This window comes from Mycolicibacter terrae (assembly GCF_010727125.1).
GTDB classification, from domain to species: domain Bacteria; phylum Actinomycetota; class Actinomycetes; order Mycobacteriales; family Mycobacteriaceae; genus Mycobacterium; species Mycobacterium terrae.
This window is the reverse complement of the sequence record NZ_AP022564.1, coordinates 1,195,422-1,252,589: the sequence shown is the minus strand read 5'-3', so window position 1 is coordinate 1,252,589 and position 57,168 is coordinate 1,195,422. Positions and strand designations below refer to the sequence as shown.

General features: G+C 69.5%; 53 protein-coding genes and 1 tRNA gene (2 of these 54 running past the window's edge). 24 read left to right on the top strand and 30 right to left on the bottom strand.

The window, feature by feature from the left end; genetic code table 11:
• Nucleotides 1–631, top strand: the 3' portion of a protein-coding gene (locus G6N23_RS06050; protein ID WP_085261986.1) for an NADPH:quinone oxidoreductase family protein. It extends 347 nt beyond the left edge of the window; the window shows 631 of its 978 coding nt (coding positions 348–978); its start codon lies beyond the left edge, outside the window; its stop codon occupies nt 629–631.
• A gap of 98 nt (nt 632–729) precedes the next feature.
• Here the strand turns inward: G6N23_RS06050 and G6N23_RS06045 are convergent, their stop codons facing one another.
• Nucleotides 730–1,113 (bottom strand): MerR family transcriptional regulator, encoded by a 384-nt coding sequence (locus G6N23_RS06045; protein WP_085261985.1) that lies wholly within the window; start codon nt 1,111–1,113, stop codon nt 730–732.
• 79 nt (nt 1,114–1,192) lie between these two features.
• Between G6N23_RS06045 and G6N23_RS06040 the strand changes: the two genes are divergently transcribed.
• Together G6N23_RS06040 and G6N23_RS06035 are read left to right on the top strand one after the other, a co-directional pair.
• Nucleotides 1,193–2,131 carry a LipP1 family hormone-sensitive lipase gene (locus G6N23_RS06040; protein WP_085261984.1) on the top strand — a complete coding sequence of 313 codons (939 nt, stop codon included), beginning with the start codon at nt 1,193–1,195 and terminating at the stop codon, nt 2,129–2,131.
• A 154-nt stretch (nt 2,132–2,285) separates the two neighbouring features.
• A complete protein-coding gene (locus G6N23_RS06035) occupies nt 2,286–3,692 on the top strand; it encodes a TIGR00366 family protein (protein ID WP_085261983.1) in 1,407 nt (468 codons plus the stop codon).
• A 22-nt stretch (nt 3,693–3,714) separates the two neighbouring features.
• Here G6N23_RS06035 and G6N23_RS06030 read toward each other — a convergent pair whose 3' ends face one another.
• Together G6N23_RS06030 and G6N23_RS06025 are read right to left on the bottom strand one after the other, a co-directional pair.
• Nucleotides 3,715–4,995, bottom strand: a complete 1,281-nt coding sequence (locus G6N23_RS06030; protein WP_085261982.1) for an APC family permease — start codon at nt 4,993–4,995, stop codon at nt 3,715–3,717.
• A 258-nt stretch (nt 4,996–5,253) separates the two neighbouring features.
• A tRNA-Met gene (locus G6N23_RS06025) sits at nt 5,254–5,327 on the bottom strand.
• 184 nt (nt 5,328–5,511) lie between these two features.
• Here G6N23_RS06025 and G6N23_RS06020 point away from each other — a divergent pair.
• The gene (locus G6N23_RS06020) at nt 5,512–6,294 is read left to right on the top strand and encodes an oxygenase MpaB family protein (protein ID WP_234808682.1); all 783 of its coding nucleotides are present in this window, start codon (nt 5,512–5,514) and stop codon (nt 6,292–6,294) included.
• Between the two features lie 31 nt (nt 6,295–6,325).
• On the opposite strand, the gene G6N23_RS06015 is transcribed toward G6N23_RS06020, so the two are convergent.
• Nucleotides 6,326–9,286 (bottom strand): UPF0182 family protein, encoded by a 2,961-nt coding sequence (locus G6N23_RS06015; protein ID WP_085261981.1) that lies wholly within the window; start codon nt 9,284–9,286, stop codon nt 6,326–6,328.
• A 56-nt stretch (nt 9,287–9,342) separates the two neighbouring features.
• Nucleotides 9,343–10,362, bottom strand: coding sequence for a YlbL family protein (locus G6N23_RS06010; protein WP_085261980.1), 1,020 nt, complete (start codon nt 10,360–10,362; stop codon nt 9,343–9,345).
• Nucleotides 10,363–10,473: 111 nt separating this feature from the next.
• Here G6N23_RS06010 and G6N23_RS06005 point away from each other — a divergent pair, with 111 nt between their 5' ends.
• From G6N23_RS06005 to G6N23_RS05995, 3 genes are all read left to right on the top strand, one after another.
• On the top strand, nt 10,474–11,862 hold the full coding sequence (locus G6N23_RS06005) for a zinc-dependent metalloprotease (RefSeq protein ID WP_085261979.1): 1,389 nt from the start codon (nt 10,474–10,476) through the stop codon (nt 11,860–11,862).
• A 109-nt stretch (nt 11,863–11,971) separates the two neighbouring features.
• Nucleotides 11,972–12,820 carry a TOMM precursor leader peptide-binding protein gene (locus G6N23_RS06000; RefSeq protein WP_085261978.1) on the top strand — a complete coding sequence of 283 codons (849 nt, stop codon included), beginning with the start codon at nt 11,972–11,974 and terminating at the stop codon, nt 12,818–12,820.
• A 55-nt stretch (nt 12,821–12,875) separates the two neighbouring features.
• Nucleotides 12,876–14,231, top strand: coding sequence for a macrolide-binding ATPase MABP-1 (locus G6N23_RS05995; protein ID WP_085261977.1), 1,356 nt, complete (start codon nt 12,876–12,878; stop codon nt 14,229–14,231).
• A gap of 4 nt (nt 14,232–14,235) precedes the next feature.
• Here G6N23_RS05995 and G6N23_RS05990 read toward each other — a convergent pair whose 3' ends face one another.
• Nucleotides 14,236–14,502 carry a WhiB family transcriptional regulator gene (locus tag G6N23_RS05990; RefSeq protein ID WP_085261976.1) on the bottom strand — a complete coding sequence of 89 codons (267 nt, stop codon included), beginning with the start codon at nt 14,500–14,502 and terminating at the stop codon, nt 14,236–14,238.
• A 297-nt stretch (nt 14,503–14,799) separates the two neighbouring features.
• A complete protein-coding gene (locus tag G6N23_RS05985) occupies nt 14,800–16,890 on the bottom strand; it encodes an ATP-dependent DNA helicase UvrD2 (RefSeq protein ID WP_085261975.1) in 2,091 nt (696 codons plus the stop codon).
• 98 nt (nt 16,891–16,988) lie between these two features.
• Between G6N23_RS05985 and G6N23_RS05980 the strand changes: the two genes are divergently transcribed.
• A complete protein-coding gene (locus G6N23_RS05980) occupies nt 16,989–17,249 on the top strand; it encodes a mycoredoxin (RefSeq protein ID WP_085261974.1) in 261 nt (86 codons plus the stop codon).
• Here the strand turns inward: G6N23_RS05980 and nudC are convergent.
• The 4 genes from nudC to G6N23_RS05960 are packed head-to-tail and all read right to left on the bottom strand — an operon-like array spanning nt 17,246 to nt 26,028.
• Nucleotides 17,246–18,169, bottom strand: coding sequence for an NAD(+) diphosphatase (nudC, locus tag G6N23_RS05975; RefSeq protein WP_085261973.1), 924 nt, complete (start codon nt 18,167–18,169; stop codon nt 17,246–17,248). The two genes, G6N23_RS05980 and nudC, sit on opposite strands and share 4 nt — an antisense overlap.
• A gap of 52 nt (nt 18,170–18,221) precedes the next feature.
• Complete coding sequence (locus tag G6N23_RS05970) at nt 18,222–19,298, bottom strand: potassium channel family protein (RefSeq protein WP_085261972.1); 1,077 nt, start codon at nt 19,296–19,298, stop codon at nt 18,222–18,224.
• 56 nt (nt 19,299–19,354) lie between these two features.
• A complete protein-coding gene (locus G6N23_RS05965; RefSeq protein ID WP_095174227.1) occupies nt 19,355–22,897 on the bottom strand; it encodes an ATP-dependent helicase in 3,543 nt (1,180 codons plus the stop codon).
• Entirely contained in the window at nt 22,894–26,028 is a 3,135-nt protein-coding gene (locus G6N23_RS05960; protein WP_085262250.1) for an ATP-dependent helicase, read from the bottom strand. Before G6N23_RS05960 ends, G6N23_RS05965 begins: the two co-directional genes overlap by 4 nt.
• A gap of 58 nt (nt 26,029–26,086) precedes the next feature.
• Between G6N23_RS05960 and G6N23_RS05955 the strand changes: the two genes are divergently transcribed.
• Complete coding sequence (locus G6N23_RS05955) at nt 26,087–26,875, top strand: alpha/beta fold hydrolase (RefSeq protein ID WP_234808681.1); 789 nt, start codon at nt 26,087–26,089, stop codon at nt 26,873–26,875.
• A gap of 10 nt (nt 26,876–26,885) precedes the next feature.
• Nucleotides 26,886–27,182: an MGMT family protein gene (locus tag G6N23_RS05950; RefSeq protein ID WP_085261970.1), complete on the top strand. Its 297-nt coding sequence runs from the start codon at nt 26,886–26,888 to the stop codon at nt 27,180–27,182.
• A gap of 2 nt (nt 27,183–27,184) precedes the next feature.
• On the opposite strand, the gene G6N23_RS05945 is transcribed toward G6N23_RS05950, so the two are convergent.
• The 3 genes from G6N23_RS05945 to G6N23_RS05935 all read right to left on the bottom strand — a co-directional run bounded on the left by G6N23_RS05945 (nt 27,185) and on the right by G6N23_RS05935 (nt 30,393).
• Nucleotides 27,185–28,039, bottom strand: a complete 855-nt coding sequence (locus tag G6N23_RS05945) for a TIGR02569 family protein (RefSeq protein WP_085261969.1) — start codon at nt 28,037–28,039, stop codon at nt 27,185–27,187.
• A 48-nt stretch (nt 28,040–28,087) separates the two neighbouring features.
• Nucleotides 28,088–29,266, bottom strand: a complete 1,179-nt coding sequence (moeZ, locus tag G6N23_RS05940; protein WP_085261968.1) for an adenylyltransferase/sulfurtransferase MoeZ — start codon at nt 29,264–29,266, stop codon at nt 28,088–28,090.
• An 89-nt stretch (nt 29,267–29,355) separates the two neighbouring features.
• Complete coding sequence (locus G6N23_RS05935) at nt 29,356–30,393, bottom strand: DUF3152 domain-containing protein (protein ID WP_085261967.1); 1,038 nt, start codon at nt 30,391–30,393, stop codon at nt 29,356–29,358.
• 202 nt (nt 30,394–30,595) lie between these two features.
• Here G6N23_RS05935 and G6N23_RS05930 point away from each other — a divergent pair, with 202 nt between their 5' ends.
• Nucleotides 30,596–31,282 carry an HTH-type transcriptional activator FasR gene (locus G6N23_RS05930; protein WP_085261966.1) on the top strand — a complete coding sequence of 229 codons (687 nt, stop codon included), beginning with the start codon at nt 30,596–30,598 and terminating at the stop codon, nt 31,280–31,282.
• Here G6N23_RS05930 and G6N23_RS05925 read toward each other — a convergent pair.
• On the bottom strand, nt 31,272–31,541 hold the full coding sequence (locus G6N23_RS05925; RefSeq protein WP_179961153.1) for a DUF3107 domain-containing protein: 270 nt from the start codon (nt 31,539–31,541) through the stop codon (nt 31,272–31,274). The two genes, G6N23_RS05930 and G6N23_RS05925, sit on opposite strands and share 11 nt — an antisense overlap.
• A 219-nt stretch (nt 31,542–31,760) precedes the next feature.
• Nucleotides 31,761–32,456 (bottom strand): ferritin-like fold-containing protein, encoded by a 696-nt coding sequence (locus G6N23_RS05920; RefSeq protein WP_085262247.1) that lies wholly within the window; start codon nt 32,454–32,456, stop codon nt 31,761–31,763.
• Between the two features lie 243 nt (nt 32,457–32,699).
• Between G6N23_RS05920 and G6N23_RS05915 the strand changes: the two genes are divergently transcribed.
• A complete protein-coding gene (locus tag G6N23_RS05915; protein WP_085262246.1) occupies nt 32,700–34,226 on the top strand; it encodes a DEAD/DEAH box helicase in 1,527 nt (508 codons plus the stop codon).
• A gap of 14 nt (nt 34,227–34,240) precedes the next feature.
• Nucleotides 34,241–35,476, top strand: a complete 1,236-nt coding sequence (locus tag G6N23_RS05910) for an Rv3212 family protein (protein ID WP_085261965.1) — start codon at nt 34,241–34,243, stop codon at nt 35,474–35,476.
• 103 nt (nt 35,477–35,579) lie between these two features.
• On the opposite strand, the gene G6N23_RS05905 is transcribed toward G6N23_RS05910, so the two are convergent.
• Entirely contained in the window at nt 35,580–36,380 is an 801-nt protein-coding gene (locus G6N23_RS05905; RefSeq protein WP_085261964.1) for a ParA family protein, read from the bottom strand.
• A 141-nt stretch (nt 36,381–36,521) separates the two neighbouring features.
• Here G6N23_RS05905 and G6N23_RS05900 point away from each other — a divergent pair, with 141 nt between their 5' ends.
• Both G6N23_RS05900 and G6N23_RS05895 read left to right on the top strand, forming a co-directional pair.
• The gene (locus tag G6N23_RS05900) at nt 36,522–37,118 is read left to right on the top strand and encodes an acid phosphatase (RefSeq protein ID WP_085261963.1); all 597 of its coding nucleotides are present in this window, start codon (nt 36,522–36,524) and stop codon (nt 37,116–37,118) included.
• Nucleotides 37,119–37,122: 4 nt separating this feature from the next.
• Nucleotides 37,123–38,265 (top strand): isochorismate synthase, encoded by a 1,143-nt coding sequence (locus G6N23_RS05895; protein WP_085261962.1) that lies wholly within the window; start codon nt 37,123–37,125, stop codon nt 38,263–38,265.
• Here G6N23_RS05895 and G6N23_RS05890 read toward each other — a convergent pair.
• Complete coding sequence (locus G6N23_RS05890) at nt 38,207–38,617, bottom strand: hypothetical protein (RefSeq protein ID WP_095173950.1); 411 nt, start codon at nt 38,615–38,617, stop codon at nt 38,207–38,209. The two genes, G6N23_RS05895 and G6N23_RS05890, sit on opposite strands and share 59 nt — an antisense overlap.
• Before the next feature lie 55 nt (nt 38,618–38,672).
• On the opposite strand from G6N23_RS05890, the gene G6N23_RS05885 reads away from it, so the two are divergent.
• Both G6N23_RS05885 and G6N23_RS05880 read left to right on the top strand, forming a co-directional pair.
• On the top strand, nt 38,673–39,650 hold the full coding sequence (locus tag G6N23_RS05885) for a diacylglycerol/lipid kinase family protein (protein ID WP_085261961.1): 978 nt from the start codon (nt 38,673–38,675) through the stop codon (nt 39,648–39,650).
• Nucleotides 39,651–39,893: 243 nt separating this feature from the next.
• Nucleotides 39,894–40,148, top strand: a complete 255-nt coding sequence (locus G6N23_RS05880) for a WhiB family transcriptional regulator (RefSeq protein WP_013829861.1) — start codon at nt 39,894–39,896, stop codon at nt 40,146–40,148.
• Between the two features lie 72 nt (nt 40,149–40,220).
• Here G6N23_RS05880 and G6N23_RS05875 read toward each other — a convergent pair whose 3' ends face one another.
• Nucleotides 40,221–41,717 carry a two-component system sensor histidine kinase PdtaS gene (locus G6N23_RS05875; RefSeq protein WP_085261960.1) on the bottom strand — a complete coding sequence of 499 codons (1,497 nt, stop codon included), beginning with the start codon at nt 41,715–41,717 and terminating at the stop codon, nt 40,221–40,223.
• A gap of 30 nt (nt 41,718–41,747) precedes the next feature.
• Nucleotides 41,748–41,963, bottom strand: a complete 216-nt coding sequence (locus tag G6N23_RS05870; RefSeq protein ID WP_043336658.1) for a biotin/lipoyl-binding carrier protein — start codon at nt 41,961–41,963, stop codon at nt 41,748–41,750.
• A 335-nt stretch (nt 41,964–42,298) separates the two neighbouring features.
• Between G6N23_RS05870 and G6N23_RS05865 the strand changes: the two genes are divergently transcribed.
• Both G6N23_RS05865 and G6N23_RS22680 read left to right on the top strand, forming a co-directional pair.
• Entirely contained in the window at nt 42,299–42,697 is a 399-nt protein-coding gene (locus tag G6N23_RS05865; protein WP_133055498.1) for a hypothetical protein, read from the top strand.
• A gap of 120 nt (nt 42,698–42,817) precedes the next feature.
• Nucleotides 42,818–42,892, top strand: coding sequence for a 50S ribosomal protein bL37 (locus tag G6N23_RS22680; protein WP_011728008.1), 75 nt, complete (start codon nt 42,818–42,820; stop codon nt 42,890–42,892).
• Between the two features lie 54 nt (nt 42,893–42,946).
• Here the strand turns inward: G6N23_RS22680 and rsrA are convergent, their stop codons facing one another.
• Complete coding sequence (gene rsrA / locus G6N23_RS05860) at nt 42,947–43,243, bottom strand: mycothiol system anti-sigma-R factor (protein ID WP_085261958.1); 297 nt, start codon at nt 43,241–43,243, stop codon at nt 42,947–42,949.
• The gene (locus G6N23_RS05855; protein WP_170310051.1) at nt 43,240–43,896 is read right to left on the bottom strand and encodes a sigma-70 family RNA polymerase sigma factor; all 657 of its coding nucleotides are present in this window, start codon (nt 43,894–43,896) and stop codon (nt 43,240–43,242) included. Before G6N23_RS05855 ends, rsrA begins: the two co-directional genes overlap by 4 nt.
• 199 nt (nt 43,897–44,095) lie before the next feature.
• Here G6N23_RS05855 and G6N23_RS05850 point away from each other — a divergent pair, with 199 nt between their 5' ends.
• The gene (locus G6N23_RS05850; protein WP_085261956.1) at nt 44,096–44,605 is read left to right on the top strand and encodes an aminoacyl-tRNA deacylase; all 510 of its coding nucleotides are present in this window, start codon (nt 44,096–44,098) and stop codon (nt 44,603–44,605) included.
• Between the two features lie 6 nt (nt 44,606–44,611).
• Here the strand turns inward: G6N23_RS05850 and G6N23_RS05845 are convergent, their stop codons facing one another.
• The 8 genes from G6N23_RS05845 to G6N23_RS05810 all read right to left on the bottom strand — a co-directional run bounded on the left by G6N23_RS05845 (nt 44,612) and on the right by G6N23_RS05810 (nt 49,929).
• Nucleotides 44,612–45,100 carry an anti-sigma factor antagonist gene (locus G6N23_RS05845; RefSeq protein ID WP_234808680.1) on the bottom strand — a complete coding sequence of 163 codons (489 nt, stop codon included), beginning with the start codon at nt 45,098–45,100 and terminating at the stop codon, nt 44,612–44,614.
• Nucleotides 45,101–45,184: 84 nt separating this feature from the next.
• A complete protein-coding gene (locus tag G6N23_RS05840) occupies nt 45,185–45,499 on the bottom strand; it encodes an aminopeptidase (RefSeq protein ID WP_085261954.1) in 315 nt (104 codons plus the stop codon).
• Nucleotides 45,500–45,606: 107 nt separating this feature from the next.
• A complete protein-coding gene (locus tag G6N23_RS05835; protein ID WP_085261953.1) occupies nt 45,607–45,780 on the bottom strand; it encodes a CsbD family protein in 174 nt (57 codons plus the stop codon).
• Nucleotides 45,781–45,872: 92 nt separating this feature from the next.
• Nucleotides 45,873–46,562, bottom strand: a complete 690-nt coding sequence (locus tag G6N23_RS05830) for a TetR/AcrR family transcriptional regulator (protein WP_234808694.1) — start codon at nt 46,560–46,562, stop codon at nt 45,873–45,875.
• A gap of 185 nt (nt 46,563–46,747) precedes the next feature.
• Nucleotides 46,748–47,038 (bottom strand): muconolactone Delta-isomerase, encoded by a 291-nt coding sequence (gene catC / locus G6N23_RS05825; protein WP_085261952.1) that lies wholly within the window; start codon nt 47,036–47,038, stop codon nt 46,748–46,750.
• Nucleotides 47,039–47,045: 7 nt separating this feature from the next.
• Complete coding sequence (gene catA, locus G6N23_RS05820; RefSeq protein WP_085261951.1) at nt 47,046–47,906, bottom strand: catechol 1,2-dioxygenase; 861 nt, start codon at nt 47,904–47,906, stop codon at nt 47,046–47,048.
• Between the two features lie 20 nt (nt 47,907–47,926).
• Nucleotides 47,927–49,030: a mandelate racemase/muconate lactonizing enzyme family protein gene (locus tag G6N23_RS05815; protein ID WP_085261950.1), complete on the bottom strand. Its 1,104-nt coding sequence runs from the start codon at nt 49,028–49,030 to the stop codon at nt 47,927–47,929.
• Nucleotides 49,027–49,929, bottom strand: coding sequence for a LysR substrate-binding domain-containing protein (locus G6N23_RS05810; RefSeq protein ID WP_085261949.1), 903 nt, complete (start codon nt 49,927–49,929; stop codon nt 49,027–49,029). Before G6N23_RS05810 ends, G6N23_RS05815 begins: the two co-directional genes overlap by 4 nt.
• 162 nt (nt 49,930–50,091) lie before the next feature.
• Between G6N23_RS05810 and G6N23_RS05805 the strand changes: the two genes are divergently transcribed.
• The 4 genes from G6N23_RS05805 to G6N23_RS05790 form a co-directional block, all read left to right on the top strand.
• Nucleotides 50,092–51,504, top strand: a complete 1,413-nt coding sequence (locus G6N23_RS05805; RefSeq protein WP_085261948.1) for a Rieske 2Fe-2S domain-containing protein — start codon at nt 50,092–50,094, stop codon at nt 51,502–51,504.
• 15 nt (nt 51,505–51,519) lie between these two features.
• Complete coding sequence (gene benB, locus G6N23_RS05800) at nt 51,520–52,044, top strand: benzoate 1,2-dioxygenase small subunit (RefSeq protein ID WP_085261947.1); 525 nt, start codon at nt 51,520–51,522, stop codon at nt 52,042–52,044.
• Between the two features lie 10 nt (nt 52,045–52,054).
• On the top strand, nt 52,055–54,829 hold the full coding sequence (benC, locus tag G6N23_RS05795) for a benzoate 1,2-dioxygenase electron transfer component BenC (protein WP_085261946.1): 2,775 nt from the start codon (nt 52,055–52,057) through the stop codon (nt 54,827–54,829).
• A gap of 82 nt (nt 54,830–54,911) precedes the next feature.
• On the top strand, nt 54,912–57,168 hold the 5' portion of the coding sequence (locus tag G6N23_RS05790) for a helix-turn-helix transcriptional regulator (protein WP_085261945.1). Its footprint extends 371 nt past the window's final position; the window shows 2,257 of its 2,628 coding nt (coding positions 1–2,257); it begins with the start codon at nt 54,912–54,914; the stop codon falls past the right edge of the window.

Here is a 57,168-nt window from a genome sequence, read left to right as displayed (position 1 = left end):
CGGGGCGGGCCTGCTGTTCAACGACCTCACCGTGATGTTCGCGCTGACCACGCGGGGCAAGCTGTCCGCGGGCGCCAGCGTGCTGGTGCACGGCGCCGCCGGCGGCATCGGCACCTCGACGCTCCGACTGGCCGGCCCGCTGGGAGCCTCGCGGGTGATCGCCGTGGTCTCCACCCCCGCCAAGGCCGAGGTGGCCCGCGCCGCCGGTGCCACCGACACGGTGCTGGCCGACGGGTTCCGCGACGCGGTGGCCGAACTGACCGGCGGCAAGGGTGTGGATCTGGTGCTCGACCCGGTCGGCGGTGACCGGTTCACCGACTCGCTGCGCTCGTTGACCCCGGGCGGGAAGCTGCTGGTGGTGGGGTTCACCGGCGGTGAGATTCCGACGGTGAAGGTAAACCGGCTGCTGCTCAACAACATCGACGTGGTCGGAGTCGGCTGGGGCGCATGGGTGATGTCGCATCCGGGCGAGCTGGAGCGGCAGTGGTCGGCGCTGGAGCCGATGTTGGCCTCCGGGACGGTGCCGGCGCCCCAACCCGAAGTGTTCGCCCTGGAGCAGGCCGCCGATGCGCTGGCGGCGCTGGAGAACCGCACCGCGGCCGGCAAGGTCGTGCTGAGGATGCGGGACTAGCGCACCTCGGCGGCAGCTTCGGTGGGATCGCCACGTCCCCGGCCGATTTCGGCCTCAACCGGTCGTGTCGATGCCGATGACCTCAGTGCGGCATCGAACTAGTTGTCGGCATCGTTGATGCGTGCCTTGAACTCAGGGCACTCGACCAGCGGGGTGTGGGTGCACGTCACAGCGTGGGTGAGGCTGTCGCGCATCCGGACCAGGCGCGCGATTTCGGTGTCGAGTTGCCGCGCCTTCTCGGCCATTCGCGCCCGCAATTCGGTGTCACTGGGCGTGGCTCGCAGAAACCGCTCGATCTGGGCGAGGGTGAACCCGGCCGCCTTGGCGCAGCTGATCAGCGCGAGGCGGTCAAGCACCTCGGGTTCGTAGGTGCGGCGAAGGCCGTTGCGCTCGCCCGAGCTGATCAGCCCGCGGCGTTCATAGAACCTCAGTGCCGATGACGCCAGGCCGGATCGAGTGGCCACCTCGGCGATGTCCAGCATTGCTCTCCCCTTGACTTGAAGTGCGCTTCAAGTCCGACACTAACGATGAATCGACCGCAAGGAAAGGAAACCGAGCATCATGCCGCTACATCCCCAGGTCCGCGCACACCTGGAGCGTCTGGCCGACAGCAACTTCGCCAACCTGCACGCCTTCGCCCCCGACCAGGTCCGCCAGGGCATGCGTCTGATGACGCCTGCCCTGGGCGAGGGCCAAGCCGTCGCCAGCGTTCGCGATCGCGTCATCTCCACGCAATCCGGCGACCTGCCGATCCGGATCTATCACCCGCGGCCGGACGAGTCGCGCCCGGTGATCGTCTTCTTCCACGGCGGCGGTTTCGTGCTCGGCGACCTCGACACCCACGACGAGTTGGCCCGGTCGCTGGCCAACCGCTGCGGGCGGGTCGTCGTCTCCGTCGACTATCCGCTGGCCCCCGAGCACAAGTATCCGGCCGCGATCAACGCGGCCTTCGCTGCGACGACGTGGGTGGCCGACAATGCCACCACGTTCGGGGGCGACGGCGCCGACATCGCGGTCGCCGGGGACAGCGCCGGCGGGAACCTGGCCGCCGTTGTCGCCCTGATGGCACGCGACGCCGGCGGTCCGGTGATCGCACACCAGGTACTGATCTACCCCGACGTGGATTTCCGGCGATCGAACGTCTCGATCCGGGAGTTCGCGGGCAAGTACGGCAACATCAGCCGGGCGACCCAGCATTGGTTCATGGACCACTACCTCACCGGCGAGCACGAGAAGCTCGACCCGCATGTCTCGCCGCTGCTGGCCCCCAACCTGGAAGACCTCCCACCGGCATTCATCGTCACCGCCGAGTTCGACGCGCTACGCGACGAGGGCGAGCAGTACGGCGCGCGACTGCGGGAGGCCGGGGTTCGCACCACCGTCAATCGCTACGACGGCATGATCCACGAGTTCATCCGCGGGCCCTTCGACGACGCCGGACGTGCGCTGGACGACATCGCCGCCGCGCTCGCGCAGGCGCCGGTGTCTCCGCGGGATTGACGGGCGACGTCGTAGCTTCCCTCCAGCGCGAAGGCGGCGGCCCTCGCGGCGATGACCGGAGCCGCCCTGCACGCCACCATGTGCTGAAGCGATGACAGGATGAGCGCCTGCTCAACTGGCGCCGTGCGAGCGGTTCGAGGGAAGGGGCAACGCCATGACGACGCGCTCGGCGCACCAGGTCAAACGTCGGGGTGTCATCCAATCGCTCACCGGGCTGAGCGTCCGCTACGTCGAACGCCTGATGCCGGATCCCTATCTGTTCGCGGTGATCCTCACGATCATCGTCGCCGGCATGGTCGCTGTGCTGGTGCGCGGAGCATCGGCTTCGGGCATGTTGACCGCCTGGTACAGCGGGGTGTGGGGGCGGGAGAACATCTTCACGTTCGCCTTTCAGATGGTGCTGATCCTTGTGACGGGCTACACACTGGCCGAGGCGCCGGTGCTCAAGCGGGCCATCGTCCGCGTCGCGGGAACACCCCGAAATCAGGTGCAGGGGGCGCTGCTGTGTTTCACCGTGAGCGCCGTTCTGTCCCTGGTGAACTGGGGCCTCGGGCTGGTGGCCGGTGCACTGGTCGCCCGGCAGGTCGCACGCCGTTTCCCCGACTCGCATTTCGGCTACCTGATCGCCGCGGCGTTCATGGGCTTCATCGTCTGGACACAGGGACTGTCATCGTCGATAGCGCTGGCGAACACCGATGCCAGCAGCCCCATCAACGTGATCCACAAGATCGCCGGATTCACCGTGCCGTTGAGCCAGACCATCTTCCAGCCCTACAGCTGGCTGGCGGCGATCATCGTGCTGGCGGCGCTCGCGCTCGCGGTATGGCGGATGGAGCCATCCGCCGCCCTTGCGCCGGATACCGCCGTGTTCGAAGACGAAGAACAGCTGGTCGAGCCGCAGAGCGGCAAGACGTTCGCCGAATGGCTGGAAAACCAATGGATCCTCAACGTGCTCGTGTTCGTCGCGGGTGTCGGGTATTTCGTGATGAGTGGTATGGCGCTGAACATCTCCTCGATGATCATGCTGTTCACCATCACCAGTGCGCTGCTGCACCGCACACCGATCCGCTTCATCCGGGCGTTCACCGGCGCCGCGAAGGTGTCTGGCCCACTGCTGCTGCAATACCCGCTGTACGGCGGCCTGGTCGGTCTGCTGGCGTATCAGGGCGCCGAGGACTCCACGCCGCTGCAGACACTGCTGGCCCAGACGCTGGTGAACGGCGCGACGCAGTACACGCTGCCCTTCCTGACGTTCATCGGCTCGGTGATCATCAGCCTGTTCGTGCCATCCGGAGGAGGTCATTGGGCGGTGCAGGGCCCGATCGCCGTCGACTCGGCACTGGCGATCGGCCAGCACTCACCCGCCTACCTCGGGTTGATCTCCATGGCCGTCGCCGTCGGTGAGGGCGTGGCGAACATGATCCAGCCGTTCTGGCTGCTGCCGCTACTGGCCATCGCCAAACTCCATGTGCGCCAGGTGATGGGCTTTACGGTCGTGGCTTTTGTGATCGGCTTGGCGGTGCTGGGGACGATGACGTTGATTGCGCCGTGGGTGATGTGAGCGGGAACTGTCGCCCTCTCGCCTAGGAGTTCCCGCTCGCCGCGCCGAACTGCCGCGCACCGTAGGCGGCGATTCCGACGGCGAACACCGCGATCCCAGCCAGGATCGAGGAGAGCGGCAATGCGAACGCCACGATCACGCACCCGGCCAGCCCGATGATCGGGATCAGCCGTGGTGGACGGCCCTCCCCGGCCGACAACGTCCAGGCGGAGGCATTCGCCACCGCGTAGGAGACCAGGACGGCGAACGACGAGAATCCGATAGCGGCACGGATATCGGTGGTGGCAGCCAGGATCGCGACCACGACACCCACGCCCAGCTCGGCGCGATGAGGCACCCCGAACCGCGGATGCACCGCTGCCAGCACGGGTGGCAGATATCGGTCGCGGGCCATTGCCAGCGTCGTGCGCGACACCCCCAAGATCAGCGCCAGCAACGATCCCATGGCAGCGACCACCGCCCCGATCCGTACCACCGGGGTCAACCAATGCGCACCGGCCTCGGTGGCGATCTGCGCCAGAGGCGCAGAAGATTCGGCAAGGCCCTGCGGGCCAAGGATATTCAATGCCGCGACCGCTACCAGCGCGTAGACCGCCAACGTGATACCCAGAGCGATCGGGATCGCCCTGGGAATGGTGCGGGATGGGTCACGCACCTCTTCGCCCAACGTGGCGATACGTGCGTAGCCGGCGAAGGCGAAGAACAGCAATCCCGCCGCCTGGAGTACTCCGCCCGCCGATGGCGAGGACCCGCCGGCCCCCACCGGTGCGACGCTGTGGGCGCCGAGAGCGGTAACGATCACCGCGGCCAGCACCGCCAGCACGACAGCCACGATCACCCGCGTCAGCCACGCCGACTTCTGCACGCCCACCAGGTTCACCGCGGTCAACGCCGCCACGGCGGCCACCGCGACCGCGTGCGGATGCTCCGGCCACGCATAGAAGCCGACCGTCAACGCCATCGCCGCACACGACGCGGTCTTGCCGACCACGAACCCCCACCCGGCCAGGTGCCCCCACAAGGGCCCGAGGCGCTCACGCCCGTACACATACGTGCCCCCGGAGATCGGATACACCGCCGCCAAACGTGCCGAGGAGGTCGCATTGCAGTATGCGATGACCGCCGCGATCCCCAACCCCGCCAGCAGGGCCCCGCCAGCCGCTCGCGCCGCCGGGGCCAATGCCACGAAGATCCCGGCGCCGACCATGGACCCCAGCCCGATCGTCACCGCGTCGAAAACACCCAATTGGCGAGGCAATGCCGCGGGCGCGGGCCTGTCCGGTCTGTGCGGTTTGTCCGGCATCGAAGATCCTCACCCCGCAAACGCGTCGACATGGCACCGAGTGATCTGTTCACGATATTCGCTGGTGGATGGCGCAGGCATGTCCGCTGCATGACCGTGGCCTGATCCGGGCGACCCGCCAGCTCCAGACGGCCGAGACAGCTCCTGTCACCACGACCTGTCCCGCCCCAGTCAGCTCTGGTGCCCGTTTCCCGAAAACGCCTTCCAGCGGAGACGACAACGGCCCCCGGAGGAGTCTCCGGGGGCCGTTCTCACTAGTAGCGGGGACAGGATTCGAACCTGCGACCTCTGGGTTATGAGCCCAGCGAGCTACCGAGCTGCTCCACCCCGCGTCGGTAGCTCTGAGGTTACCGAACGGACGGCCGAGCCGCCAAATCGCCTGGCCCGAACGCTGCTGCCGCCTCGCGCCGACCCCCCATTGAGGACAGCGCCAACGCAGCGGGAGAATCGACAGATGCCTGAGATCGCAGACCAACGTCGACCGGCTGACCGGTGCGGCAAGGCACTGATCTGATCATGTCGTCACCCGTGGTGCAGGGCCTGGACCGGAACAGCATGCTGTGGCATGTGCTGGCCGACCGGCGTTTTCTTTTCGTGTTGCCCAGGGCGGTGTGTCTGCTGATGCTGCATCCGGGCATCGCCGCCGGCATCACCGAGCACGCGCTGATGCGCGATCGCATCTGGCTGCACAAGAAGCGGACCGTCACCCAGGCGGTCAACTACGTCTACACCGATGCCGACATGAGCCCTCAGATCCGGTTCTCCCACGAACACGTCAAGGGCGTGGACGGTTTCGGCCAGAAATATCATGCGCTCAGCCCCGAAACCTTTCATTTTCAGCATGCCGCATACGTCGAATCCCTGTTCGTCATGGTCAACACCTTCATCCGGCCGCTGGACGGGAGCGAACACGAGCAGCTCTACCAGGAGTGCTGCGCCTGGTACCGCCGCTACGGCATATCAAGCCGATCGATGCCGCCGAGCTGGCCGAAGTTCGTCGACTATTTCGAGAACTACTGTCAGACAGAGCTTGTCGCCGGGCCGCACTTCGAACCGTTCCGCGAGCAGATTTTCGCTCCGACCGACTGGTGGATGCGCGCGGTCCCGCATCGGGCCATCCGGGCGCTGCAGCACCCGCGGGCCCGGGAACTCACCGGGATCACCGTCACGGCCGCCGACCATTTAGCGCTGCGGCAGTTCGCCCAGCTGGCTCGACTGTCCACACTTGCGCCCCGACACCACTGGAATGCCCGGGCGCGCGCCGCACTTCGCACGGACATCAAGCGGGAATCCGCCTGACAGGCGCGGGCGCCTGAACACCTAACGGCCGCTACTTAGCGCTGTTGAACTTCGCCATCGCGTCATCGAGGCGCTGCAGCGCCGACCCGTAGGCCGCGAAATCGCCCCGGCGCTGGGTCTCGCGCACCGCGTTGATCGCCGCCTCGATCTCGTGCAGCGCAGCGACCTTCGCCGGAGACAGCCCAGCATTGCCCGCCGGGGGTGCCGGCACCGCCGCTGCGGGCGGAACGGCCGCCGGCGGGTGCTGCTGGGTCGCGGTGCCGCCCTCGGTGGGCGCGATGTCGGTCGCCGCCGCGCTGGCTCCGGGCCCGAACAGACCGGTGAGCGCATCGGAGACCGTCGGGCCGTAGCCGATCTTGTCGTTGTACATCATCGCCACCCGGATCAGCCGCGGGTAGGACGACGACGCGTCGCTGGCACCCGGAGACGCATAGACCGGTTCGACGTAGAGCAGCCCGCCCTGAGCCACCGGCAGGGTGAGCAGGTTGCCCCACCGGATGCGGTTCTGGTTGTCGCGCCCGATCACCCCGAGGTCCTGGCTGACGGCGGTGTCGGTGGTGATCGCGTTGTTGGCCAGCTTGGGGCCGTTGACCTGACCGGGAATGGTCAGCACGGTGATCTTGCCGTAGGTGTCCGGGTCCGAGCTGGCGGAGATGTAGGCGGCGAGATAGTCGCGTTTGAACCGGTTCATCGCGCTGGTCAGCTGATAGGACGCCGAACCGTCTTCTTTGACAAGGTTTTTCGCGACGATGTAGTACGGCGGCTGGAAGCTGCTGGCGGTCGGGTTGGGGTCCAACGGCACGTCCCAGAAGTCCGACGTGGAGAAGAACGTGATCGGGTCGTTGACGTGGTACTTGGCCAGCAGCATCCGCTGCACCTTGAACAGGTCCTCGGGGTACCGCAAGTGCTCGGCGAGCTCGGGCGAGATCTCCGACTTGGGCTTGACCGTCCCGGGGAACACCCTCATCCACGCCTTGAGCACCGGGTCGGCCTCGTCCTGGGCGTAGAGGCTCACGGTTCCGTCGTAGGCGTCGACGGTGGCCTTCACCGAGTTGCGGATGTAGGACACCCGCCGGTCGGGCAGCAGCCGGTTGAACTCCACCTCTTTGGAGTCCGCGGTCGCCGACGACAGCGAGGTCAGCTGCGAGTAGGGGTAATTGTCCAGCGTGGTGTAGCCGTCGATGATCCACACCAACCGCTTGTTGACGATCGCCGGGTACACCGTGGAATCGGTGGTCAGCCACGGCGCCACCGCCTGCACCCGGCCGGCGGGGTCGCGGTTGAACAGAATCTTGCTGTCCGAGCCGATCACATTGGAGAACAAGAAGTTGCGTTCGGCGAACTTCGCGGCGAACACGCTGCGGGCCAGCCAGTTTCCGATGTGTACACCGCCGGCACCGGTGTAGGTGTAGTTCTTCGTCTCGACGTTGGTCTCGTAGTCGTATTCGCGGTCCGGGCCGTTGCGTCCGACGATCGCGTAATCGGCGACGGTGTCGGCGATCACCGGACCGTAGTAGACGCGCGGCTGGTCCAGCCGGGCCGGCCCGTCGGAGACCACCGTGCCGTTGGCGCCGACCACGTTCGCCAGGAACTCTGGGTAGCCGCCGTTCTGGTTGGGGTCGTTGGCGATCCCGCGCACCGTGTTGGCCGGCGAGGCGATGAACCCGTTGCCGTGGGTGTAGACGGTGTGTCGGTTGATCCAGTCGCGCTGGTTGTCGATCAGCCGATCGGGGTTGAGCTCACGGGCGGCGACCACGTAGTCGCGCAGCTGGCCGTCGCTGTCGCGATAGCGGTCGATGGTGAGCTGGTCGGGGAAGAAGTAGAAGTTCTTGCCCTGCTGGAACTGGGTGAACGCGGGGCTGACGATCGTCGGGTCCAGCAACCGGATGTTGGACGTGGTGGCGACATCGGCGCCCACCTGTGCGGCCGTGGCCCGCGCGTCACCGCTGTAGTCGCGGTAGGTGACCACGTCCTCGGTCAGCCCGTAGGCCTGCCTGGTCGCGGCGATCGAACGCGAGATGTATTCGCTCTCCTTCTGCGCCGCGTTGGGTTTGACGCTGAACTGTTCCACGATCAGCGGCCAGCCCGCGCCGACGATCACCGACGACAGCAGCAACAGCACCAGGCCGATCGCCGGAATCTGCAAGTCACGCAGCACGATCGCGGAGAACACCGCGACCGCGCAGATCAGCGCGATCGCCAGCAGGATCATCTTGGCGGGCAACACCGCGTTGATGTCGGTGTAGCCGGCCCCGGTGAACGGCTTGCCGGTGCGGGTGTGGCTGAGCAGCTCGTAGCGGTCCAGCCAGTAGGCGGCGGCCTTGAGCAGCACCAGGGTGCCGATCAGGCTGACCACCTGGATGCGCGCCGGGCGGCTCAGGGCGCCGGCACGGCCGGACAACCGGATGCCGCCGAAAATGTAATGGGTCGTCAGGTTCGCCACGGTGGCCAAGAAGAACGTCACCAGCAGCAACCCCACCACCAGCCGGTAGAACGGCAGGTCGAAGGCGTAGAACCCGAGGTCCTTGCCGAACTGCGGATCGGCGATCCCGAAGTCACCGCCACGCAGGAACAGCTGGATGCGCACCCAGTAGCTCTGGGCAACGATTCCGGCCAGCAGGCCGATGCCGGCCGGGATCCCGAATCCGACCAGCCGCAGCCGCGACAACACCGCGGTGCGATAGCGCGCCACCGGATCGTTGGCGCCGCCCGAGGGCACGAACACCGGCCGGGCCCGGAAGGCCATTGCCAGCCCGGCGAACACGATTCCGCCGACGACCAGACCCGCCACCACGAAGGCGATCAGGCGGGTCAGCAGGGTCGTGACGAACACCGAGCGGTAGCCCAGCTCCCCGAACCACAACCAGTCGACGTAGCCGTCGATCAGCCGCGGTCCGACCAACAGCAACAGAATCACGGCGAGAGCGCTCCCGATCATGATCCGGCTGCGCGCGGTCAACTTCGGCATTCTCGCGGTGGGCCGCATCCCCACGTGCCACGCTCCCTAGCTCGGTTGTGCTGACGGCCCCACTGTAGCCAACTCCGGACTCAGCAAGAGGGCGGCTGACCTCCACCGGTGAGGGTTCGCAACGCATCCACCGCCTGGGCGAGGCTGTCGACCTTGATCAGTTGCAACCCGTTATTGTCCGATCGGGCCTCGTAGCAGTTCTCGGCCGGGACCAGAAATACCGTGGCGCCGGCCTCTTTGGCCGCGATCATCTTGTGCGTGATGCCGCCGATCGCGTCGACCTCACCGTTGGCCTTGATCACCCCGGTGCCGGCGATGAAGTTCTGGCCGGCCAGCCCGCCGGTGCTGAGTTTGTCGACGACGGCCAGGGAGAACATCAGGCCCGCCGAGGGGCCGCCGATGTTGGCGAGATTGAAGTCGATGCTGAACGGCGCCCACGGCGCGTCGAGCACCGACACGCCCAAAAATCCGTTGGGGCGGTCCTTGTTCTCTCCCAGCGTAATCCGCGCTGTGCCGGGTGCGGCGTTCTTGCGCCGGTAGTCGATGGCCACCGTGTCGCCGGGCTTGGTGTCGGCCAACCGGGCGGTGAACTGTGCGACGGTGTAGACGGGTTCGCCGTCGACCGCGTCCACGGCGTCACCGCGCTGCAGTGCGCCCGCCGACGGCCCGGGATCATGGACGTCGGCAAGGGTGACCGCGCTCGGGTAGCGCAGATAACCCAGCGCGGCGTATTCGGCGCTCTGCTCGGACGCCCGGAAGTCGGCGTCGTTGTCCTCATCGACTTCCTCCCGGGACTTGCCGGGCGGATAGACCAGGTCACGGGGCATGAGCTGTTCGCGTCCGGACAGCCACAGAGCCAGCGCCTCGCCCAGTGTCAGACCGTCACGCTGAGACACCGTGGTCATGTTCAGATGACCCGTGGTGGGGTGCGTCTTGGTGCCCTGGATGTCGACCACCTGCTTGCCCTCGACCATCCCCAGGGTGTCGAAGGTGGGACCCGGCCCCAGCGACACAAAGGGCACGGTCACCGCCGCCAGCAGCACGCCGAACACGAGCACCGGCAGCAGCGCCGCCAACAGCGTCAGAAATCGCCTGTTCACCCCGGGTATGGTAAACGGCCGCGGCCCGGGCCGGTCCGATCCGGGGCGGGCCGGGCCAACGGCGGCTGCGTATCGCACATCGCCGGATGCCGGGTGGGTACGGTTGTGTCTATGGCTGATCTGCCCTTCGGTTTCTCTTCCGGGGACGACCCCGACCGCGAGCGGCCCGAGGGGAGCGATCCCCGTTCGGGCCCCGGGCCGACCGATCCGTTCGGCATGGGGTTTGAAACGGGGGGCGCTTTCAACATCGGCGACCTGGGCCAGATCTTCACCCAGCTCGGCCAGATGTTCAGCGGGGCCGGCACGGTGGCCGCCGGCGGCCGGCCGGCCGGGCCGGTGAACTACGAGCTGGCCCGCCAGGTCGCGGCGAAGTCGATCGGTTCGGTCGCGCCCGTCACCGCCTCCACCAACACCGCCATCGGCGATGCGGTACACCTGGCCGAGACGTGGCTCAACGGTGTGACCTCGTTGCCGGCGGGCACCACCAGCACGGTCGCGTGGACCCCGGTGGACTGGGTGGAGCACACCATGGCCACCTGGCAACGGCTGTGCGACCCGATGGCCGAGCAGGTCTCGTCGGTGTGGGCCTCGGCGCTGCCGGAGGAGGCCAAGAGCATGGCCGGTCCGCTGATGTCGGTGATGGGCCAGATGGGCGGGCTGGCGTTCGGATCGCAGCTGGGCCAGGCCCTGGGCCGGTTGTCCGGGGAGGTACTGACCTCGACCGATATCGGATTACCGCTGGGCCCCAAAGGGATTGCCGCACTGTTGCCCGGCGCGATCGAGGAACTGGCCGCCGGTCTGGAGCAGCCACGCAGCGAGATCGTCACCTTCCTGGCCGCCCGCGAAGCCGCGCATCACCGGCTGTTCTCGCACGTGCCGTGGCTGGCCAACCAGCTGTTGAACACCGTGGAGGCCTACGCCCGGGGCATGAAGATCGACATCCGTGGCATCGAGGAGCTGGCCCAGGGCTTCGACCCGATGTCGATGGGCGACCCCTCGGCCATGGCGGACCTGCTCAATCAGGGCGTGTTCGAACCCAAATCGACTCCCGAACAGCTGGCCGCGCTGGAGCGGCTGGAGACCCTGCTGGCCCTGATCGAGGGCTGGGTGCGCACGGTGGTGACCGCGGCGCTGGGCGACCGGATCCCGGGCACCGCCGCACTGTCGGAGACACTGCGCCGCCGCCGGGCCACCGGCGGCCCGGCCGAGCAGACCTTCGCCACCCTGGTCGGCCTGGAACTGCGCCCCCGCAAGCTGGCCGAGGCCGCGGTGCTGTGGGAGCGGCTGACCGCGGCCGTCGGGGTCGACGCGCGCGACAGGGTGTGGCAGCACCCCGACCTGCTGCCCGAGGCTTCCGACCTCGACGACCCGGCCGCATTCATCGACCGGATCCTCGGCGGTGACACCAGCGGCATCGACTCCGCGATCGACCAGGCGATCGCGCAGTTCCAGCGCGACGCCGACGACGCCGGCGACACCGACGGCGCCCGCGACGACTGACGGCGCCGGGGTGTCAGGCCTTCCCGGCCCTCCGACCCCTGTGCATAACGGGAGTCGCCGGCACCGTCCGGCGTGACAGGGTCGGCCCGTGAGCAGGCTTGATTCCGAGATGCCCGCCTACGCGCTGGACCCGGCACGGCCGGTGTTGCTGCGCCCGGACGGGGCGGTGCAGATCGGTTGGGATCCTCGACGGGCCGTACTGGTGCAGCCACCCCGCGGCCTGAGCGCTCCCGGCCTGGCCGCCGTGCTGCGCTGCATGCAGACCCCGACCACCGCTGCCGAGCTGCGGACCGAGGCCGCCCGGCACGGCCCGGTGGACGGCGCGGAGCTGGACGGCCTGCTGGCCGAGCTGCTCGACGCGCGCGTCGTCGTCCGCCACGGCGGCCCGCGCCGGCCGCGCCACGCGGTGTCGCTGCGGGTGCACGGCCGCGGGCCGCTGTCGGATCTGCTGGTCGAGTCGCTGCGCTGCTCGGGCGCCGTGGTTCGGCACAGCAGCCACCGGCATGCCGAGGTGAGCACCGCCGGCTCGGATCTGGTGGTGCTGACGGACTATCTGGTCGCCGACCCGCGGCTGGTGCGCGAGTTACACGCCGAGCGGGTGCCGCACCTGCCGGTGCGGGTGCGCGACGGCACCGGCGTGGTCGGCCCGCTGGTCCTTCCCGGTAGGACCAGCTGTCTGGGCTGCGCCGACCTGCATCGCCGCGACCGGGACGCCTCCTGGCCGGCGGTGGCCGCCCAGCTGCGCGACACCGTCGCCCACACCGACCGCGCCACGGTGCTGGCGACGGTGGCCCTGGCATTGAGCCAGGTCGACCGGGTGATCGCGGCGGTGCGCGGGATCGCCGCCGACCGGGCCCTTGCTCCCCCTCCGACGCTCAACGCCACCCTGGAATTGGATCTGGCCACCGGGTCGATCATGACGCGGCGCTGGACCCGCCACCCGCTGTGCAATTGCTGACGTCGCGCCTCCTACCGGCAATTTCACCCGCGGTGACCGGCGCCACAGCGGCGTCATGGATGATGGACGCGTGTCAGAAATCAAGCGCGGGAGCGCGGCGCGCAATGCGAAGCTGGCCAGCCTGCCCGTCGGCTTCGCCGGCCGGGCCGCCCTCGGTCTCGGAAAGCGACTGACCGGCAAGTCGAAGGACGCGGTCACCGCCGAACTCATGGAGAAGGCGGCCAACCAGTTGTTCACCGTCCTGGGTGAGCTCAAGGGCGGCGCCATGAAGGTCGGTCAGGCACTGTCGGTGATGGAGGCGGCCATCCCCGAGGAATTCGGCGAGCCGTACCGGGAGGCGCTGACCAAACTGCAGAAGGACGCGCCGCCGCTGCCCGCGGATAAGGTGCATCGGGTGCTCGATGCCCAGTTGGGCACCAAGTGGCGCGAACGGTTCTCCTCCTTCGACGACACCCCGATCGCCTCGGCCAGCATCGGCCAGGTGCACAAGGCGGTATGGGGCGACGGCCGCCCGGTGGCGGTCAAGATCCAGTACCCCGGTGCCGATCAGGCGCTGCGCGCCGACCTGAAGACCATTCGGCGGCTGACCGGCGTCTTCAAGCAGCTGGCGCCCGGCGTGGACGTCCAGGGTGTCGTCGATGAGCTGATCGAGCGCACCGAGATGGAGCTGGACTACCGGTTGGAGGCCGACAACCAGCGCATCTTCGCCAAGGCCTACGCGGGCCACCCGCACTTCCTCATCCCGAACGTGGTGGCCAGTGCGCCCAAGGCGGTGATCCAGGAGTGGATCGAGGGCATCGGCATGGCCGAGATCATCCGCAACGGCACCGTCGAGCAGCGGGACCTGATGGGCACCCGGCTGGCCGAGTTCACCTGGGACGCAGCGCGCCGGCTGGAGATGATCCACGGCGACGCCCACCCGGGCAACTTCATGCTGCTACCCGACGGCCGGATGGGCATCATCGACTTCGGTGCGGTGGCGCCGATGCCCGGCGGCTTCCCCCCGGAGCTGGGCGCCGCGGTGCGCTACGCCCGGGACAAGGATTACGACCGGGTCATCGCGACGATGCGCAGGGGCGGCTTCATCCAGAAGGGCCAGGACGTCTCGGTGCGCGAGATCGACGAGATGCTGCGCCAGTACGTCGAGCCGGTGGAGGTCGAGACGTTCCACTACAGCCGCAAGTGGCTGATGAGAATGGCCGGCAAGCAGCTGGAACGCCCCGTCGAGCAGCTCAAGACCGCCCGGCAGCTGGACCTGCCGCCGAAGCTGGCGATGCCGATGCGGGTGCTTGCCTCGACCACCGCGATCATGTGTCAGCTCGATGCCCACGTGCCGATCAAGCGGCTCTCCGAGGAATTGGTGCCGGGCTTCACGGGTCCTGACGTCGAAGCGGTCGGGCCCTCGGCCTGACCCCTCACGCCGCCACCGGCTCCTTGCGGGGCCGACCGCGGGGGCGTTTGCGGCCGATGACGGCGCCGCGGTCGAGGATCTCGCCGCCCCACACCCCCCAGGGTTCGGCGCGCTGCAGCGCCAGCGCCAGACACTGCCGGCGGATCGGGCAGTCGCCGCACAACGCCTTGGCCCGCTCCAGGTCGGCCGGGTCGTCGGCGAACCACAGGTCGGGGTCGCGATTGCACGGCAACTCGGGGAGCCTTCGGCTGCGCACTTCGGTGGTGGACATCGGCTGATCACCTGCTTTCCGGTCTGGGGTGATCCGGGGCGGGCGGCGAATAGCCGGCGAAAAAACAATGGCCACGGATCCTGGTCGGGTCCGTGGCCTTCGGGTGGCTGGGGCTGGCGGTTAGGGCGAACCCCGATGCACGGACGCATCAACGGCGGCGGCTTGACGAGCCGCCGCCTCGGCAGCGGCATGGCGCGCGCCGACCGGGCGTACTCGCAAGCCGCTGATCGTGGTCATGGTCTCCGAGGTTAGCCGGTCAGAGCCGTGGCACACAACCGAATTACCTGCCGCGGCCGTTCACTCCCGGTTGCGGACCAGCTCGAGCACGTCGGAACCGAACTGTTCGAGCTTGCGCGCGCCGATGCCCGGAATGGCCACCAGCGCGGCCTCGTCGGCGGGCAGCATCTCGGCGATCGCGGTGAGCGTGTTATCCGAAAAGACTATGTAGGCAGGCACTTTCAGCTCCGTGGCGGTCCGCATTCGCCAGTCCTTGAGCGCAACCAGCAGCTCGGTGTCGACGTCGGCCGCACACGTCTCGCATCGGCTCAACATGATGGCTGCCGGTGTGCTCAGCGCCTTGTTGCAGACCCGGCAGTGCTTCGGGGCACCGCGGGCCCGGCGCCGGGCGGGGCTGCGCGAATCGGACTGCGGCACGGCGCCGTCGATACCGTTCAAGAACCGCGACGGCTTGCGGCCGGCCCGCCCGCCGGGAGCGCGCGCCAGCGCCCAGCTCAACGCCAGGTGCACCCGGGCGCGGGTGACGCCGACGTAGAGCAGTCGGCGTTCTTCCTCGACCGCCTCGCTGTCGGGGCCGTGCGCCAGGGCATGCGAGATGGGCAGGGTGCCGTCGGCCAGGCCCACCAGGAAGACCGCGTCCCACTCCAGGCCCTTGGCGGCATGCAGCGACGCCAGCGTGACGCCCTGCACCGTCGGCGGGTGGCGGGAGTCGGCGCGCATCCGCAGTTCGGTCAGCAGGCCGGGCAGGTCCAGGTCGGGGCGCTGCGCCACTTCGTCATCGGCCAGTTCGGCCAGCGCACCCAGGGCCTCCCAGCGTTCCCGCGCCTTGGCCCCGCTCGGCGGTTCGGCCGTCAGCCCCAGTGGTTCCAGCACGCCGCGCACCACCTCGGGCAGCGGTCCGTCGGCTCCGCGTTCTGCCGCCCGCTGCAATGCCAGCAGCGACTGCCGGATCTCCTGGCGGGTGAAGAATCCCTCTCCCCCGCGGACCTGGTAGGCGATCCCGGCCTCGGTGAGCGCCTCCTCGTAGACCTCCGACTGCGCGTTGATCCGGTACAGCACGGCTATCTCGGCCGGCGCGGTGCCGGCCTTGATCAGCCGGGCGATCGACTTGGCCACCGCAGCGGCCTCGGCGACCTCGTCGGGATACTCCCGAAACGTCGGCGGCGGGCCGGGGTCGCGCTGACCCACCAGTTTGAGCTTGCTGCCGGCCACCCGCCCGCGGGCCGCGGCGATCACCCGGTTGGCCAGCGACACCACCTCTGGCGTGGACCGGTAGTCGCGTTCCAGGCGCACCAGGGCGGCGTCGGGGAACCGACGGGTGAAGTCGAGCAGATAGCGCGGCGAGGCGCCGGTGAACGAGTAGATGGTCTGGTTGGCGTCGCCGACCACGGTCACGTCGTCGCGCTGGCCCAGCCAGGCCGACAACACCCGCTGCTGCAGCGGGGTGACGTCCTGGTATTCGTCGACGACGAAGCAGCGGTAGCGGTCCCGGAACTCAGCGGCCACCGCCGCGTCGTTCTCGATCGCGGCGGCGGTGTGCAGCAGCAGATCGTCGAAGTCGAGCATCGCCACTTCGCCGCGGGCCTTCAGCGCCTCATAGCCGGCGTAGACCTCGGCGAGCTTGGCGGCCTCCACCGGGGTGTCCCGGCCGGCAGCGGCCACCGCCTCCGGATACTGCTCCGGCCCGATCAGCGACGCCTTGGCCCACTCGATCTCCCCGGCCACGTCGCGGACGTCATCGTTGGAGAGCCGCAGCCCGGAATGGCCGGCGGCCCGGGCCACCACCCCGAACTTGCGGTCCAGCAGTTCCCACGCGGTGTCGCCGACCACCCGGGGCCAGAAGTAGCGCAGCTGCCGCCGCGCGGCGGCGTGAAACGTCAACGCCTGAACCGCGCCGACTCCGGCTCCGTCCCCCGCGGCCGAGCCCAGGGCCCGCAGCCGGGACCGCATCTCGCCGGCGGCACGCTGGGTGAACGTCACCGCCAGCACCTGTCCCGGTGCGACATGACCGGCCGCGACCAGGTGGGCGATCCGGTGGGTGATAGTGCGGGTCTTGCCCGTCCCGGCACCGGCCAGCACACACACCGGCCCCCGCGGCGCCAGCACGGCGGCGCGCTGCTCGTCGTCCAAGCCGGCGATCAGCCCGTCCACCGGGACTCCGTCGGGTCAGCCATGGCGTCCATCTTGACAGGGGCCTCCGACGCCGAGCCGCGAGCGGTCCGCATCCTCAGCGGCTAGCGTTAGGGGCTATGACCGTTAGCGACCCGCCGCTCATCATGTACACGACGCAATGGTGCGGTTACTGCCGCCAGCTCAAGAAGGCCCTGGAGAAGTTCGAGATCGGCTACGACGAGATCAACATCGAGCAGGATCCCACCGCCGCGAAGTTCGTCGAGACCGTCAATGGCGGCAACCGCACGGTGCCGACGCTGCGCTTCGCCGACGGTTCGACGATGACGAACCCGACCGGCCGTGAGGTCAAGGCGAAGCTCGACCAGCTCGGTGGTTAAGCCGACCAGCCGACCCAGGACTCGATGATCGTCCGGGCGATCGAGATCGACCCGGGCAGCAGCAGTTTGGCGTCCGCGGAACCGCCGTTCCAGGCCCCGGCACGCAGAGCGGCCCGCACCTCGTCGCGGGTGAACCAGGCCGCCTCGGTGATCTCACCGTCGCTGAACACGAAGTCCTGCCCCGGATCGGCGACGGCGTGGAAGCCGACCATCAGCGAGCGCGGGAACGGCCAGGGTTGGCTGCCCAGGTAGCTCACGTCGCGCACGGCCAGCCCGACCTCCTCGTGAACCTCGCGGACCACGCAGGCCTCGAACGACTCGCCGGCTTCGACGAACCCGGCCAGCAGCGAGAACATCCGGACCGGCCAGTTGTGCTGGCGGGCCAGCACCACGCGGTCGGCGCCGTCGTGCACCAGGCAGATCACCGCGGGGTCGATCCGCGGGAACTCCTCGGCGCCGGTGAGCGGGTTGACCCGCGCCCATCCGCCGCGCACCGCCTTGGTCGGGGTGCCGTCGACAGCGGAGAACCTCGCACTGTCATGCCAATTCAGCAAGGCGATGGCCGAGGACACCAACTGCGCGCTGGTGTCGTCGAAGACGTCTCCGATCGCCCGCAGGTCCAGCACCGAGACGTCGGCGTCGGGCGGCGCCTGCAGCGCAGCGCGAACCGCCCAGACATGCCGACCGTCCTCGAGGCGGCCCAGGAACACCGCGTCCGGCGGCGGCGCCTCGCCGAGTTCACCGGCATCGTGCAGCACCACCCGGCCGTCGGCGACCAGCACCTGGTTGCGGGGATCGACCCGCAGCACCGCCGCGGCAGACCAGCCGGCGACGGCCGCGTCGGTGTCGGTGCGCAACTGGTCGGCCCGGTCGGCCCCGACCCGCGACAGCAGGGGCACCTGGCGCAGCTGAAAGCTCAATTTTCCTCCTCGTGCCGATCCGCTTCGCCCGGCCTCGCCGCGCTTGCGACCGTCACTGGTTGCTGACCGTGCGCACGTAGAGCAGCCGGTCACCGGCCTCGATCGCATCCACTTCCGGTGCGTCCAGCCGCAGCAGCTGCCCGTCGCGGACCACCCCGAGCACGATCTCACTGAGATGCTTCGCCGATGCGCCGACCTCCTTCTGCTCGACCTCCCGCTCGGCGATGGAGTACCCGGCGTCCGGGGTGAGCAGATCCTCGATGATCTCGACCACGTTGGGCGTGGTGGTGGCGACGCCCAGCAGCCGCCCGGCGGTCTCCGAGGACACCACCACCGAGTTGGCGCCGGACTGCTCGAGCAGGTGCTGGTTCTCGGCTTCCCGGATGGCCGCCACGATGGTGGCGTTGGGGGCGATCTCGCGGGCGGTCAGGGTCACCAGCGCCGCGGTGGCATCGGAACCGGTGGCCACCACGATCGCCGAGGCGCGCTGCGCGCTGGCCAGCCGCAGCACGTCCGACCGGGTCGCATCGCCGTCCACCGTCACCAGCCCGGCGCTCTTCGCGCGTTCGAGCACAGCCCGGTCGTTGTCCACCACGACGATGTCACCCAGGGTGGTCTCGTCGTCGCCGAGCATCGCGGCGATCGCGGTCTTTCCCTTGGTCCCGTACCCGATGACGATGGTGTGGTCTCGCACTCTTTTCCTCCAACGCTGAATACGGAATGCCTGTTGGGAAGTCTCGGTGAAGGCCTCCACGGTCGTTCCGACCAACAGGATCAGGAACGCGATCCGCAGCGGGGTGATGATCGCGACGTTGATCATGCGGGAGAACTCGGTGACCGGCGTGATGTCGCCGTACCCGGTGGTCGACAGTGTCACGGCCGAGTAATACAGGCAGTCCAGGAAGGTCAGCCGGTCGCCCTGGACGTCCTGGTAGCCGTCCCGGTCGACGTAGACGAAGATCGTGGACACCAGCAGGGCCGCCACCGCGATCGCGGAGCGCCGGTAGACGGTGCGGCCGGGACTGGACTGCCCATGCGGGATACGCAGGACACCGACGAGCGCGTAACTGGGCTGGGCGGTCAGCGTCTCGTCGAGACGACGCAGCCGTCGCCAGCTAGCTCCTGCCACGACGGGCGGTCATCGGTCGCACCTGACGCACGGACCCACTGTAACCACACGTGTCGTCAACAGTTCAGCAGTGCGGCCAGCTCGGCGAAATCGGGCAGTTCATCGGGTACGACGGTGGTCCCGCTGCGCACGTAGTGGAAGGCGGCCGCGACCTCAGATGGCGGGCAGCCGGTCAGTGCCGCCCACGCCAGCCGGTACACCCCGAGCTGAACGGTGGCGTGGCGCAGTGCCTCCGGCCTGGCCGGCACCGCACCGGTCTTCCAGTCCACCACGGTGACGCCGCCGTCCGACTCGGCGAATACCGCGTCGATGCGGCCGCGCAGCATGGTCTGCCCGAAGGCCATCTCGAAGGGCACTTCGACGGCGATGGGTGAGCGGGCCGCCCACCGCGAATCCAGGAACGCCGCCTGCAGATCGGCCAGCTCCCGCGCATCGGCCCGGGCCATATCGGCGTCGGCCGCACCGGGCAGGTCGTCGAGCTCGAAGAGCCGTTCGGCGCCGTAGTGCCGCTGCACCCAATCGTGAAACGCCGTGCCCAGCAAAGCATGTGGATCGGGGCGGGCCGGGAGCCGGCGGACCAGCCGCTGCGCCGCGCCGGCCGGGTCGCGGCTCAACTCGACCAGGTTGCTGACCGAGACCTGGCTGGGCAGCGTCCGGGCCGGCGGCGCGGCGGCCAAGGCCCGCTCGGCCAGCAGCGCATCGACGTCGGCGGCCCACGGGCTGTCGCCCGGCGGGCCCTGCTGCGGATCCTCGGCCCGCAGCGCCGCGGTGACCAGCGCCGCGCCGCGTTCGACATCGCCCCGCCGTCCGGCCAGTGGATCAGCCGGCCAAGCCGCTTCCCTGGCCGTCTCGCACAGTGGGTTCCGCTCGCCGGTGGCCGGCGTTTCCGCCCAGTGCTCAACCACCCCGCAGGGTCGCCCGGCGGCAGCCGAGCCGTCCACGACCGCCTTGAGTTCGGTCAGGAATTCCGACGGCCCGCGCGGCTTGGCCTCCCCGGCACCCCAGTGGTGACCGGAGACCAACAGGGTTTCCTCGGCGCGGGTGACCGCAACGTAGAGCAACCGGCGCTCTTCGTCGACCCGGCGCTGATCCAGCCGGCGAAGATGCTCGGAGATGGTGTCTGACAGCTGCTTTCGATCGGTGACCGCGCCGGTGTCGAGCACCGGGACACCGTGTGCGCCGGGTTGACGCGGCGATCCCAGCTTCGGCTCTCCTACGTCGAGCCTCGCCGAACCGCTCGGCTGTTGCGGCGATCCCAGCTTCGGCTCTCCTCCGTCGAGCCTCGCTGAACCGCTCGGCTGTTGCGGCGATCCCAGCTTCGGCTCTCCTACGTCGAGCCTCGCTGAACCGCTCGGCTGTTGCGGCGATCCCAGCTTCGGCTCTCCTCCGTCGAGCCTCGCTGAACCGCCGGGCTCGGCGCGGTCGCCGCGCAGCAGCGGCGGCAGTTCGGCGGCATCCGACAGCCAACTGCGCCGCGACGCAGTCGATGGAAATACCCGCGCCACCAGGTGGGGTACCGCCACCACCTGCCATTCGAGTCCCTTGGCGGCGTGCACCGTGAGGATCTGGACCCGATCGGCGGCGACCGTCGGCGCCGCCGGCGCCAACCCGTTCTCCACCACGGCGGCCGCGTCCAGGTAGGCCAGCAGGCCTGGCAGCGAGGCCGTGCCCCGGGCTCCCTCCGCATAACCGGCGACCACGTCGGCGAACGCGTCGAGCTGCTCGGCACCGGACGCCGCGGCCGCGACCGGCTGCGCCGCGAGCACCTCACAATCCAGGTTCAGCACCCGGCGCACCTCGGCCACCAGATCGGGCAGCGGATGCCACAGGTGACCGCGCAGCGCGGTCAGTTCCTCGGCCAGTGCGACGATGCGCCGGTACCCGGTGGCCGAATAACGTTGCGCCGGTCCCGGATCGGCGAGCGCATCGGCCAGGCAGGCGGTGTCGGAATCGGGTCCGGCCTGCGCGGCGATCTCGGCAGCCGAGACCGGTCCGGGTGCATCCTCGGGGCGGGCCAGCTCGGTCGCACGCCGCCACAGTGCGGCCAGGTCCGCGGCGCCGAGCCGCCACCGCGCCCCGGTCAGGACCCGGATCGCCGCGGCGCCGGCGGTCGGCTCGGAGATCAGGTGCAGCATCGCCACCAGGTCGGCGACCTCGGGCACCGACAACAGCCCGGCCAGCCCGACCACCTCCACCGGGACGCCCCGGGCGCGGATCGCCTCGGCGAACGGCGCGGCGTCGGCGTTGCGCCGCACCAGCACCGCCGCGGTGGGCGGAGCGACACCCTCGGCATCGGCGTGGTGGTAGTGACGCTGCAGCGCCTCGGCGACCCATTCCTGTTCGGCCGTCACGTCGGGGAGCAGGGCGAGCCGCACACTGCCGGGTGCCGCGTCCGGGCGCGGGCGCAGCGTGTGCACCGTGACCGAGCGCCGCCGCGCCTCCGCGGAGACCTCGTTGGCGAGGTGCAACACCTCGGGCGGGTTGCGCCAGCTGGTCCGCAGCTCCAGGGTGGGGGCCGGGGTGCCGTCGGAGAGCGGGAAGTCGGTGGCGAATCGGGGCAGGTTGGTGGCCGACGCGCCGCGCCAGCCGTAGATCGACTGGATCGGATCGCCCACCGCGGTCAGCGCCAGGCCGTCGTCGGTGCCGCCGCCGAACAGTGCCGCCAACGCGATGCGCTGGGCGTGCCCGGTGTCCTGGTATTCGTCGAGCAATACCACCCGGTAGGTGGCGCGCAGCCGGGCGCCGACGGACTCGTCGGTCTGGGCCAGCCGAGCGGCGGTGGCCATCTGCGCACCGAAGTCCATCACCCGCTCCGCACGCATCCGCTGGTGCAGGGCGTCAATCAGCGGTACCAGCTGGGCCCGTTCGGTCTGGGTGTCGAGCATCTTGAGCAACGTCTGGGTGGGTTCGGCGCGCTGGCGCGGCCCCGGGGGCAGGGTGTGGACCAGCCGCTCCAGCTCCAGATGGGTGTCGCGCAGCGCGTCGGTGTCCACCAGGTGTTCGGCCAGCTGCCCGGCCAGGCGCAGCACCATCGAGGTGACCGCGGCCGGATCCCGGTCGGTGCGCAGCTCGTCGGGGTAACCGCTGACCACGTCGAACGCCAGCTGCCACAGCCCGGTTTCGGTGAGCAGCCGGGTGTCGGGTTCTATACCCAGCCGCAGCCCGTGTTCACGCAGCAGCGCGCCGGCGAACGCGTGGTAGGTGCTCACCACGGGAGCCGACGCCGCCGGGCCGAAGCCGTACGAACCCGGCGGTCCCAGCTCCGCCGCTCCTCCGTCGAGCCTCGCTGGACCGCCGCCGGGTTCGGCGATCAGCAGACCGGCACCGGCCAGCCGGGCCAACCGGGAGCGGACCCGGCGCAGCAGTTGGCCGGCGGCCTTGCGGGTGAACGTCAGCCCCAGCACCTGGCCCGGGTCGGCGTAGCCGTTGGCGACCAGCCACACCACCCGAGCCGCCATCGTCTCGGTCTTGCCGGCGCCGGCCCCGGCGATCACCACCAGCGGGCCCGGCGGCGCGGCGATGACCGCGGCCTGCTCCTCGGTGGGCTGGTGCAACCCCAGCGCGGCCGCCAGCTCGGCCGGGTCGTAGCGGGCTGTCATGCGCCGCTCCCGCCGGTGTGGGCCGGGCAGATCGGCCGGATCGGGCAGTGCCGGCAACCGTCGTTGACGCGGGCGGTGAAGACCGGTCCGGCGGTGGCCGCGGCCGCCTGCGCGATCCGCTCCCGCCACTGGCCCCCGGTTTCGGTGGTCAGCGGATCCTGTTCGCGCTCGGCTGCGCCGCCGGTTCCGGGTTTGGCCGGGTAGACCAACCGGGCGCCGCCGGGCTGTTCGTCGGGTCCGAGGAGACCGGCTTGCACCGCCAGCTGGTACACGGCCAGTTGCGCGTGCTGCTGCGCGTCGTCCTTGCTGACCGGGCTCTTCGCGGTCTTGACGTCGACGACCACCAGCCGCCCGGCGGCGTCACGTTCGATCCGGTCGATCCGGCCGCGTAGCCGCACCCCGTCCCCGGCCGGGATCACCCCGTCGAAGGCGACTTCGGTGCCGACCTCGGTGAGCTGGTCGCGGGTCTGCGCCCGCCACGCCAGGAACGCCTCGATCATGGCGCGGTGCCGGTCATGCTCGTTGGCCGAGTACCACGGCGACTCGAACGGCAGTTGCCGCCAGGCCCGGTCCAACTCGGCCAGCAGTTCTTCTGCGGTGCCGGCCGATTCGGCGACCAGGGCGTGCATCACCGACCCGATCGTCGAGCGCAGGTCCCGGCCGTCGGTTCCGCCATGCCGTTCGGCCAGCCAGCGCAGCGGGCAGTCCAGCAGGCTCTGCAGCGCCGAGGGCGACAGCGTGACGAGCTGCCCGTCATCGGCGGGCCGCAGCGGCTCCTCGGTGCTCACCGGAGCCGTGCCATGCCAGCCGGCCGGGTCGGCCCCGGGCACACCCGCACGTGCCAAGCGAGCCAATTGCGTTGCGGCATCGTCACGTTCGGAGTCGGTAACCGTTCCGGCCGGGGCGCACACCACGGCCCGCAGGCGCCCGACGAGCCCGGCTGCCGACAGTACCGGCGGGGCCACCACCGGTGGCGCCGGCGCCCGGTCGCCGTCGGATGTGGCGCAGGCCGCGAGTTCGGTGAAGAACTCCGACGGGATCTGCACCTCGGCGCCGCCGGCGTCCGCCTCCCCGTCGACAGCGGTGATCATCAACCGGCGACGGGCCCGGCCCATCGCGGCCACCAGCAGCCGCCGCTCCTCGGCCAGCACCGGCGCCCGGGCCGAGACATCGTCACCGAGGCCGTGCAGGGTGTCCAGCAGCCGCTGGGTTCCCAACACGCCGCCGCGCGGAACGGTGTTGGGCCACAGACCTTCCTGCACACCGGCGATGACGACCAGCTCCCACTCCCTTCCGAGGGCGGCATGCGCGCTGAGCACACCGACCGCCTCTACGCCCACGGCAGGCTCGGCGCGGGGCATCACCAGTTGCATGGCGCTGACATGTTCGACGAGCCCGGTCAGGGTGGCTCCGGCGGTGCGCGCCGCGTACTGCTCGGCGAGATCGAACAGCGCGGTCACCGCGTCCAGATCCCGACCGGCCTGGGCGCCGGCCGGACCGCCGCGCTCCGCCGCGGACAACCAGCGCTGCTGCAGACCGGACCGGTTCCAGGCCTGCCACAGCGTGTAGTGCGGGTCCCGGCCGTCGGCGTGGCTGCGGGCCGCGGCCTGCAGCACCGCGCGCACCCTGCGCAGCGGGCGGGCGTGTACGGCCGGCAGCTCGCCGGAGCCGCCGGACAGCAGCGCCGCCAGCCGGTCGCCGGCGTCGGTTTCCGGGCGGGCCGCGCCGCCGCGGCGCAGGATGCGCTGCAGCTGCCGCAGCGAGACCGGATCCATCCGCCCGATCGGGCCGGTGAGCAGCGCCAGCGCCCGAAGGCCGTCCACTCCCTCGACGGCGCAGTCCAACACGGTCAGCAGGGCGGCGACCGCCGGCTGCTCGGCCAGCAGGCCACCCGGGGCGGGCAGCGTCACCGGAATGCCGGCGGCGGCCAGGGTGCGGGGCAACCGAGCCGCCGCCCGTGGCACCGAGCGGACGATCACCGCCATCTGCGACCAGGGCACCCCATCGACCAGGTGGGCGCGCCGCAGCGTGTCGGCGATCGACGCCGCCTCGGCATGACCGGAGGCCGCGGCACGCACCGTGACCGAACCGTCGTCCGCCCCGCTGCCGGTGAGACGGCGGCCGGTGCCGGGCCCGGGCAGTCGTGCGGCGATGGCACTGATGGCATGGGCCACCGCCGGGGCGCACCGGTGTGATGCCGTCAAAGTCAGTGCCGGGGTGGCAGTGGCACCGGTCTCGTCGGCCAGCAGAGCGGCGGGCTCGGCTCCGCGGAACCCGAACACCGCCTGATCGGGGTCTCCGGCGATGACGGTGCGTTGCACGCCGGCGGCGAGCACCCGCACCAGCCGGGCCGCCTGCGGGTCGAGTTGCTGGGCGTCGTCGACCAGTAGCAGCCGGATCCGACTGCGTTCCTCGACCAGCAGGTCGCGGTCGGCCGCGAAGGCCTCCAACGCGGCCCCGACCAGTTCCGCAGCGCCCAGCGCCGGCGTGGTCGCCTGGGGTGCGGCGGTACCGACCGCAGCACGAAGCAGCATCACCTGTTCGTACTGCCGGGCGAAGCGGCCCGCGGCGGCCCACTCCGGGCGGCGGCACCGCTTACCCAGCCGGACCAGCTCGGCCGGGTCGACGCCGCGTTCGGCGCAGCGTGCCATCAGGTCCCGCAGTTCGGTGGCGAAGCCGTCGGTGGCCAGCGCCGCGTGCAACGACGGCGGCCAGGCCCGGGCGCCGTCGCCGGCGAGTAGTTCGCGGATGACGCTGTCCTGCTCGGCCCCGGTCACCAGCCGTGGCGGGGCGGCCTCGGCCCGCCGCGCCGCACGCTGGAGCACCCCGAAGGCGTAGCCGTGCACGGTGCGAACCAGCGGTTCCCTGACCGCCCGGGCCGAAGTGGGGCCGCCCGCCGCCAGCACCGTCGCGGTCAGCGACCCGCGGGCCGCCGCCGGCAGCCGGCCCGATCCGGTCAACAGCAGCAGCGAATTCGCATCGGCCCCGGCGGCGACGTGGGCCGCGGCCGCCTCGACCAGCAGGCTGGTCTTGCCGGTCCCCGGGCCGCCCCGCACCCGCAGCACCCCCCGCGCGCGCGGGTCCAGCGCCGCCGCGGCCTCGGCGGCGCTCGACCCCTGGTGCTGCGTCATGGCACCCATGACAGCACTGCCCTCTGACAATCCCGGCCGCGACTGGCACCATCGACGGGTGAATTCCGATCATCATCTGCATGTGCACCGCTACGGCCCGCACGGCCCGATCCGGCTGTTGGCGGTGCACGGCCTGACCGGCCACGGCGGGCGATGGCGGGACCTCGCCGGGCATCTGCCCGAGATCTCCCTCGCCGCACCGGATCTGATCGGTCACGGATACTCGTCGTGGGCGGCACCGTGGACCATCGATGCCAACGTGGCGGCGCTGGCCGCTCTGCTCGAGCGCTCCGCCGACGGCCCCGTCACGGTCGTCGGGCATTCCTTCGGCGGGGCGGTGGCGCTGCATCTGGCCGCGGCACGCCCCGACCTGGTCGACGCCCTGGTGCTGCTCGACCCGGCGATCGGGCTCGACGGTGAGTGGATGGCCGAGATCGCCGCGGCGATGCTGGCCTCACCGGACTACCCCGACCCGGCGGAAGCGCGCGCCGAGAAGGAGAACGGCGCCTGGTCCGACGTGGATCCCGCACTGCTCGACACTGAACTCGACGAGCACCTGGTGGCACTGCCCGACGGGCGCTTCGGCTGGCGAATCAGCGTGCCGGCGATGATGTCGTACTGGAGCGAGCTGGCGCGTCAGGCGGTGCTGCCCGGCGCCACGCCGACGACGCTGGTGCGGGCCACCCGCACCTCGCCCCCGTATGTCGGCGACGCCCTGATCGGCGCCCTGCGGGAACGGCTCGGCACCAATCTCCATCTGGTGGACCTGGATTGCAATCACATGGTCGGCCATGCCCGGCCCGCCGAGGTGGCGGCCGCGATCCGCGCCCAGCTGGCCCGGAGCTAGGAGCTCAACCGTGGCAACGGTCACCGACGAGCAGGTCGAGCGGGTACGCGCGCTGATCCTCGGGATCCCCGCCGGCCGGGTCGCCACCTACGGTGACATCGCCTCCGCGGCAGGGCTTTCCAGCCCCCGCATCGTCGGATGGATCTTGCGGATCGACGGCTCGGACCTGCCGTGGCACCGGGTGATCAGGGCGTCCGGGCGGCCGGCGGCGCACCTGCACACCGAACAACTGGAACGGCTTCGCGCCGAAGGGGTTCTGGCCGTCGACGGCCGGGTGGATCTGCGCACCGCACGTCACCGGTTCTGACGCTAGAGCACCAGGCGAACCAGGGCCGCGGTGCGCGCCAGCCCGGGGAACGCCTCGGCCGTCGACCGCGGGTGCAGGGCGTGCACCGCGAGCCGGAACATCAACGCGCGCAACAGCATCTGGGGCCATTCAGGCATCGACTCCCAGCGTTCGATGAGCCCGTCGTCGGCGTCACCCCACGACAGGGCGTCCACCACCACCACTCCGGCGGCCCAGGACGCCGGGCGCCAGTACGGCGTGATGTCGGTGATGCCGGGCGCCGCGGCGCCGGAGAACAGCACCGTGCCGTAGAGGTCGCCGTGCACCAACTGGCTGGAACTCTTGGTGGGTTTGCGCAAGGTGGCGAGCTGATTGATCAAGTCGATCGACCGCTGACCGTCCACCGATCCCGGGGCCAGCCGGGCACCGGCCTGCAGTGAGGCGAACGGTCTTTCCTCCCAGGCGGCCCGGTCTGCGGCGATGAACACATCGACGTCGGCCCACGGCGCCACCGGCGCCTGGGTGAGGAAACGGGGCCGTTCCAGCTTGGAGGTAGCCTCATGCAGCCGCACCGCCGCGGAGACCACCTCGTCGTGGCGGGGCTCCGGGCTGCCGGCCACGAAGGTGTCGGCCCGCCAGCCCGACACCACATAGCGTCCGTCGGTGGAGCGCACCGGCCGGGCCAGCCGAATGCCGTCGGCGAACAGCGTCTCGCGCACCTTCGCCGACCATGCCGCCCTGGCGTGGTCGGCGACCATCGACACCACCACTTCCCCGCACTTCCAGCCGTCCTCCCAGCCGGCATCCAGTGGGGTGGGTGCAACACCGCGAAGGCCGAACGTCGCCAGCACGTGTTCAGGCGGCGGCTCGACAGTCACACGGTCAGCCTAAGCGGTGATCACAAGCGTGCCTCGCTGAACCGCCGGTCAGTACATCACCATGTCGGGTTGCATCTGCTTGGCCCACGCCACAATTCCACCCTGCAGATGGACCGCATTGGCGAAACCGGCCTTCTTCAGCGTCGCCAGGGCCTCCGCCGAACGGATGCCGGTCTTGCAGTACAGCACCGACATCCGGTCCTGCGGCAGGGCCGCCAGCCCCTCGCCGGTGTTGATCGTCGACTGCGGTACCAGCCGGGCCCCCTCGATCCGGTTGATCTCCCATTCCGCCGGTTCGCGCACATCGATCAGCGCCAGCGGCCGCCCCGAGTCCAGCAGCTCGCGCAGCTCGGCCGGCGTGATGGTGGAGCCGTCGGCCGCCTCGGCCGCCTCGTCGGAGACCAGCCCGCAGAACGCCTCGTAGTCCATCAGCTCGGTGATCTTGGGCGTGGAGGGGTCCTTGCGGATCGCGATGGTGCGGTAGCTCATCTCCAGGGCGTCGTAGATCATCAGCCGGCCCAGCAGCGACTCGCCGATCCCGGTGATCAGCTTGATCGCCTCGGTGCCCATCACCGACCCGACGGATGCGCACAGCACCCCCAGCACACCGCCCTCCGCGCAGGACGGCACCGTCCCCGGCGGCGGCGGTTCGGGGTACAGGTCCCGATAGTTCAGGCCCCGGCCATTCGGCGCGTCCTCCCAGAACACCGAGATCTGGCCCTCGAAACGGAAGATCGACCCCCACACGTAGGGCCGGTGCGCCAGCACCGCGGCGTCGTTGACCAGGTAGCGGGTGGCGAAATTGTCGGTGCCGTCCAGGATCAGGTCGTAGGAGGAGAACAGCTCGACGGCATTGTCCGGCGCAAGTCGGAGCTGGTGCAGCTGCACCCGGACCAGCGGGTTGATCGCCTTGATCGAGTCGCGGGCGCTTTCGGCTTTGGACCGGCCGACATCGGCGACGCCGTGAATGACCTGGCGCTGCAGGTTGGATTCGTCGACGACGTCGAAGTCGACGATCCCGAGGGTGCCGACGCCGGCGGCCGCCAGGTACAGCAGCGTCGGCGCGCCCAGCCCGCCGGCCCCGATCACCAGCACTCGGGCGTTCTTGAGCCGCTGCTGTCCCTGCACGCCGACGTCCGGGATGATCAGGTGGCGGCTGTAGCGCGTTACTTCATCCTTGGTCAGCTCGCCGGCCGGCTCTACCAGCGGCGGCAGCGAATTCGACACCGACAGCTCTCCTCAAATCGCATCCACCATCATCACAGCAGCTGATGGGGTCAACGACAAACGGCCCGCGACGCTTCCCGAGCCGGATTTCAGGGAATCGGAGCGGGCCACGGGTTGAACCGGCAGGTCTTGCCGTCGGGCTTGACCCAGTCCGGGTCGAACTTCGCCGCGTCGTCGTTGGAGATGCCGAACGTCTGCTGCATCATCACCGGCGCCAGGGCGTCCTGCTTCTCGCACGGCTCGTGGTGCTGATAGCCGAGGGCGTGACCGACCTCGTGGTTGATCAGGTATTGCCGGTAGGAGCCGATGTCGCCCTGGAAGGGCACGGCGCCGCGAACCCAGCGGGCCTCGTTGATGAACACCCGCGGTTCCGACCTCGCCCCGTAGGACGGGTTGTAGCAGGACGCTTCGAGTGGGATCTCGTAGCCGCAGCCCTCCCGGACCGTCATCGGCGAGGTCAACGAGATCCGAAAATCAGGGGTTATCGGGCCGCTGGTCGCGTCCACCCGGACGAACCCGATCTGCGGTGTGTGCGTCCACCCCTTGGGGTTGCGCAGGGTCTGGTCGACCATCCGGGCGAAGGCGTCGTCGCCGCCGAAGGCGGTGGTGTCGATGCCGTTCTCCACCTCGATGGTGTAGGCGAACACCTTCTCGGTGCCCCGGCCGAACACCGGTTGGGTGCCCGGCACGATGTGCCAGGCCATGTGACCGGCCTCGGTGAACGGCCCACCGTCGGGCAACACGCCGGTCGGCAGGTTGACGTCGAATTCGGTGAGGCCGCGCGGTGGCGCGCCGATGATCGACGTACCGGCCGATCCGATCGTCGGCGGGCCCTGGACCGGCTCGTTGGAGTCCGGGGCGCGCACCCCGGTGCCGGTCACGGTCTGATACACCACCACCACGGTGAGCACCATCAGCACCGGCAGCGCGTAGGCGCGCCAGCCGTAGGTGGACACGAACCTGCCCAGCCAGCTCTGCCTACGCCACTGTCGATGGACGTCGCGGTCGGACCGCAACCGCCCGGCGCCGGCGGCCAGCGGGTCACGTTGCGCGCGCAGGGGTTCGCGGAAACGATCCCGAAGCACCGGGGCTCGACCGCCGCCGTGTTGCCCCGGGTCGTAGGTCACCGTCCCAGAATGACACAACCACTGCGAGCTGCGACTCTTCGCCGCGCCCTGACGGGCCGGTCCGGGCCGTGGCGAATCCGATCGACACCGCGTTGGTGGATGTCGCTGGCGGAAGTGACGGCTGCAGCGCGTAGTCTCGCTGTCACGCACCGGCCGTCGGGTACCCATCCCGCCGGCCGGCCGGACCCGGATTGAGGAGTCGATGAGCAAACCGATCGACACGGCCGAGCGGGGCGGCGCCAAGCCGGCCGGCCGCGGCTCGGGCAGTGCCAAGGCGCCGGCGGCCAGCGGCCGTCGGGGCAGCCGCCTGCCCCGCGACGAGCGGCGCGGTCAGCTGCTGATCGCGGCCAGCGAGGTGTTCGTCGACCGCGGCTACCACGCGGCCGGGATGGACGAGATCGCCGACCGCGCCGGTGTCAGCAAACCGATTCTCTACCAGCACTTCGCGTCGAAACTGGAGCTGTACCTGGCCGTCCTGGCCCGGCACGTGGAGAACCTCGTCTCCGGCGTACGGCAGGCGTTGCGGACCACCACCGACAACCGCCAGCGGCTGCGCTCGGCGGTGCAGGCGTTCTTCGACTTCATCGAGCACGACGGCCAGGGCTATCGGCTGATCTTCGAGAACGACAACGTCGCCGAGCCGCAGGTCGCGGTCCAGGTGCGGGTCGCAACCGAATCCTGCATCGACGCGATCTTCGATCTGGTCAGCCATGACTCCGGCCTGGACCCGCACCGCGCCCGGATGGTCGCGGTGGGACTGGTCGCGATCAGCGTGGACTGCGCCCGGTACTGGCTCGACAGTGATCGCCCGATCACCAAGGAAGACGCCGTCGACGGCACGGTGGCGTTCGCCTGGGGCGGACTGTCACACGTGCCGCTTACCCGGTAGCGGCGGCGGAACCGATTCCGAACCCGACCCGCCGGCTGTCGGCGATGCCGATCTCCACATAGGCGATCTTGGCGGCCTGCACCAGGAATCGACGGCCCTTCTCGTCGGTGAGGGACAACAGCCCCGGGTTGTCCTTCCCCTGGCCCAGCGCGGCGGCCACCAGCTCCTCGACTTCATCTGGCGTCTGCGCAGAGCTGATGACCAGTTCGCGCGAACTGTCGGTGACCCCGATCTTGACCTCCACGCCGGCCCCTTTCATTTCGCGTTGGGCGATGTAAGCAGGCTAGTGGACGGTCAGAGGATTGGGACGCACCGGCCGTTCGCCCTCGGCGATAACTCGAGTGCAGCGGGGTACTTCAATGCCGGCCATGCCGCCGGTGGGAACGCGGAATGCGCAGTCCCGCACGCCCCTATGGAGATTTCGGATGGCCGGCACAAGGGTGCCGCTGCGGCGATGGGCGGGCGGGCTGTTCACCCGCTAGGCCAGGCCGAGCTCGCGCATGCGCTCGTCATGGGTGCGCTGGATCCTGTCGAAGAACCCGGCCAGATGGGTCAGCCCGGCCGCGCCGGAGACCACCAGGTCGACCAGTTCGTCGTGGTCGGCCAGCACGTACTGCGCCTGGGTGATCGCCTCGCCGAGCAACCGCCGCGACCACAGCGCCAGCCGGCTGCGTTGTTTGGCACTGGAGGTGACCGCGCTGCGCACCTCGCCGACGACGAACTGGGAGTGCTTGGTCTCTGCGAGCACCGCGCGCACTACGTCGGCCGCCTCGTCGGGCAGACCGTCGGCGATCGCCAGGTAGAAGTCGGCGGCCATCGCGTCACCGACGTAGGTCTTGACCAGCGCCTCCAGCCAGGTGCTGGGCATCGTCAGCCGGTGATAGTTGTCCAGAGCGGTGGCATACTTCGACATCTCCGCCACCACGTCGACGCCGCGGCTCTCCAGGGCCTCGCGCAACAACTCGAAGTGGCCCATCTCGGCGGCGGCCATGGCCGCCATCGAGATCCGCCCGCGCAGGTCGGGCGCCATGCGCGCCTCGTCGGTGAGCCGGTAGAACGCCGCCACCTCGCCGTAGGCGAGCAGAGCGAAAAGCTCGTTGACACCGGGATGATCGGCGGACAGCCGCGGCTGCGAAGCCTCCGTCACCGGGTCGGCCGAGGGAACCGAATTCATCACCACACTGTAGGCGTTGCGCCGCATTGGACCGATCTCCGGCCCGACCAGGTACTGTGAGCACCAGGCAGTGCCGATTCGGTGCTGCCGAGCAATGCGCGTACACGCGGTTGGCCCGCCTCCACGGCGAGTGCAGGGCCCCCGAATCGGCAAGTCAGGTATCGACCGTCACAGCGTGTGCGCCCCGACCACACCGCGATCGACATACATACCGCGCCGACTTCGAAAGGCACCTGCCAGCGCATGACCCCGCTTATCTCCACTACCCGTCCCACCTCCCCCCCGAGCTTCACCGAACTGGGCGTCCGCGACGAGATCGTCCGCGCACTCGCCGAGGACGGCATCGAGCACGCATTCGCGATCCAGGAGCTGACCCTGCCGCTGGCCCTGGCCGGCGACGACCTGATCGGCCAGGCCCGCACCGGCATGGGCAAGACCTTCGGCTTCGGCATCCCGTTGCTGCAGCGGGTCGCCGGCAGCACCGACCGGCCGCTGACCGGCATTCCGCGGGCGTTAGTCGTGGTGCCCACCCGTGAGTTGTGCATCCAGGTCTCCGGCGACCTGGCCGACGCGGCAAAGTACCTCACGGCCGGGGACCGGCCGCTGTCGGTGCAGGCCATCTACGGCGGCCGGCCCTACGAGCCGCAGATCGAGGCGCTGCAGGCCGGCGCCGACGTGGTGGTCGGCACCCCGGGCCGGCTGCTCGACCTGGCCCAGCAGGGCCATCTGCAGCTGGGCGGGCTCACGGTGCTGGTGCTCGACGAGGCCGACGAAATGCTGGACCTGGGCTTTCTGCCCGACATCGAGCGCATCCTGGCCCGTATCCCCGACGACCGGCAGTCGATGCTGTTCTCGGCGACCATGCCGGGCCCGATCATCACGCTGGCCCGCAGCTTCATGAACCAGCCCACCCACATCCGCGCCGAGGCGCCGCACTCCTCGGCGGTGCACGACGCCACCGAGCAGTTCGTCTACCGGGCCCATGCGCTGGACAAGGCCGAGCTGGTCGCCCGGATCCTGCAGGCCCGCGGACGCGGCGCCACGATGATCTTCACCCGCACCAAGCGCACCGCGCAGAAGGTCGCCGACGACCTCGGCGAACGCGGGTTCAAGGTGGGTGCGGTGCACGGCGACCTCAACCAGGTGGCCCGCGAGAAAGCCCTCAAATCGTTCCGCACCGGCGACATCGATGTGCTGGTCGCCACCGACGTCGCGGCCCGAGGCATCGACATCGACGACGTCACGCACGTCATCAACTACCAGTGCCCCGACGATGAGAAGACCTATGTCCACCGCATCGGCCGCACCGGGCGCGCCGGCAAGACCGGCGTCGCGGTCACCCTGGTCGACTGGGACGAGCTGGCCCGCTGGACGCTGATCGACAAGGCCCTGAACCTGTGCTGCCCGGACCCGTCGGAGACCTATTCGAGCTCCCCGCACCTCTACACCGAGCTGAACATCCCCACCGAAGCCGGCGGGACCATCGGCAAGCCGACCCGGGCGCCGGCCAAGCGGACCGAGGGTGGGGACCGCGAGCTCCGCGAGACGTCGGGCGATCGGCAGCGGGCGCCGCGCAACGCCAACCGGTCCCGACGCCGTACCCGCGGCGGCCAGGCCGGCTCGGCCGACGCCTCACCGCCGGCCGCCCGGCCCGGCGATGCCGGCGAGGTTCGGAGCGCCGGGGCATCCGAGGACACCGGGCAGAGCGCGCCGCGTCGCCGCCGTCGCCGGCGGCCGAGCAAGGCCGCGGCCGCGGTGAACGGCAGCTGAGCCGGGCCTTCGACATGGTGCGACCGGAGCGCCGCACCACCGGCGATCTGGTGGCCGCGGCGGTGATCGCGGTCGCGGTCGTCGTCACCGGGGTGATCGTTTGGTGGACCAGCGACGCCCGCGCCACGGTCAGCCGGCCGGCGGCGGACTCGGCGACCAATCCCCCGTCGGCCGCTATGGTGCCGGCGGCGCTGGCCCAGCTGTGGACCGCAGCCAGCCCGGTCACCCGGGCTCCGGTGCTGGTCTCCGGCACAGTGATCACCGGTAACGGGCCGCAGATGACCGGGCGCGACCCGCTCACCGGCGAGGAACGCTGGAGCTATGCCCGCGGAGTCGACCTGTGCGCGGTGTCCTGGATCTACCGCTATGCCGTCGCGGTGTACCCCGACTCCCGCGGCTGCGGTCAGGTCAGCACGGTCGTCGCCGCGACCGGTTGGCGCGGACCGGCCCGAACCAGCTACGCCGACCCGAGCGTGACCGTCGCGTCCGAGGGCAGTGCGGTGCTCTCGGCCGGAAACACCCGCCTGGAACTGTGGCGCTCGGACATGGTCCGGGTGCTGTCCTACGGGGAGATCGACGCGCGGGTGAAACCATCGGCTCGCGGCCGCGGCCAGGGCTGCACCCTGGTGTCGGCCGCCGCGGCCTCGTCGGCGGTCTCGGTGCTCGAATCCTGCCCGGGACAGGACGATCTGCAACTGACCCTGCTGCGCCCCGGCAAGGACGAAGACGAGCCGGAGCGCCAGCACGTCCCGGAGCCCGGCGTCGCCGCCGACTCCGGGGCCCGGGTCCTGGCGGTGACCGACTCCGACTCCGGCACCAACACCGCCGTTTATCTACCCACGCCGCAGCCCCGGGTGGAAGTGGTCGACCAGACCGGCACCACGATCGCCAAGACGATGCTGCCGGGCAAGGCCAGCCCCGACAGCGCCGCCCTGCAGGTGTCCCGGCCTACCGGGCTCGTCTGCTGGTGGACCGGTGACGCCGTGGTGGTGTTCGAAGCCGGCAGCCTGACCTACCGCTACACCGTCCCGGCAGCCGGGGCCACGGTTCCGCTGGGACCGGCAGCGGCGATGGCCGACCGGCTGTTGATCCCGGTGACCGGCGGGGTCGGCGTCTTCGACCAGCGCACCGGCGCACCCGAACGCGTCATCCCGGTCAGCCGCCCGCCGGGGGTGTCGGCGGTGTTTCCGGCGGTGTCGGGTCCGACGGTGCTGGAACAGCGCGGCGACACCGTGGTCGCGCTGGGCTGAGTCGCCCACCAGGTCGCATCCACCGCCACGAGGGTGCGCAGTTGTACGGGTCATCACGGCGTGTCGCCGGACAAACCCGCCCGCTCGCCGCAGGAGGGGGTGGCTATACCTCGGGGGTGAAGGTGGGCAGCGCCTCGCCGGTCTTCCAATGCTTGAGCAGCGCTTCGGCCAGCTCCCGATAGGCCTGGGCCCCCTTGTTCTTGCGCCCGGCGATCACCGACGCGCCCGACGCGCTCGCCTCGGCGAAACGTACGGTGCGCGGAATCGGCGGGCCCAGCACAGCCAGACCGTACCGGTCGGCGATGTCGAGCAACACGTCGCGGGTGTGGGTGGTGCGCGAGTCATACAGCGTCGGCAACGCGCCGAGCAGGCTCAGCTTCGGATTGGTGATCTGCTGGACGTCGGCGACAGTGCGCAGGAATTGACCGACGCCGCGATGGGCCAGGGTCTCGCACTGCAGCGGCACGATCGCCTCGCCGGCCGCGGTGAGCCCGTTGAGGGTGAGCACCCCCAGCGACGGAGGGCAGTCGATCACGGCCACGTCGAACTCGTCGTCCAGCTTGGCCAGCGCCCGCTGCAGGGCGTACTCGCGACCGGCACGCATCAACAGCATCGCCTCGGCACCGGCCAGATCGATGTTGGCCGGCAGCAGCGTCATGCCTTCGTCGGTCGTCACCAGTGCGGCGTCGGGTTCGACCTCACCGAGCAGCACCTCGTGCACCGACACCGGCAGCTTGTCGGGGTCATGGCCCAGGGAGAAGGTCAGGCACCCCTGCGGGTCGAGGTCGACCAGCAGCACCCGCTGGCCCATTTCGGCCATCGCCGCTCCCAGCGATGCCACCGTGGTGGTCTTGGCCACGCCCCCTTTCTGGTTGGCAACCGCCAATATCCGCAGCTGGCTCATGTGGCGCCGCCCCTCTCCCGGTCAAGCGGGTGGTACCCCCACATCGCTTCCTACCTTTGCACCACCGCCATACTGGCACGGCTTGCGCTCCGGCAGCACCAAACGCAGCTCGGTGCCCGCCGTCGGGCAGAATCGACCCACGTGAGCATCGAGGACCACCGACTGCTGTTGCTGCGCCACGGTGAAACCGAGTGGTCGAAAAGCGAGCGGCACACCGGGCGCAGCGATTTGGAGCTGACCGACACCGGTCGGCGCCAGGCAGTGGCCGCCCGCGCCACGGTGGCCAAACTCCGGTTGGACAACCCGCTGGTGGTCTCCAGCCCGCGCCGGCGCGCCCAGGTCACCGCCGAACTCGCCGGACTGCACGTCGACGAAGTCTCCGACGACCTGGCCGAATGGGACTACGGCCGCTATGAGGGTCTGACCACCGCGCAGATCCGGGAATCCGAATCGGACTGGTTGATCTGGACACACGGCAGCGCGGGCGGCGAAACCGTGGCACAGGTCAGCGAACGCGCCGACCGGGCGGTCGCGTGGGCGCTGCGGCAGCTGGTCGCGCGCGACGTGGTCTTCGTCGGGCACGGGCACTTCTCCCGGGCGGTGATCACCCGTTGGCTCGAGCTGCCGTTGGCCGACGGCGCGCGTTTCGGGATGCCCGCGGCGTCGATCGCCGTCTGCGGATTCGAGCATGGGGTGCGCCAGCTCACCGCACTCGGGCTGACCGGGCCGGGAGCCTGAGGGTTTGACGACACCGCCGACCCCGACGACGCCGACGGCACCGGCGTTCGTGCTGTCCGGACCGGCCGGGACTCTGGTGGCCGACGGGATAGCGACCGGATTCTGCGATGTCGGCGCCGCGCAGACCGCGCTGACTTCCGGTGAAGCACCAATTGTGGTGGGTGCGTTGCCTTTCCGTCCCGGGGGTGCCGCCGCTCTGTTCGTACCGAGCGCGGTGCGTCACGACATGGCGCTGGCAACACGCCCCGATGCGGCACTACCCGCGGTGCGCGTCGTCGCGCAGCTGCCCGAGCCCGACGAGCACCGCGCCCGGATCCGCCGGGCCCTGCACGAACTGACCGCGGCGCCGGGCGCCCTGCACAAAGTGGTGCTGGCCCGCGGTCTGCGACTGGCCGCCGATGCGCCGTTGGACCCGGGCACCGTTCTGCGCCGGCTGGTCGCCGCCGATCCGAGCGGTTACGGCTACCTGGTCGACCTGAGCGCCGCCGGGGACGGTTATGCCGGCGCGGCCCTGGTGGGCGCCAGCCCCGAGTTGCTGGTCGCCCGCGACGGCGACCGGGTCACCTGCCGGCCGTTCGCCGGCTCGGCGCCGCGCTCGCCGGACCCGGCCGCCGACGCCGCCAACGGAGCCGCGCTGGCAGATTCCGGCAAGAACCGCCACGAGCACCAGCTGGTCGTCGACCAGTTGCGCGCCGCGCTCGAGCCGCTGTGCACCGACCTCGACATCGCACCGGCGCCGCGGCTGACCGGCACCGCCGCGGTCTGGCACCTGAGCACCCCGATCACCGGCCGGCTCCGCGACACCGCCACCACCGCACTGGATTTGGCGCTGGCACTGCACCCTACGGCGGCGGTCGGCGGGTTCCCCACCGCGGCCGCGCTCGAGCTCATCGCGGAGCTGGAGGGCGACCGGGGTTTCTACGCCGGCGCGGTCGGGTGGTGCAACGCCGACGGCGACGGCGCCTGGGTGGTGTCGATCCGCTGCGCGCAGCTGTCCGCCGACCGGCGATCCGCGCTGGCCCATGCCGGCGGCGGAATCGTCGCCGAATCCGACCCGGACGAGGAGCTGGCCGAAACCGTGACGAAGTTCAGCACGATCCTGTCGGCACTGGGCGTTGCGCCGCCCAGCGCACCGCCGCGGGACTGAACAGCGCCGCCAGCACCACGACCGCGGCCACGCCGACCACTGCGCAGTAACCCCAGCGGTGCGAGCCGACTCCCAGGTACCAGGCCACCGGCAGCAGCGTCAGGTTGACGAACACCGCGATGCCGCGGCCGAGCCGCCGCCCCCGCCGCAACCCCCAACCGGCGGCCAGCATCGCGGCCCCGAGCAGCGCGAACCACGCGGCGGTGGCGTAGCCGTTGGCCACCCGCTGATCCGCTCCGGCCACCGCGCGCACCACCAGCACCGCTGCGACCGTCAGCCCCACCACACCCTGCACCGCGACGACCAGGCCCGCACCGCGCACGGCGCGCGGCGGTTCAGCGATGGCGTTCACGCCGCCAGCCTAACCATCGCGCCGCATCTCCCGGATGCCCATAGACTCGTATTCCGTGCGCGCCGTGCTGATCGTCAATCCCAATGCCACCTCGACGACCCCGGCCGGACGTGACCTGTTGGCCCACGCGCTCAAGAGCCGGCTCGACCTGAGCGTCGTGCACACCGACTACCGCGGCCACGCCGTCGAGATCAGCCAGGCCGCGGCCGCAGACCGGATCGACCTGGTCATCGCGCACGGTGGCGACGGAACCGTGCACGGCGTGGTCAACGGCCTACTCGGAACGCCCGGTTCGGCGCCGCCGAAACACCTGCCCGCGGTGGCGGTGGTGCCCGGCGGTTCGGCGAACGTCTTCGCGCGTTCGCTGGGGATGTCCGCCGACCCGACCGTCGCCACCAACCAGCTGATCGAATTGATCAACGGCCGGGGCCGCCGGCCCCGGTGGCGCCGGATCGGGCTGATCGACTGCGGCGAGCGGTGGTCGGTGCTCAACGCCGGGATGGGAGTCGACGGCGAGGTGGTGGCCGCCGTCGAGGCCGAACGCGAAAAAGGCCACGCCGTCACCGCGCTGCGCTACGTCAGGGCGGCGGTTCCCGCGGTGCTGGCCACCACTCGCCGGGCGCCCACGCTGACGCTGCAGCTGGGCGAGGAGGAGCCGGTCGCCGGCGTGCATTTCGTGTTCATCTCGAACTGCAGTCCGTGGACCTATGCCGACGAGCGCTGCGTGTGGACCAACCCCGACACCACGTTCGAAGCCGGGATGGGGGTGTTCGCGACCACCAGCATGAAGGTCCTGCCCACCTTGCGGCTGGTCCGGCAGATGCTGTCCAAGCGGCCCAAGCTCAACGCCAAGCAGCTCATCCGTGAGGACGATGTGAGCACCCTGCACGTCGACGCGGGCGACACGCCGATCGCCACCCAGATCGACGGTGAGTACGTCGGATTGCGCAGTACGATGACGTTCCGCGCGGTGCCCGACGCCCTCAGCGTCGTCGCTCCCCCCGCGAAAAGTCCCGCCGACCTGCGAAGATGATGCTCGATACGGTCGATGAGCACACAGTTGGAACCACTGTAGTACATCGCGGCGGCCGGACTGGGAGCAGCCCCTCGCAAGGGTGACGTTGCCCACGTGATAACGCACACTCTTGACATCTGTCCAGGCTGTGAAACGATCGAGCGATCGGATGCAAGCCGTAATCATTTCTTGCCGCCGCTTATAACAGTCGAAAAACAAGTTGCGCGCCCCGCTGCGCTCAGAGTGAGGAGTTGGAGACTTATGGATTGGCGCCACAAGGCGGTCTGTCGCGACGAGGACCCGGAGCTGTTCTTCCCGGTGGGAAACAGCGGGCCGGCACTCGCTCAGATCGCTTCCGCTAAGCAGGTCTGCACCCGGTGTCCGGTGGTCACCGAGTGCCTCACCTGGGCGCTGGAAACCGGCCAGGACGCCGGCGTGTGGGGCGGTATGAGCGAGGACGAGCGGCGTGCGCTCAAGCGCCGCAACGCCCGGACCCGGGCGCGCAGCGGGGTCTGACCCCAGCGCACGACAACGACGCGGCTCCGACCTGGTCGGGGCCGCGTCGTTTTGCGCCGGGCTCGCCGGGCGTCACAGCGCCGGACGGGTCCGCCGGATTCCGACCGGAATCCGCAGCACCATCTCGGTGCCGCCGCCGGGTGCGTCGCGCGCGGTCAACGAACCGTTGAGTTCCGCCGAGACCAGGGTGTTGACGATCTGCAGGCCGAGGCGGTCGGAGGTCTCCAGGCGGAACCCGGCGGGCAGGCCGTGGCCGTCATCGTGCACCACCACATCGAGCCAGCGCGCCGACCGTTCGGACCGGATCGTCACACCGCGTCGATCCGCATCCGCATCGAAGGCGTGCTCGATCGCGTTCTGCACCAGTTCGGTGATCACCATGACCAACGCGGTCGCGCGGTCGGCGTCGAGCGCCCCGAGCGTTCCGGTCCGGGCCACCCGGATGGGGGTGTCCACGCTGGCGACGTCGTTCATCATCGGCAGGATCCGGTCGATCACCTTGTCGAGGTTCACCACCTCGTCGACCGACAACGACAGCGCTTCGTGCACCTGGGCGATCGACGACACCCGCCGCACCGATTCCAGTAGCGCTTCGCGCCCTTCGGTGTTGGCGGTGCGCCGGGCCTGCAGGCGCAGCAGCGCCGCCACGGTCTGCAGGTTGTTCTTCACCCGGTGGTGGATCTCGCGGATCGTCGCGTCCTTGGACAGCAGTGCGCGGTCACGGCGCTTCACCTCGGTGACGTCGCGGACCAGCACAGCGGCGCCGGCCGGCCGGCCGTGCACGATCAGCGGCAACGTGCGCAGCAGCACCACCGCACCGGCCGCGTCGACCTCGAACCGCATACTCGATCCGCCGGTCAGCGAATCGCGGACATGCTCGGCCAGCTCGTGGGCCTCGAACGGATCGGAGATCAATGGCCGGGTGACGGCCACCAGGTCATGGCCGGCGAGTTCGGCGGCCAGGCCCATCCGGTGGTAGGCCGACAGCGCGTTCGGGCTGGCATAGCTGACCGTGCCGTCGACCCCGAGCCGGATGAAGCCGTCGCCGACCCGCGGACTCGAACGCGACACCGCGATGTCACCGACGTCGGGGAAGGTGCCCTCGGAGAGCATGTGCACCAAATCGGCCGCGCAGTCCAGATAGGCCGCCTCCAGCCGGCTGGATTCGCGCCGGCCGGTCAACGCGGTCTGGTGGGTCAGCACGGCCACCACCCGGTCGCCGTGCCGTACCGGGACCGCCTCCGTATTGCGTTGCCCGGCAGAACCTTCCAGGCCGGCCCGGCCGATAACGCCCGATTCGAACGCCCCGAGCACCAACGGCAGCGACTCCGCGTCGGAGACGGTTCCGACGGCGTCGGTGAGTAACACCGTGGGCGCGGTGTTGGGCCGGCATTGCGCGACGCAGACCAGTGCACCGCTGGCGTCGGAGTCGCGGCGCACCCACATCAGGTAGTCGGCGAACGACAGGTCCGCGAGCAGTTGCCACTCCCCGACCACGGCGTGCAGGTGATCTACCGCATTGCCCGGCAACACGGTGTGTTCGGCAAGCAGGTCACCGAGGGTGGACATGGGTCATGTCACGTCATGGCGATGCTGCGGTCAGCTGATCACGGCGATGAGGTCGCCGGCCTGGATGACGTCGCCGACCTTCACGGCCACCTTGCTGACGGTGCCCGCGGTCTCGGCCAGCACGGGGATCTCCATCTTCATCGACTCCAGCAACACCACGGTGTCGCCCTCGTTGATCTGTTCGCCCTCGTGGACCACGACTTCGAGCACGCTGGCCACGATCTCCGCGCGAACGTCCTCGGCCATCTTCACCTCGTTCATCACCCAGTCGACGATTCCCTGATCACCCAAAAATCTTCGTCTTATCGAACCACAACCCCGCTCCGCGGTTGAGTAGGGCGCACGCTTGGCACCCCGGCCGGCGTCACACGGTGCGGCGACTAAGCGAACTCCAAGACAATTAAGCGGATCTAGAGAGTCCGATCCGTGACCGTGTCGTGTTTCTGTTGTGACAACTGCATAGCACCGTTACTCGAGTGTTTCGAACGCGTGACGTATTCGCCGTGACGCGGGGGCCGAACCGAAGTCGAGCTGAGGAGTACGCGTTGTCTGAAAACCGTTTTGCAAGTCCACGAGTCCGGTTGCCCCTGGTGTGCGCCGGCGCGATGACACTGGCCACGCTGGGATTCGGCGTCGCCTCGGCCAAGGCCGCCCCGACGCTGGTCGACGACCCGATGCCGATCCCGGCCCCGATCGGCGCCCCGGCGCTGCCCGGCCTGCCCGGACCGGCCGCCGGAGGCTCGGCCGCCGGCGTGAACGCCGCCAACTCCTTCCTGCAGGCGCTCAACGGCATGCTCAACCGCGTGGTGCCGGGAGTGGGCTCGATCATGCCCAGCGACGTCAGTTCGCTGACCCCGCCGGCAGCAGGCGTGCCCGGGGCGCCCGCGCTCGGCACTCCGCCGGCGTTCGGTGCTCCCGCGGCAGCCGCCCCGGCCGCGCCCGTGCCCCAGACCCTGGCGGGGGCGCGCAGCTTCCACTGAGGCGCGCGCTGAGACGAACAGACCGCGGTGGCGGGGCCGGTTGTCCAAGGCCCCGCCACCGCGTCACACCCGGGGGCATGAGAGACTGTCCAGCTGGAATACCTGCTAGGAGGGTCGATCATGGCAAAGCGTGGCCGCAAGAAGCGCGATCGCAAGCACAGCAAAGCCAACCACGGCAAGCGCCCCAACGCGTAGCACGCCGTCTCAGGCCCTCCCGGCCTTTCCAAGCGTTTTGTTGGCCGCCCGCCCCTAGCCTTCGCGGTGGATGATCGTGGTGCGGCTGATCTCCAGCCGGACCCGCTCGAAGAGCTGCTGCGGTGCCTTGTCGCCGCTGCACTTGCGTGCGATCAACGCCTTGATCCGTTCCTCGACCCCGTAGTGCCGCAGGCAGCCCGGGCATTCCTCGAGGTGCCGGCGCAGCTTGGCCTTGGTCTCGGCGGTGCATTCGCCGTCCAGCAGCGTCCATACCTCGGCGATGACCTCGGAACACTCGGCGGCCGGCCCGCCGGGCTCCGGAGTGGCGCACTCACTGGTGTGCTCGCTCACGACGACACCTCCTCGGGTGCCTGGCCGTCCCGGATGAACCCGCGGTCCCTGGCGACGTCGGCCAACAGACTGCGCAACTGGCGCCTGCCGCGGTGCAGGCGCGACATCACCGTGCCGATCGGCGTATCCATGATCTCGGCGATCTCCTTGTACGGGAATCCTTCGACGTCGGCGTAGTACACCGCCATCCGGAATTCGTCGGGAAGCTGCTGCAGCGCCTCTTTGATCTCGGTGTCCGGCAGCGACTCCAGGGCCTCGACCTCCGCCGAGCGCAGACCGGTCGACGAGTGCTCGGCGGTGGCGGCCAACTGCCAGTCGGTGATCTCGTCGGTCGGGTATTCGGCGGGCTTGCGCTGCTTCTTGCGGTAGCTGTTGATGTAGGTGTTGGTCAGGATGCGGTACAACCACGCCTTGAGGTTGGTGCCCTCCCGGAATGACCGGAACCCGGCGTAGGCCTTGACCATGGTCTCTTGCAGCAGATCCTCGGCGTCGGCGGGATTGCGCGTCATCCGCAGCGCGCCGCCGTAGAGCTGATCGAGCATCGGGATCGCGTCGCGTTCGAAGCGCGCCGTCAGCTGCTCGTCGGTCTCGTCGGAACGAACAGGGGCCCTGGTCTCGGTTCCGCTATCGGTCGCACTTTCGCCGTCAGCCATCGTGATCGCTGCAGTCCCTTCTGTCGCGGTGCCCGCAACCGGCCCAGCCGATGGCTCGATTTCCAGCAGACCGATCGCCGTTGACACCCGGACTCCTTCCCGATCCTAGGACGGTGGACGACAGCTACGCGTGGTGGCCGCACACTGCCTTGCTCAACAGCGTGGGCTACGCCGCTATTTCCGGCCGTATTCTGGCCCGGTGAGTCGCGCGGCAACCCCGGCCATCGCAGCCCTGATCGCCGCGCAGGTGCCCCACGAGGTGCTGCGCTACCACCACGAACCCGACCAGCGCTCGTTCGGAGCCGAGGCCGTCGAGCGGCTCGCCACCGCCGGCCCGGCCGGTGTACGGCCCGAGCAGATCTTCAAAACGCTGATCGTGGAGCTTTCCGGGACGGTGCCGCCCGCCTTGGCGGTCGCGGTGCTGCCGGTGCCGGCGAAGCTGTCGTTGAAGGCCGTCGCCACCGCGCTCGGCGCGTCCCGGGCGGCGATGGCCGACCCGCCGGCGGCGCAACGGGCGACCGGTTACGTACTCGGCGGGATCTCGCCGTTCGGCCAGCGCAAGGCGCTGCCGACGGTCGTGGACGCCTCGGCGGCCGACTTCGACCGCGTGCTGTGCAGCGCGGGCCGACGCGGCTGGGACGTCGCGGTGGCGCCGGCGGATCTGATCCGGCTGACCGATGCGGTGGTCGCCGATATCCGGGCCCGTTGAGCACGGTCAGGCGCTGGATCCCCGGACCGTCCCGGTATCTGCACCCGGTGTGTCGCCGAGCGCGTCGTCGATGGTCGCGCAGAACGACAGCGCGCTGTCGAGGCCTACCGCGTTCACGACCCGGCCCACGATGGGTTGGCCACTGACCAGGCAGAGCCGGATGCCCCGGCGCCGACACCGGGTCGCTTCCTCGATCAAGACGCCGAACGCGCACACGGCCATGAACTCCAGCCCGCTGGTATCGACGATCAGCGGACCCGGGGCTGCGGTGATCGCCGCGGCCTCGCCGACCAGTCGCCGCCAGACGGCCACGTTGGAGGCATCCACGCTGCCGCCAGCCCGGACCACCAGCGCCGAGCCGCTGCGCTCCAGCACGACGCGCACTTCGTCGTCCGGACGTGCTACCACCCCGGCGAGCACCTCACTGAGTCGGGCGGGACGATCCTTGGCTTTCGCCGTCGCACCGGCCCCGGCCGCCCCGGCCGGGTCAGACACTTCCGCGCCGCCGCGCCATATCGCGCAGCGGCCGAGTTTACGGCGTAAACCGAACAGCATGCGAACGAAGCTACGCCAGTTCGTTTACGTTGTAAACCCAGCGGCGGCGGTGAGGAGCCCGATGCCCACCAGCGTCACCGACCAGGCGCGTCGGCCCGAAAGCGAGGACTGGCAGCGGGCGACGTAGTTGGTGTGCGGAACGCCCTGACTGGCGACCAGCACGCTGGCCACACTTTTGGCGTTCGCGTCCAAGGCGTCGGAGACATCCGTCGCCACGATGTTGCCGCAGCCGATCGAACCGCCCTCGCCGTCGGGTATCGACACCGGTGCCACCAGCGCGATCACCCCCGCACCGACAACGGCCCAACCCACCGGCCGGGTGAATCGCCGTGTCGCCATCTGCCGCTCCTTTTCCGCCCGGCACCCTGTTGTCGTCGGGCGACAGCGCCGCCCGCAGCGAGACGCGACCCCGTCCGAATCCGGACGGGGCCAGGCGTTTTCGGGTGTCAGCCCTTGAAGGCGTCTTTGATGTTCTCGCCGGCCTTCTTCAGGCTGGACTTTCCCTGATCGACCTTGCCCTCGTTCTTGAGGTCGTCATTGCCGGTGGTCTTCCCGGCGGCCTCTTTGACCTTGCCCGCGGCATCCTGCGCGGCGTTCTTCGCCTTGTCCGCCAGTCCCATGTCAAGCTCCTCCCTCATGTGCCTGTTGCGCTGTGATGTGCAACATACCCACCTTGTTTACGACGTAAACCCGTGGTCGGGAGTGAGTGGCCTCAGTGCCGGGCGAGCAGCAGTTCGAGCCGGTCGAGCATGGCTTCGAGCGCCTCTTCGAACTCGGCGCCGCTGTGGTCCTGAGACAACATCGGCTGCAAGCGCTGCAAGTGCGGGTAGCTCGACAGGTCGTGCGCCGGCCGGCAGGTCTCCTCGAGCAGCGCCTCCTCGGGGTGCAGGTCCGCGCCGTGTGCCGACACCTCCAACAGCAGGTGCCCGATCAAAAACGTGGTGTAGGAGCGGTAGGCCACCACCGCGGCGCTGTCGTCGAATCCGTAAGAGATCAGCGTGTCGAGGAAGCTCTCCATCCAGCGCAGGCTGCGCAGCGGCGGCCGAACCCACGGCGCCTCCGGAGCCTGCGTGGCGACCAGCGGGAAGACCTCCGGATGGTCGAGGGCGATCTTGCGTACTCCATGCGCCAGCCGCATCAGATAGTCCTGCCAGCCGTCTTCTTGTCGCCGCGCGGCCAGTTGGTCGGCGTAGAGCCGGTCGATGATGTGGTCGACGACGCCGGTCAGCAGGTCACCGCGGCCGTGCACGTAGCGGTAGAGCGCCATCGCTTCGACTCCGCAGGCCGCTCCCAGCGCGCGCATGGTCAGCTTCGACAGGCCGTGGCGGTCGATGAAGTCGATCGCCACCTCCAGGATCCCGTCGCGGCTCAACTGCGACGACGAGCGCAGACCGTCGACGATGTCGGCCCCCTCGGCGTGCACCGGCCGCTGCGCACCGCGATCCCCGGCATCCACCCAGACCACCCTTTTCACAGCATCGACGGCACGACGCCAGCGATCATCTGCGATCCACTTCGCGCACCGACCGCCAGTTTACGTCGTAAGCTCGCCACGATAGGCGAAAGCGGCCATAGTCCTGCCACCGGCTACCGGGTGACCGCTTTCACGTCACTGGGATGGGTCGCCAGCGGCGTCACCCGGATATCCATGTAGGCGAACAGCGGGAGCCCCGAAAGGATCTGGTGCAGTTCGTCATTCGACGCGACGTCGAAGATCGAGATGTTCGAGTACTCCCCGACGATCCGCCAGATGTGCGGCCACTTGCCGGAGCGCTGCAACTCCTGCGAGTACGCCTTTTCCGTGGCCACAATCTCGGCACGGACCTGCGGGTCGAGGTCGTGCGGGATCCGCACATCCATCCGCACGTGAAACAGCATGGCGGCCTCAGCCCTGCACCGGGTCGAGGACGAAGTTGTACGTCACCGCGAAGCTGCCGTCGGGTTGCGCCTTGGGGTCCAGCATCAGCTCCGGTTTCACCGCAGAGGCGACGTCATCGGCGTTGTGCGGGTCGCCGGGGAAGTACAGCTGGCCGGTGACCAGCTCATGACCGGGCGCTGACACCTTGAAGTGCACGTGGGCCGGCCGCCAGGCATGCCAGCCGGCTGCGGCGATGAGCTGGCCGCATGCGCCGTCGGTGGGGATCATGTACGGCTTCGGCCTGATCGTGGTGATCCGGAACTTGCCGTCCGGGCCGGTCGAAACGCTGCCCCGCAGATTCCAGACCGGCAGGCCCGGGGCGTACTGCGAGTAGAGGCCGTCGTCGTCGGCGTGCCAGACTTCGAGCTTTCCCGCCACCGGGGAGCCGTCGAGGGAGGTGATGGCGCCTTCCCACACCAGCGTGTCGCCGGGTTCGTCGTCACGCATCGGCAACGTGGCCTCCGGGCCCAACTCGGGGGCGTCGGGCACGTAATAGGGGCCCTCGATGGTGCCCTTGTTGCCCTTGCGGTGCGCGGTGGTCACCTCCTCGAGCGCATGCTCCACCCAGACATCCAAAAACAGCGGCCATTCACCGTCCTGGCCGACCTTGATCAGCCACGCCTTGAGCGCGTTGTACTCGGGGTAGGTGACCTGATGCTTGTGGATGATCTCGTGCACGGCGCCCAGTACCTCGCGGGCCAGCATGTCGACGCGTTCCTTGGGGGTGTCCTTGACCGCCTCGAAGCCGCCCTTGTCCAGGGCGAACCGATCACTGGCCGCATTACCCGAAGCGGCGGCGGTGGGCTGCGGTGCATCCAATGTGGTCATTACTTCTTCTCCTCGGTTATTCAGCGGTCGACGCGGTAGCGGGCGAGTTTGTCCGGGTCGACCTCCACCCCGTGACCGTTGCCCGGCGGTACGTGCAGGACGCCGTCGCGGATCTGCAGCGGCTCGGCGAGCAGGTCGTCGCTCATGTCGAGGAAGTTGGAGAGCTCGCCGGCGCGCCGCGCGGTCAGCTGGTAGGCCGCGCCGAAACTCACCGCACAGGCGGTGCCGAGTTGCCCGTCGATCTGGTTGCCCAGCACCACTTCCAGCCCGAGCCCCTCGGCGAGGTGGTGCACCCGCTGCGAGCCCGTGAAGCCGGTTCGCGCCGTCTTGATGGAGACGGCGGTCGCCGACCCGCCGAGAACCTCGCGGGTCACGTCCGCCGGCGTCGGGACCGATTCGTCGGCGATGAAAGGAACATCGAGGTGGCTGACCAGCCAGCGCCGTCCCAGCACATCGTCGGCCGGGCACAGTTCCTCGGCGAACAGCAGGTCCAAGTCGGCCATCTCTTTCATCGCCCGCAGCGACTCCGCGGCGGTCCAGCCGCGGTTTCCGTCGACATAGAGCTCGATGGCGTCACCGAAGCGTTCGCGCAGCGCCCGAACCACCGCGGTGTCCAGTGAGCACGGGCGGCGCCCCACCTTCACCTTGAAGGTGGTGATGCCGTAGCTGTCGCGCATCCGTTCGGCTTCGGCCACCATCACCGCGGGTTCGTCGAAGCCGAGCATGTGACTGACCCGCATCCGGTCGGTGAACCCGCCGAGCAACTCGTGGACGGGAAGGCCCAGTGTGCGGCCCAGTGCGTCCCAGATCGCCATGTCCACCGCGGCTTTGGCGGTCGGGTTGCCGACCGTGCGGGCCAGCCGGGTGACCACCGTCTCGCGCTGCAACAGCGTCAGCCCGACGAGTTGCGGAGCGAAGAGCTGTTCTATCACCGCGATGATCCCGACTTGGGTCTCGCCGTAGGTGAAGGGCCGCGGCGGCGCCTCGGCGACGCCGACGATCCCGTCGTCGGTATGTACCCGCACCAGTACATGTTGGGCGACGTGCACCTCGCCGGAGGCGAATTTCAGCGGCTTCGAATAGCGAATGTCAAATGGAATAGCTTCCAGCGCAGTGATTTTCATCGAACACCACCTGACTCCAGAACCGGGAAGGCGGTCTGGACCACGGCGCGGACGGCCTCGACGACCGGAGAGTCCTCGCCGATGCGCCAGGCCAGCGCCAGCTCGATGGTTCCGGCATCGAGCAGATCGCGGAACACCACTCCTTCCAACGGCAACCGTCGGGCGGATTCGGGCACCACGGCGACCCCGAGCCCGGCGGCCACCAGAGCCAACAGCACCGCAGTGCCCGGGGCCTGGTGTTCGCGCTGCGGCACGAAGCCGGCGTTACGACAGGCCCGCAGCACCGCATCGTTGACCGCCGATTCCCGGCTCTGGTAGGCGACGAACGGCTCGTTGCGCAAATCCGAGAGCGACACCACCGGCTCCACCGCGAGCCGGTGGTCAACCGACACCGCCAGCGCCAGCGGTTCGACGGCGATGGTCCGCACCTCCAGTCCCTCACCGACGGCTGGCGGTCGCAACACGCCCAGATCCAGTGTGCCGGAACGCAATGCGTCGCAGTGCGCAGGAGTGAGCAGGTCCGCCTGAATCTCGAGATCGACGCCGGGCAACTCGGCCTGAACCATCCGAGCGATGCGCGGCAGGTGCGACAGCGCGGCGGTCCCGGTCAGGCCCAGCCGAATCCGGCCACTGCGGCCCGCGGCGACCCGGCGCACTCCGCGCACCGCGTCGTCCACATCACCGAGAATCCGGGCCGCCTCCTCCTGCAGGTACTCGCCGGCGGCGGTGAGCGAGACCTGTCTGGTGGTCCGGTTGAACAGCGTGGTGTTCAGCTCCGCCTCCAGCTGCCGGATGGAATAGGACAGTGCGGGCTGTGCGACGTGCAACCGCTCGGCGGCCTGGCCGAAATGGCAGGTCTGGGCCACCGCGGCGAAATAACGTAGGTGACGAAGCTCCATCGCTTCAGCGTATGGCCGCGATCCATACCGAACAAGGACGTCTTTTCGGCTGATTGATCGTTAATTTTCATTAATCGATGCCCGGCCCAGGACTAGGCATTTACCTGGTGTGACGGGCACCACCCGGTGCGAGGGTTGTAGAACCAATCCCTGGAGGCACCCATGACCGCACCGAGCACCACCAAGCTGGATCGCCTGGCGAGCGTTCTCGACGACGCGGTGCTCGAGGACCATGAGGCCGGCATCTACCGCGTCAACCGCCGCATCTTCACCGACCCCGAGATCTTCGATCTCGAGATGCGCTACATCTTCGAGGGCAACTGGATCTACCTGGCCCACGAGAGCCAGGTCCCCAATCCGGGCGATTACTTCACCACCGACATCGGCCGCAGCCCGGTGGTGATCACCCGCGACAAGGACGGCGCGCTGCACTGCCTGATCAACGCCTGCGCTCACCGCGGCGCAATGCTGTGTCGGCGCAAGACCGACAACCGCATGACGTTCACCTGCCCCTTCCACGGGTGGACTTTCCGCAATGACGGCAGCCTGCTCAAGGTCAAACTGCCCGAAGGCGCCGGTTACCCGGCGAGCTTCGACACCAACGGTTCACACGACATGACCAAGGTCGCCCGCTTCGAGAACTACCGCGGCTTCCTGTTCGGCAGTCTGAATCCAGACGTGGCGCCGCTTGCCGAATACCTCGGCGACGCGACCAAGGTGATAGATCTGCTCGTCGACCAGTCGCCGGACGGCCTGGAGGTGCTGCGGGGCACCTCCACCTACACGCTGCACGCCAACTGGAAGGTCCAGATCGAGAACGGCGCCGACGGCTACCACGTCACGTCGGTGCACTGGAACTACGCCGCCACCACCTCCCGTCGCACCACCGGCGACTCCGCCTATGAGACCAAGGTGCTCGACGCGTCCAAGTGGGCCGAAGAAGGCGGCGGCTACTGGTCCTTCCCCAATGGGCACATGTGCCTGTGGACCCAGGCGGCCAACCCACAGGACCGGCCACTGTACGACCAGACCGACCGACTGCGGGCCGCACACGGAAAAGCCAAGGGCGAGTTCATGGTCGCCGGCTCCCGCAACCTCTGCCTCTTCCCGAACGTCTACCTGATGGATCAGTTCTCCACCCAGATCCGCCGCATCCGCCCGATCTCGGCCGACCGGACCGACATCACCATCTACTGCATCGCACCCAAGGGTGAGAGCCCCGAGGCCCGCGCCAACCGGATCCGCCAGTACGAGGACTTCTTCAACGCCACCGGCATGGCTACCCCCGACGATCTGGAGGAGTTCCGCTCGGTGCAGAACGGCTTCCACGCCGAGCATGCGCCCTGGAACGACGTCAGCCGTGGCGCCGAGCACTGGATCAGCGGACCCGACGCCGTCGCCGAGTCGCTCGGGATGCACAACGTCATCTCCTCGGGGATCAAGGCCGAGGACGAAGGCTTGTTCGTTGCGCAGGACCAGTATTGGCTGGAAGTCATGCGCGATGCCTTGACCACGGAGCGGGAGATCGAGGCGACCCGAGCCAATGGCGCCCACCGGACCCCCTGCGGCCACTGAACGAAAGCACCGATCATGACCCTCACCGAAGACCCCCAGACGGGTAGCAAGCACATCACCCAGAACGCGATCGAAGCCTTCCTCTATCGCGAGGCGCGATACCTCGACGACCGCGAGTTCGAGAAATGGCTGGAGTGCTACGCCGACGATGTGGTGTTCTGGATGCCGGCCTGGGATGTCGACGACCGGCTCACCGAGGATCCCCAGACCGAGGTGTCGCTGATGTACTACCCCAACAAGGGCGGCCTGCACGACCGGGTCTTCCGGATCCGCACCGAGCGTTCCTCGGCGACTTCACTTCCCGACCCGCGCACCAGCCACAACATCGCCAATGTAGAGGTCATCGAACGCCGCGGCGATGTGGTCGACATCCGCTTCAACTGGCACACCATGTACTACCGCTACGAGCAGGTCGACCCGTACTACGGGACGTCGTTCTACACCATCGACTTCTCCGGCGAACAGCCGCTGATCCGCCGAAAGACGGTGGTGCTCAAGAACGACTACATCGACCACGTCGTGGACATCTACCACATCTGAGGAAGCCGATATGACCGTCACATCGCACCCCGGAGCACCGGTGGACACTGCGAGCCCGGCGCCTGCGCACCAGGTGGCGCTGGGGTTCGAAGACGGTGTCACCCGGTTCGTCAGCTGCGCCGAAGACCAGACGATCGCCAGCGCTTCCTACCGTCAGCGGGTCAACATTCCGGTGGACTGCCTCGACGGCGTATGCGGCACCTGTAAAGCCTTCTGCGAGTCCGGGACCTACGACCGCGGCAGCTACCTGCCCGATGCGCTGTCCGAGGACGAGGCGGCGGCGGGCTACTGCCTGCCGTGTGTCATGAAACCGCGTTCGAACATCGTCCTGCAGATCCGCAGCACCTCCGAGGTCGCCAAGACCCAGGCCACCTCCTATTCGGGCACGCTGGTGGAACTCAAGCGCCTGTCGGCGACCACCATGGCGATCGCGCTGGAGATTCCGAACCGGGCGGAGCTGACGTTTCTGCCGGGCCAGTACGCCAATATCGCGGTGCCGGGCGCGTCGGCGACCGAGAAGGTGACCCGCTCGTATTCGTTCAGCAACGCCCCCAACGACGAGCGGCTGACGTTCCTGGTGAAGCTGACCCCCGGAGGTGTGATGTCGACCTACCTCACCGCGCGGGCGGCGGTCGGCGACCACCTCGAGTTCACCGGGCCGCACGGATCGTTCTTCCTGCGCGAGACCGACCGCCCCGTGCTGCTGCTGGCCGGTGGCACCGGTCTGGCGCCGGTACTGGCGATACTGCGCAAAGTCCGCGCCGACGGCAGCCGGCGGCGAGCCCACCTGATCTACGGCGTCAGCACCGACGAAGACCTGGTGGAACTCGACACGATTGCCGAACTCGCCACCGGGCTGCCGGGTTTCAGCTGGGATTACTGTGTGTCCGACCCGAACAGCTCGGCCCCCAACCGGGGGCCCGACAAGGCACACGTGATGAGCCTGATCGCACCCGAACACCTCTACGACGGTGACGTCGCCACCTACGTCTGCGGCCCGCCACCGATGGTCGAGGCGGTGCGCAAGCACCTCACCGACGCGCACGTCGCGCTGACCGGCTTCTACTACGAAAAGTTCGCCCTGGCAGTGCCCGCCGCCGCCGCGGCGGCCCCCGCCGCCGCCGAGACCAGCGAGCACGTGGCACCGGCCACGCCAGCAGCTCCGGTCGCTCCGGTCGGTCCCGTCGCACCGGTCGAAGATCTTCTCCCTGCTGCCGACGGCCGGGCCGCGATCGGCCAGGTCATGTTGCCCGCTGCGGCGATCGAGCCGACGCCGGGTGCGAAAGTGGCGACCGCCGATGGCGATACCGCCCGGCGCATCCTCGGCCAGTTGCTCACCCCGGCAGACCCGCACGCCGGTGACACGATTCCGCTCGATGAGGACGGCCCGCTGTGTGCCGACCCCGGGGCCCGGTCGGTCATCGGTCAGCAGATGTTCCCGTCCGCCACGCTGGCCGCCGTCGCGCCACCGGCTGCCCCGGCGCCGACCGTCGCCCCGGACGGCTATCAGATCGGCGAGGAGCACCCCGCGGTGCATGAGTCCGACGCGCTGTTCGAGGCCCGCGAAGCCCTCGAACTGGGCGCCGTGGAGCTGACCTTGGGGCGGCTGACCAGCCAGCAGCTCACCGGTTATCGGCTGTTGGCCGAGTCGACACTGCCCTATGTCGACGGGGACCGGCTGGTGGACGCCATCCAGTACACCGAGACCAACGCGGCCTTCCACGAATACCTGTTCACGTTGACCGGCAATAACCATCTGCTGCAGGCCTATCAGGCCCTCGGGGTCAAGGGCCGGATGGGCGACGTGCTGCGCAACGCCACCTGGTGCCACCCGTTGTGCGCCCAAGACCACGTCGACATCGTCGCCGCGTTCGAGGCCGGCGACCGCGCCGGCGCCCGGGGCCTGATCTCCGCCCACGCCGACCGGGCCAAACAGACCATGCGGCGCGCCATGGCCGATGCGCTGGCGCAGCGCCGGCCGCGCTTCGTCACGCCCGGCCGATTCGACGGCAAGGTCGTGGTGGTCACCGGAGCAGCGCAAGGCATCGGCGAGCGCACCGCCCGCCGGATCAACGCCGAGGGCGGGACGCTGGTGCTGGCCGACCGCTCCGAGTTGGTCGTCGGGCTGGCCCGGGAACTCGCCGAAGGGCCGGTTGCCGGCGATCCGCAGGCCCTGGCGGTCACCGTTGACCTCGAGCAGCCCGAGGGCGCGAGCTCGCTGGTCCAGCAAGCGCTTTCGCGTTTCGGTCAGATCGACGTACTGATCAACAATGTGGGCGGGGCGATCAACTTCAAGCCGTTCACCGAATTCAGCGGTGCCGAGATCCGCGCCGAGGTGGACCGTTCACTGCTCACCACGCTGTTCGCCTGCCGCGCCGCATTGCCGTCGATGGTGGCTCGCGGGCGGGGCGTGATCGTCAATGTCTCATCGGCAGCGACCCGGGGGGTCAACCGGATTCCGTATTCGGCGGCCAAGGGCGGTATCAACGCGATCACCGCGTCGCTGGCGATGGAGTACGCCGACGCCGGCATCCGGGTCTGCGCCACCGCGCCCGGCGGTACGCAGGCGCCACCGCGCCGGATCTCCCGCGGCACACCCGAACCCGTCAGCGATACCGAGCGCGGATGGTTCCAGACCCACATCGACCAGACCATCGACTCGTCGCTGCTCAAGCGCTACGGCACCCTCGACGAACAGGCCGCCGCGATCTGCTTCCTGGCCTCCGACGAGGCCTCGTACATCACCGGCACGGTGCTGCCGGTCGCCGGCGGCGATCAGGGCTGAGAAAAGCGGCAAGCCCGGTCGCGTCCGGAACGGCGGTAACGTCCCGCCGTGGTTTTACGAAAAACCTGCTTTACTTCTAGTGATGGTCCCCGCGGTGTGCATCGGGCGTGATCAGCAGCTGGCCGAGCTGGCCGAGCGGATCAACGGCGCGGCAGCCGGCGGCGCCGCGATAGTACGTCTCGTCGGTCCGGCCGGAATCGGTAAAACCACGCTGCTGCGACACCTCGCCGACGTCCACCAGGGTCCGGCCTACCGGGCGCAGGCCATGGCGTGGGAGACCGACACGCCCGCAGGGGTACTGCGTCAGCTGTTGCAGGACTCGCCGCCGATCGAACCGGTCGCCGCCGCGGCTTGGCTGATCGGCAGGGTCAGCGGCGACGGCCCGGTGCTGGTCATCGTCGACGACGCCGAATATGCCGATCCGATCTCACTGCAGGCGCTCAGCACCGCCGTTCGGCACCATCGCGGGGCGTCACTGCTGGTGCTGCTCGCCGAGGCGACACCTACTCCCCTGCTGACCGGGCTCGACACCGACGAAATGCGCCTCGGCGGACTGGATTCCGCGGCGGTGGCCGAACTGGCTCGGTTGCGCGGCAGGATGCTGCACCCGGTGATGGCCCAACTGCTGACCCGCCATACCGGCGGCAATCCGCGTGATGTTCTCGCCCTGCTCGACGAACTGCCGGCGTCGGTATGGACCCATCCGGATGCCCCACTGCCCGCCCCGGCGCACGTCACCGCCGACGTGCGCGCCCGGCTGGACAGTTGCACCCCGGCTACCCGCCACCTCATCGAAGCGCTGGCCGTTCTCGCGACGGACGAATCACTGGACACCGCAGCGCAGTTGGCCTGCTCGGAGGATCCGCTCACCGCTATCGACAACGGCGTCACCGTCGGCCTGATCAGCATGACGGCAGAACACCAGCCACGCCTGGCCGATCCGCTGACCACTGCGGCCGTCATCGAGATCATGGGTGTCCGCGCGGTCGCTGCAGCCCACCGCCGGGCCGCGCAGATCGTGGTCGACCCGGCCCGCCGGCTACGCCACCTGGTTGCCGCCACACCGACTACCGACCCACAGCTGGCCGACCAGGTCGAGGAACTGGCTCACGACCAGGCCGCTGCCGGAGCGTGGGCCGAGGCGGCGAGGCTGTTTCGTGACGCCAGCCGACTCACCGCCGATCCGCTGCTGCGTGATGACCGGTTCACCCGGTCGGTGGACGCACTGGTGGCCGCCGGCGACTGTGCGGGCGCAGCCGCGCTGGTTCCGGTGGTGGAGAGCCTGCGCGAGACCCCGCTTCGCAATGCCGTGCTGGCCTATCTGGCCATACTTCGTGGCCGGGCGGCGGAGGCGGAGGTCCGGCTGCGCCGCGCATCTGACATCGTCAACGCCGAACGTGATCCGGCGACGGCCGCCCAGATCGCTCAGCGTTACGTGCTGAATTCGCTGATGCGTTGCCGCGGAGAGGAACTCGTCGGCTGGGCGGATCGTGCAATAGCGCTCGCCGGCGACGACTCGCCCGCCGGGATCGAGGCTGCCGCCATCCGCGGGCTGGGGCTGGCGTCGTCGGGACGATCCCGCGAAGCGGCCGCCGCCTACGACGAGCTCGGCGCGCGCATCGGCTACGGGGCGCAGGCTCAACGCGTCGCAATGGGACGCGGCTGGTTGCTGCTCAGCATGGACGACGTCGACGGCGCCCGCAGCAACCTGGAGAGCGCGGTGGCGATGGCGGAGCTGGGTGGCTCAGCGCGAATCACGCTGTGGGCGACTGCCTGGCTGGCGCGGGTACAGTTCACCGTCGGCGACTGGGACCGGGCGTTGCACAGCGCCCAACAGGGCCGCGAGCTGGCTGCGAGCACGGGCATCGTGCTGGCCACGCCGCTGCTGGCGTGGACCGAGGCTCAGGTGCATGCGCTGCGGGGGTCCTGGCCGGCCGCGGCGGCGGCGGTTTCGGCGGCGGACGCGCCTACCGGCGACTACGAACTGATGCGACTGCCCGCGCTGATGGCACGGGCTGTGGTCGCCGAAGCCGAGGCCGATCACCCCACCGTACGGCGGGTGCTCGAACCATTGACCAGGGCGCCGTGGGATCCCGCGCTGCACCAGCCGGCGTTGTGGCCGTGGGTCGACGTCCTGGCCGGTGCGCTGGTCAGCGACGGGCAACTCGATGCCGCCGACGCACTGCTGCGGTCGCACGAACGGTCTTGCGGCGCGCATCGTTCCGCGAAGGCACGGCTGTACAGCGCACGCGGCAGGCTGCTCGGGGCGGCCGGCGATCTCGCCGCAGCGCGGCGGTCCTTCGACGCCGCCCTCACCTTGCTGGACGGCCTGCCGCTGC

Coding starts and splice junctions, on each gene's coding strand:
- G6N23_RS06045 (WP_085261985.1), bottom strand. CDS start 1,113: ATGCTGGACATCGCCGAGGTGGCCACTCGATCCGGCCTGGCGTCATCG.
- G6N23_RS06040 (WP_085261984.1), top strand. CDS start 1,193: ATGCCGCTACATCCCCAGGTCCGCGCACACCTGGAGCGTCTGGCCGAC.
- G6N23_RS06035 (WP_085261983.1), top strand. CDS start 2,286: ATGACGACGCGCTCGGCGCACCAGGTCAAACGTCGGGGTGTCATCCAA.
- G6N23_RS06030 (WP_085261982.1), bottom strand. CDS start 4,995: ATGCCGGACAAACCGCACAGACCGGACAGGCCCGCGCCCGCGGCATTG.
- G6N23_RS06020 (WP_234808682.1), top strand. CDS start 5,512: ATGTCGTCACCCGTGGTGCAGGGCCTGGACCGGAACAGCATGCTGTGG.
- G6N23_RS06005 (WP_085261979.1), top strand. CDS start 10,474: ATGGCTGATCTGCCCTTCGGTTTCTCTTCCGGGGACGACCCCGACCGC.
- G6N23_RS06000 (WP_085261978.1), top strand. CDS start 11,972: ATGCCCGCCTACGCGCTGGACCCGGCACGGCCGGTGTTGCTGCGCCCG.
- G6N23_RS05995 (WP_085261977.1), top strand. CDS start 12,876: ATGGATGATGGACGCGTGTCAGAAATCAAGCGCGGGAGCGCGGCGCGC.
- G6N23_RS05990 (WP_085261976.1), bottom strand. CDS start 14,502: ATGTCCACCACCGAAGTGCGCAGCCGAAGGCTCCCCGAGTTGCCGTGC.
- G6N23_RS05980 (WP_085261974.1), top strand. CDS start 16,989: ATGACCGTTAGCGACCCGCCGCTCATCATGTACACGACGCAATGGTGC.
- G6N23_RS05965 (WP_095174227.1), bottom strand. CDS start 22,897: ATGACAGCCCGCTACGACCCGGCCGAGCTGGCGGCCGCGCTGGGGTTG.
- G6N23_RS05960 (WP_085262250.1), bottom strand. CDS start 26,028: ATGACGCAGCACCAGGGGTCGAGCGCCGCCGAGGCCGCGGCGGCGCTG.
- G6N23_RS05930 (WP_085261966.1), top strand. CDS start 30,596: ATGAGCAAACCGATCGACACGGCCGAGCGGGGCGGCGCCAAGCCGGCC.
- G6N23_RS05925 (WP_179961153.1), bottom strand. CDS start 31,541: ATGAAAGGGGCCGGCGTGGAGGTCAAGATCGGGGTCACCGACAGTTCG.
- G6N23_RS05920 (WP_085262247.1), bottom strand. CDS start 32,456: ATGAATTCGGTTCCCTCGGCCGACCCGGTGACGGAGGCTTCGCAGCCG.
- G6N23_RS05915 (WP_085262246.1), top strand. CDS start 32,700: ATGACCCCGCTTATCTCCACTACCCGTCCCACCTCCCCCCCGAGCTTC.
- G6N23_RS05910 (WP_085261965.1), top strand. CDS start 34,241: ATGGTGCGACCGGAGCGCCGCACCACCGGCGATCTGGTGGCCGCGGCG.
- G6N23_RS05905 (WP_085261964.1), bottom strand. CDS start 36,380: ATGAGCCAGCTGCGGATATTGGCGGTTGCCAACCAGAAAGGGGGCGTG.
- G6N23_RS05880 (WP_013829861.1), top strand. CDS start 39,894: ATGGATTGGCGCCACAAGGCGGTCTGTCGCGACGAGGACCCGGAGCTG.
- G6N23_RS05875 (WP_085261960.1), bottom strand. CDS start 41,717: ATGTCCACCCTCGGTGACCTGCTTGCCGAACACACCGTGTTGCCGGGC.
- G6N23_RS05870 (WP_043336658.1), bottom strand. CDS start 41,963: ATGGCCGAGGACGTTCGCGCGGAGATCGTGGCCAGCGTGCTCGAAGTC.
- G6N23_RS05855 (WP_170310051.1), bottom strand. CDS start 43,896: ATGGCTGACGGCGAAAGTGCGACCGATAGCGGAACCGAGACCAGGGCC.
- G6N23_RS05840 (WP_085261954.1), bottom strand. CDS start 45,499: ATGGCGACACGGCGATTCACCCGGCCGGTGGGTTGGGCCGTTGTCGGT.
- G6N23_RS05835 (WP_085261953.1), bottom strand. CDS start 45,780: ATGGGACTGGCGGACAAGGCGAAGAACGCCGCGCAGGATGCCGCGGGC.
- catC (WP_085261952.1), bottom strand. CDS start 47,038: ATGCTGTTTCACGTGCGGATGGATGTGCGGATCCCGCACGACCTCGAC.
- catA (WP_085261951.1), bottom strand. CDS start 47,906: ATGACCACATTGGATGCACCGCAGCCCACCGCCGCCGCTTCGGGTAAT.
- G6N23_RS05815 (WP_085261950.1), bottom strand. CDS start 49,030: ATGAAAATCACTGCGCTGGAAGCTATTCCATTTGACATTCGCTATTCG.
- G6N23_RS05810 (WP_085261949.1), bottom strand. CDS start 49,929: ATGGAGCTTCGTCACCTACGTTATTTCGCCGCGGTGGCCCAGACCTGC.
- G6N23_RS05805 (WP_085261948.1), top strand. CDS start 50,092: ATGACCGCACCGAGCACCACCAAGCTGGATCGCCTGGCGAGCGTTCTC.
- benB (WP_085261947.1), top strand. CDS start 51,520: ATGACCCTCACCGAAGACCCCCAGACGGGTAGCAAGCACATCACCCAG.
- benC (WP_085261946.1), top strand. CDS start 52,055: ATGACCGTCACATCGCACCCCGGAGCACCGGTGGACACTGCGAGCCCG.